Below are 57,671 nucleotides of genomic sequence, written 5' to 3'. Positions count from 1 at the left end.
CCCGCCAGCTCGCTGAGGATGGCCGCGGCGGCCACCTTGGCATGGGCATTGGCCATGTGGCCGCTCTTGGGCATCGCAGGGGCGACCTGAATGGCATCACCGATCACGTGAACGCCAGGCGTCTGCGAGGACGCGAAGGTCAGATACTCCACCGGGCACCACCGTCCACCGGCGGCGCCGATGCGCCCCACCAGCCCGGCTTCCCGCGCGATGGCGCCGGCCTGCATGGCCGGCAGCACATTCAGCACGTCCGCCCGCTCCGGCGACTGCAGTTCAAACCGCACCGTCCCGCCCGGACCTGAGCCGGTCTCCACCGCCACCGCCTTGTGCAGCGGGCGATAGTCCAGCAGCCCGGCATAACGCTCCGCCCAGACCTTGCGGAACAGCGCCGCCTTGGAGGTGATGTCCGGGTTGGCATCCAGCACCAACAGCTTGCTGCGGGGCCGGGCCTTCTTCATCCAGGCGGCCACCACGCTGGCGCGTTCATAAGGGCCTGGCGGGCAGCGATACGGCGCCTCCGGGATGGTCAGGGCGAAGACGCCGCCGTCCGGCATGGCTTCGAGCTGTTGTCGCAGGGCGAGCGTCTCGGGGCCGGCCTTCCACGCCTGCAGAATGCGGCCGCTGTCATGCGCGGCCTCCAGGCCCGCCACACTGCGCCAGTCCAGGTCGATGCCGGGCGACACGATCAACCGGTCATAGCGCATGGCATCGCCTCGCGCGAGCAGCACCAGCCGCCGCTCGGTGTCGATGTGGGTGACGGTGTCCCGGACCCGTCGCACACCGGATGCGTCCAGCGTCGACATGGGGCGGGTCAGCGTCTGCATCGATGTGAAGCCGCCCAGCACCAGGTTCGACATCGGGCAGGACACAAACGCGTCTTGCGGGTCGACCAGCACTACCTCGAGGGAATGTCCGGACCACAGCCGCAGATAACGCGCGGCGGTCGCACCGCCGATGCCTCCGCCCACCACCACGACCCGGGCGCGTCGCCAGCCGGGCTGGGGCTGGGGCTGCGCAGCCTCTGCAGCATGGGGGACCGAAAGGGCGGCAGCGGGAAAGGCCGCCGCGTAAGCGCCGGCCCGCAGCCAGTCACGGCGGCGCATCATGGCTGGCCTCTCTTGGCGGCATGCGCGGCATTTGCGGCATCCGCGGCATTCATGGCGTTGGCGGCTTTGGTGGCTTTGGTGGCGGGGGCGGCCGACTGTGCAGCGAAGTAACACGCCAGCAGGTCGATCTGGGCGTCGTCATAGCCCTTGGCCAACTGCGGCATCACCGTGCCTGGCCGGGCGCCGGATTTGAAGGCGCGCATCGTCTGCGCCAGTTCCTCGGCAGGTCGGCCTGCCAAACGCGGCAACGCATCATCGGCCGTGGAGCGTCCGTCGGTGCCGTGGCAGGCCGCGCAGGTCGCGGCGAGGGCCCGCATCCTGAGGTCGGCGGCTGGCGGTACCAAGGCGGACGCGGCCGGTTCAGGCGCGGCCCGTACGGTGGTCGCCACGATGAGCCCGGCGCACAGCACCCATGGCCCTAGAAGTCCGGTGGCACGGATGGAGGTCCGACCCCGATCTGCAAGCTGGAGCCTGATGGACTCGGATTCCCGCATACCTGTCCTCCCGCATGGCCGTGTTGGGCGATGTGTGTGGCGACGTAGTGGCGACGTATTGGGCGCTGTGTATGGCGCCCCATATAGAGCGCCGTATAGAGCACCGCGTAGACCACCATGTAGAGCGCCATCCATGGCGCCGCGGGGCTGAGTGTAGGGAAACCGGCGCTCAGCGGCCAGTTCAGCGAGACACGATCGCCGGCGCGACCGAGGTCCCACGAAGCCTCACAGGCTGCGCGACTCCGAGAACCCGAAAAAGCTCACCAGCACCCGCGTCGGGAACTGCCGCACCGCCTCGTTGTAGTTCTGCACCGCCTGGTTGAAGACCTGCCGCGCGAAGGCGCGTTGCCGGTCCACCAGCTTGAGTTCATCCACCACGCCATAGAGCTCGGCGTCCGACACCAGCTCCGAGTGATGCTCCACCAGCGAGATCAGCCGGGTCAGCGCCGCCCCATGCACGGCCGAGGTGATGGCCAGTTGGGCAATCGGGTCCGCCGCATGCGGCCGGGCCCGCACTGCTTGCGCGGCCGCCTGGGCTTCGGCCTGGGCGGCCGCCAGGGCGTCGATGCTGGCCTGCTCGCTGGGCAGGCGCTCACGCAGATGACCCAGCAGGGCGTCGCCCAGCGTCGCGCGCCGGGTCAGCGCCTCATCCAGCTGGGCGAAGGCCTTGCCGATCTCATTGCGCAGCAGCATCACGCGGTTGTAGGCGCCGATGCCCCAGAACAGCAGCACCGCACCGATCACCCACAGGGCTCGCTCCCAGAACACCGTCACGCTGACTCCTCAACGACCGCCGGCCCGGGCCTGCACAAATTCCTGGTAGCCCCGCGCCCGCAATTCGCAGGCGGGGCACTGGCCGCAGCCCCAGCCCCACGCATGGCGGGTCTCGCGCTGGCCCAGGTAGCAGGTGTGGGTGTGCTCGATGATCAGCTCGTTCAGCGGCGCACCGCCCAGCCCCTCGGTCAAGGCCCAGGTCTGGGCCTTGGTCAGGAACATCAGGGGCGTCTCCAGCGTCATCGGCGTGTCCAGGCCCAGGCTCAAGGCCACTTGCAGCGCTTTGAGCGTGTTGTCCCGGCAGTCCGGATAACCGGAGAAATCGGTCTCGCACATGCCGCCCACCAGCACCGAGGCGCCGCGGCGGTAGGCCAGGGTGGCGGCGAAGGTCAGGAACAGCAGGTTGCGTCCTGGCACAAAGGTGTTGGGCAGGCCGTTGGCCTGCAGCTCGATGGCCCGCTCCTGCGTGAGGGCGGTGTCGGAAATCTGGCCCAGCAGGCTCAGGTCCAGCAGATGGTCTTCGCCCAGCTTTCCGGCCCAAGCCGGAAACTGCTCGCGGATCCGCTGGCGCACGACCTGCCGGCAGTCCAGTTCAATGCGGTGGCGCTGCCCGTAGTCAAAGCCCAGCGTTTCCACTTCAGCGAACCGATCCAGCGCCCAGGCCAGGCAGGCGGTGGAGTCCTGGCCGCCCGAGAACAGCACCAGGGCCTTGCGGCTCGAGGCATTGACGGCCGGCGGCAGCGGGGACGGGAGCGAGGAAGCAGGCGAATGGTCGGACATGGCAGCAAGGGGCACGGGGAGCGGGCGGCGCTCCCTGCGCCCAGGGCAAGAGGGCCGTCAGTGTACCGGCAGCCCCCCATCCGCCTTGTTACTGACGGATTTCTCCCTGGCCCAGCACCACCCATTTCATCGAGGTGAGGCCCTCCAGGCCGACCGGGCCGCGGGCATGGAATTTGTCGGTCGAGATGCCGATTTCCGCGCCCAGGCCGTATTCGAATCCGTCAGCGAACCGGGTGCTGGCATTGACCATGACGCTGGCCGAATCCACTTCCCGCAGGAAGCGCATCGCGTTCCCATGCAGTGTGGTGAGGATGGCGTCGGTGTGGTGGGAGCCATAGCGGTTGATGTGGGCGATGGCCTCGTCCAGGCTGTCCACCACCTTGATGCTGATGATGGGCGCCAGGTATTCGGTGCTCCAGTCGGCCTCGGTGGCCAGCGCGAGCTTGGCGTCCGGCACTTCCAGCAGCGCTGCGAAGGCGCGGGGGCAGGCCCGCATCTCCACGCCCTTGGCCGCGAAGAGGCGGCCGATGCGCGGCAGGAATTCGGCCGCCTGGTCCGCATGCACCAGCAGCGATTCGGTGGCGTTGCAGGGGCTGTACTTTTGCGTCTTGGCGTTTTCCACCACCACCAGCGCCTGCGCCAGGTCCACCTGGGCATCCACGTAGCAGTGGCAGTTGCCGTCCAGATGCTTGATGACCGGCACGCGGGCGTCACGGCTGATGCGCTCGATCAGCCCCTTGCCACCGCGCGGGATGATGACGTCCACGAAGGCCGGCATGGCGATCAGCAGCCCCACGGCCGCCCGGTCGGTGGTGTTGATCAGCTGCACCGCCTCGGCCGGCAGGCCGGCCTCCTCCAGGCTCTGCCCCACCAGCGCGGCCAGCGCAAGATTGCTGTGCAGCGCCTCGGAGCCGCCGCGCAGGATGCAGGCATTGCCGCTCTTGATGGCCAGCGACGCCGCTTCGATGGTCACGTTGGGCCGGCTCTCGTAGATCATGCCGAACACGCCCAGCGGCACCCGCATCTGACCGACGCTGATGCCGGTGGGGCGACGCTTGACGCCGGTGATCTCGCCGATCGGGTCCGGCATGGCGGCGATCTGCTCGCAGCCCAGGGCCACCGTCTCCAGGGTCTTGGCATCGAGCTTCAGGCGGTCCACGAGGGGCGCGTCCAGGCCGGCTTCGCGGGCGGCGGCCAGGTCGCGTTCATTGGCGGCGGCCAGGGCCGGGCCGCTGTCGCGCAGACGGCGGGCCAGGGCCAGCAGGGCCTGGTTCTTGGCGGCGGTCGGCGCGGCAGCCATCTGCGTCGCGGCGCGACGCGCGGCCTCGCCCACGCCGTTCATGTAGGCAACGAGATCGGTCATGACGGGATTCTGAACCATCACGCGCCGCCCGCGACCGCGCAGCAAAAAGCCCCTGGCCCGCATCCATCGAAAGCCGGCAGAGCAGGCTTCGTCAGGATGAGGGCCAGGGGCCGAGGGGAGGACCGGGGCGGCCGTGGCAGGCGTCCCGGGAATGGCGACCTCATGGCCGCCGTCCCCGGATCACCCCGTCAGGGCTTGGCCGGCGCGGAGGCAGGAGCCGCCGGAGCCGCAGGAGTAGCCGGGGCCGCAGGAGCCGCCACCGGCAGCAGCGCCCCGTTCACGTCCCGGATCTCCAGCGGCTTGCGTCCCCAGCTCTGCAGCTGCGGCAACACCTTGGCCTGGTCGCCCACCGCCACCACGATGAGGCCGGCCGGGTCCACATAGCTGCGGGCGGCCTGCAGGGCGCTGGTCGCTGTCACCGCGTTGTACTTGCGCGGCAGGCTGGTGATGCTGTCCAGCGGCTGGCCGACTGCCCACTCGCTGGCATAGCTCGACGCCATGACGCGGTTGGTGTCGAACAGCCCCGGCAGCGCCAGCAGCTGGGCATTGCGCACCCGGTTCAGTTCGGCGGCGCCCATCGGCTTGGCGCGCATGCCTTCGATCTCCTTGAACATGTCGCTCAGGGCCGGTCCGGTCACATCGGTGCGGACGCTGCCGCGGATGCCGAAGCTGCCGCTGTCGCGGTTCATCGAGAAGCCCGAATAGACGCCGTAGGTGTAGCCCTTGACCTCACGCAGTTGCGTGTTGATGCGGGAGGTGAACAGGCCGCCCATGGCCGCATTCATCACCTTGATGTCGGCGGCCTGCGGCACGCCGGCCTTCGGTCCCGGTGCGACGACCGCCAGGGCGGTCTGCGGGGAATTGGGCTTGTCCACCAGCACCACGCGGGCGGCCACCGGCTTGGGCGCCGCGGTGCTGGGCACCGGCGCGGCGGAGGTGGGCTTGACCCAGCCGCCGAAGAGCTTCTCGGCCAGCGGCTTGAGCTCGGCTTCGGTCAGGTCGCCGGCCACCACCAGCGCGGCCTGGTCCGGACGGTAATGGGTCTGCCAGAACTGGCGCAGCTGGGTGGCGTCGGTGGCCTGGATGGAGGTTTCCGTGCCCAGCCCGTTGGCAGCCAGCGGATGACCCTCGCCATACACCACCCGGTTGCCCACCAGCGAAGCCACGGCCGGGGCCTGCTCGCGCTGCTGCGCGAGTGCGGCCAGCCGCACGCCCTTGAGTCGCGTCACCTCGTCCTCGGCAAAGGCCGGGTTCTGGGTGACGTCGGCCAGCAGGGCCAGGCTCTGCGCAAAGTTCCGCTTGAGGCTGCTCACCTCCACGCGGGCCTCATCGCGGCTGGAGCTGCTGGTCAGCGTGGCGCCCAGACTGCCGGCCTCGTCGGCGATCTGCTGCGCGCCGCGCGACTGCGTCCCCTGCTCCAGCATGGCGGCGGTGAAGCTGGCCAGGCCCGGCTTGTCCGCCGGGTTGGCCGACTGGCCGGCGCGCACCACCAGCGAGGCGCTGACCAGCGGCAGGCCGGGATTGGCCACCTGGATCACGGTCAGGCCGTTGGCGAGGGTGAAGCGATGGCCTTCCGGCAGCGTCAGCGGCTTGGCCTTGGTGCCCTTGGGCTGGGTCTTGCGCCAGGCGGCGTCCGCATTGAGCGATTCACGTTCGCCCTTGGCGGCCTTGGTGGGCATCGGCGGCGTCGGCACTTCCGGGGCCAGCTTCTGCTCGCCCGGCGTGGCGTAGAGCACCACTCGCGACTGCTTCTTCAGCTGCTGGGCCACGGCATCCCGCACCTGGGCGGCGGTCATGCTCTGGTAGCGGCCCAGGTCCTTGGCGATGTAGTTCGGGTCGCCGGCCTGCTGGTTGTAGTAGTTGATCTGGTCCGCCAGCCCCTGGAGTTTTTCCAGGCGGGACAGCAAGCCAGTCTCGATGGCGGCGCGGGCGCGGCCCATTTCTTCCGGAGTGGGCGGGTTCTGGGAGAGTTCGGCGACGGCGTCGTCCACCAGTTTCTCGATCTCCTCCAGCGACTTGCCGGGACGGGCCACCACCTCGATGCCAAAGACCGAGCCCAGCGACAGCGAATACTGCTGCACCGACACCGACTGGGCAAGCTGCTTGTCATACACCAGCGTCTTGTACAGACGGCTGGACTTGCCGCCGCCCAGCACGTGCGAGGCCACATCCAGCTCGGCGTCTCCGGGCTGGAACACCGCCGGGGTCTGCCAGGCGATGTTCAGGCGGGGCAGCTCGATCCGGTCGGTGACGGCGATGCGCTTTTCCTCGGTGATCTTGGGTTGCGGCACCTGCACCGGCGGCACGGCCTCACCGGCCTTGAGCGGACCGAAATACTTTTCCACCAGCTTGCGGGCTTCGGCCGGGTTGAAGTCACCAGCCAGCACCAGGGTGGCATTGTTGGGACGGTAGTAGCGGCGGGCAAACGCCTTCACGTCTTCCAGCTTGATGGACTGGATGTCGGCATGCGAGCCGATGACCGAGGCGTAGTAGGGATGGTCTTCCGGATACAGCGCATGGAACAGCGCTTCTTCCACGATGCCGTAGGGGCGGTTTTCCACCGACTGGCGACGCTCGTTGCGCACCACGTCCTGCTGGTTGGCCAGGGCGACCGAGTCGACCTCGTCGATCATGTAGCCCAGCATGTCCGACTTCAGCCACAGGCCCAGCTCCAACTGGTTGGACGGCAGGGTGAAGAAGTAGTTGGTGCGGTCGAAGTCGGTGCTGCCGTTGGAGTCGGTGCCGCCGGCCGCGTCGATGATCTGGTCCGCCTGGCCGCGCGGGATGTGGCGCGTGCCGGCGAACATCAGGTGTTCGAACAGATGGGCAAAGCCGGTCTGGCCCTTGGCCTCGTTGCGGGGGCCGGCATGCACCCACAGGTTGAAGGCCACCAGGGGCAGGCGGTGGTCCTCCACCAGGATCACTTCAAAGCCATTGGCCAGCTTGACCTTCTCCAGTTTGACCTGCAGCGTGCCGCCGTCGGCGGTGATCGCGCTGCCGGGTTGGGCGGGGGCGGCGGCCCAGGCGGAGGCGGCACCCAGGCCGCCCACGTTCAGGGCGGCCCAGACGGCCAGGGTCAAAGTCTTGATGCGCATGACAGGGATCCCGCGGGACGCGGACATGTTGTGGAAGGCCGCACCCTACACAGGTGGGCGCCGGCTCACAAGTGCGGGAAGCAAGAGGTTTGACCGGACAGCCCCTGGCCGTGGGGTCAGCGGGGAGTGTCCGGGGTCAGGGTGCGCTGCATCCAGAGCTGATGCAGTGGCATCTGCGAGGCGCCCAGGGCCCGCAGTGACTGGCCGCCCAGGTCGTCCCGCTGCAACTGCGGCACCCGCAGACGGCGCTGTGGATAGACCCGGGCAAGCGCCTGCAGCAGCGCCTGCGCGTCCCCCGGATCGGGGGCGATGAAGCTGTTCACCATCACCGTTTCGTCGGGGAGGGTGAAGATGAGCTGGGCGGTGGCCCCGCTGGTACCGGTGCCGGTCGTGCCGGAGGCGACGGCCGCCTCCACAGCTTGAAGGGGGCGCATCTGCCACGCATGGCCGCCGGTCAGGTGACCCAGCGAGGCCCGCGTGACCTGCAGCGGCAGGTCAGGCCAACGATGTTCGGCCGCATCGAGCCACTCCAGCGCTGTTGCAAGATCGACCGCCTGCGGCGCGGCGGCTTGCTTGTCGCCAGTGCCGCCCCCCACCGCCAGGTCAGCCAGATCCGCCTGCCATCCATGCAAGGGGTACACCGCCTCGAACCCCCGGCTTTCGTACAGCCGCCGGGCGCGCTCGTTCTGCGCGAACACTTCCAGCTCCACGGCTTGCTGACCATTCGCCGCCGCACGGGCCAGGACGTCATCGAGCAATGCCGCCGCAGCGCCGGTGCCCCGGGCCTGCGGACGAGCGCCCATCGTGGCCAGTCGCCAGCGCCGGTGCAGCGGCCGCTGTGCCACCAGGGCAAAGGCGAGTGCCTGACCCTGGCTGTCAAACGCCACCCGCGACAAGCCCAGGTCCGCGCCCTGGCGCGCCAGAAAGGCCGGCCACTGGCTGAGCGGGACTTCGAACGGCCCGATGAGGTAGTCCGCAAAGGCCTCCCGGAAGAGGGCATGCAGCACGTCGGCCGGCACCTGGTCACCGGGGCGCAGATCCAGGCTGGGCACGTGGGTCCTTCGGTTCATGCGGTTCTGTTCATGCGGTTCGGTTCATGCTCAACGTCCCAGCCACACCGGTATCGCCAGCCACAGCGGCGCCGTGACGGCAAACAGCAGCGTGGCCACCACCACCGCGCCAGAGGCTTCCTGCTCCAGGGTGCGATAGCGCTGCGAGAACATCATGGCATTGGAGCCGGGCGGCAGGGCGGCCATCATGACGATGACGGCAAGGCCCAGTCCCGACAGGCCAAAGACCCAATGGGCCACCACCAGCACCAGCGCAGGCAGCAGCAGCAGCTTCACGGCCAGCAGGCCCATCATGTCGCGCCAGGCCCGTGGCCATCCGTAATACGACAGCGACATGCCGATCAGCACCAGGCACAGCGGCACCACCGCGCTGCCCAGCATCTGCAGCACTTCGTCCAGCACCCGGGGCAGGGCCAGACCGGTCAGGTTCCAGGCGAACCCTGCCAGCACCGGCAGCACGACTGGATGGATGATGGTGTTGCGCATGGTGACCCCCAGCGTCGAGAGCAGGCTGGCGCCGGACGCATGATGACGTGCCAGGTCCGACTCCACCAGTACCGTGGCCAGGCTCAGCAGCGTCAGGGCATGCAGGCTGACGATGGTGATGTGTACCGCCAGGCCGTCTTCGCCAAAGACGCCGGCCACCAGCGGCACGCCCACCTGCAAGGTATTGCCGAAGCAGGCCGTGATGCTGCGCACGGCCGGCACGGCAGGGTTGTCCGGCCGGCGCGAGCGCTGCCACAGGTAGACGCCCAGCAGCGCCAGCACCACCGGTGCAAAGAAGGCGGCAATGGTCAGCCAGGGCAGGGTCTGGAAGTCCACCCGCGCGGTGGTGCGGAACATCAGCGCGGGGACAAAGAGATAGAAGGCCAGATTGGACAGCACACGGGCGGGGTCGGTCTCACCGCCGGCCTTGCCGAGCCAGCGCATGTGGCCGACGAACCAACCCATCGCTGCGGCGATGAAGATCGCCAGCAGCTTGGAAAACAAGATGCCTGTCATGGCGGCGAGTATGCCGGGGCAGGGCAGGCGTCCGTGCGCAGCCGGGTGCGCGGGTGCGTGCGCCGCACAATCCCGGGAAACGCCGGCTCACGCCAGCGGCGCCGGCACTGGCCAGAAGCCCGAACACTCGCCCGTGGCCCCACGTGCCAGCAGCCTCGGCAGTTGCCAGCACCCTCGACAGTTGCCAGCAGTCTGCGCGTCGCTTAAGAGGCCAGCGGCAGCTCCAGCGCAAAACTGAAGCGGCTGCCGTGGCCCGGCAACGTCTCCACATCGATCATGCCGCCCATCAGCTTGACCAGTTGCTGGCTGATGGCCAGGCCCAGCCCGGTGCCGCCGGCGCGGCGGGACTGGTCCGCCACCTGTTCAAAGGGTTGGAACAGCCGCTGCACCTGCTGCGGCTCCATGCCGATGCCGGTGTCGGTGACGCTGAAGCGCAGCACGATGCTGCTGGGGCCGCGCGCCATCAGGTCCACCATCAGGCCCACCCGGCCCCGGTCGGTGAACTTGACGGCGTTGGACAGCAGGTTCAGCAGCACCTGGCGCAGCCGCTGCCCGTCCGCCCGCACCCGCGCGGGCAGTTCAGGGTCCAGCGACACGTCAAAGGCCAGGCTCTTTTCAGCGGCCCGGGGACGCATCGACTCACTGCACATTTCCAGCAGCGCCCGCAGGTCCAGCGGATTCAGCTGCAGGGTGAGCTTGCCGGCCTCGATGCTGGCCACATCCAGCAGGTCGGTGATCAGCACCAGCAGATGCTCGCCCGATTCCCGCATCAGCCGAATCTTGGACTGCTGGCTTTCGGTCAGCGACTTGTCCATCTGCAGCAGTTGCGCAAAACCCAGGATGGCATTGAGCGGCGTGCGGAACTCATGGCTCATCGTGGCCAGGAAGCGGCTCTTGGCCTGGTTGGCCGCCTCGGCCCGCTGCTTGGCCTGGGACAGCTCCACCGTGCGTTCGGTCACCAGCTCTTCCAGATGGTCCCGGTGCTGGGTCAGCTCCTGCTCGGCCAGTCGGCGCTGGGTGATGTCGCTCACCAGGCCCTCGACCCGGGAGGCGCCGCCGTCCTGCACCAGGTGCAGGCTCAGTTCCATCCACAGGTCACGGCCGTCCCGGGTGGTGACCAGCAGCGGCACCTGCTGCAGCAGGCGATGCCGACCCAGCGCGCGGGCCAGTCGCCGGTATTCGTCGGGTTCGATGCGCACCACGCGGCGCAGGGTGAGGCCTTGCGCCTGCTCGGGATGCGGCAGGCCCAGCATGTGGGCCAGGGCCTTGTTGATGCGCAGCAGGCGGCCGTGGCCGTCGGCCTGGAAGATGCCCTCGGCGGCGTTCTCGAACAGGCTGCGGTAGCGCTGCTCGCTGCTGCGCACGCCTTCGGCAAAGGCCTGCAGCTTGGCGCTCATGGCGTTGAGTTGGTCGGTGAGGTCGCCGATCTCGTCCGCATGCTCGGGCGCGATCTGAGCCCCCAGTTCGCCGCTGGCCACCCGCTGGGCCAGCCCCCGCAGGCGCGAGACGGGCCGCTCCACCAGCCGGCGCACCAGCACATAACTGGTCAGGCCGATGGCCAGCAGCACCGTGGCCAGCAGGCTGGCCACCAAGCGCCGGGTTTCCCCGACCCGCTGGTCGATGTAGGCCCGGGTGTAGACCAGGGTCGCCCGGCCCAGCGCACCGGCCGGGCCGCTGTCCACGCTGGAGCGGTGGCTGAGCTCGAACTCCATGGTCTCGGGCCGCACCGGCGGGTCGGTCCGCTCGCGGCGCAGGGTCTCCAGGCCGGGAGCGGTGAGGGTGATGGCATGGACCTCCGGATCGGCCATGACCGCATCCAGCAGTTCGGACAGGGCGGCGCTGTCCAGATTCCAGACCGGTTCGGCAAAGCCTCGGGCCACCAACTGGGCCATGCGGCGCTGGCGTTCCAGCAATTCCGCGTCCAGCTCGCGTTCGTGGCGGTTCACCCAATACAGGCCGATGAGACCCACCAGGATGGTCGCACTCAGGCTGAGCGCGGCCACCAACCGTGTCTGGATGCTCAGCGTCGACCGACCCATGCACTCTCCCTATGCCTGGGCGCAGTGTCGCAAAAAAACGGGGGCTTACGGACGTGTTCACGTCCCCTGGCTGGAGGTCGACGAAGACGAGCACTCATCCTCCACCGGGATGGGCTCCTCAAAGACCTCCATCACCAGGGGCTCGTCCTCCAGGGGCGACGGCTCCAGCGGCACCGCCACGGACCTCGGAAACACCAGGGTCACCATGTCCGGGTCCCACCCGGTTGGCGGGTACGAAGAGGCGTGTCGCGGCCGAGTGGTGCTGGTACTGGTACTGGTACTGGTACTCGTGCGCTGCACCACGGTACGGACGTCCAGGCGTTTCACGGTACTGATGACCGTGTGAGCGGATAGGCGCGTGGAAAGGCCAGGCACCTCACCCGCGGGGCGCTTGCGCCGGGGGGGAAGCTTGGTGGATTCCGTGCCCGAGTCGGTGTCGACCTTCGTGTCGACCTTCGTGCTGGTGTGCTTGTCGGCGCTTTTGCCTGCGCTTTTGCCTGCGCTTCTGCCCGCGGTCGTGCCCGCGGTTGTGCCTTGCAGCCGCGCGGCGTCAGGCAACTGCGAACGTCGGGCCCGTCGTTTCCCCGGCGCCTGCGCATCGGCTGGGAGTTGCAAAGGGGCAGGGCCAGACTGCGGTGCGCCGGCTTCCCCGTCACGCTGGCCAGCACCGGCAACGGCGCCGGTCCCTCCATCCCCCACATCCGGCTGGAACATCCAGGTCGGTGAGCCCCGCACGGTCATTGGCAGCGATTCCAGCGGGACCGCCTCTTCCGCGCGAAACAGGAATGTCGGATGCGGGTCTGCTTGGGGCGCTGGGAGCCGGACGGTTTGCGGCGACGGGACCCGGCCGTCCTCGGGAGAGGGCAGCCGACCTGACGCAGTTCGAGCATCGGTGTACCCACGGGCTGGACCATCGGGGGGAGATCGCAGTGTGCCGCAGGAGCGCACAGGGGCGGCGCCCGAAGACCCGCCATCGCGCAGGGCATACGCTCGGGCACCGGATGGGCCGCGGGATGAGTCATCTGGCGCGGCAGATAGCGCGGCTGGCAGCACGGGAGAGGGCTGGACATACGGCGCCGGCGAATAGGGTGGCGGCAGCCATGGCGGCAGATGTGGTGGCAGATGTGGCGACGAATGGAGCGACAAATAGGGCGAGGGATGTCGCGACAGATGCGGTGGGGTGGACGAAGAGGGACGGGGTGCGCCATACGTCGACTGCATGGTCTGGACATCTTGCGGGGCCGAGGCTCGTTCCCATGGCGCAGGGCGGATGGAGGCAGGGGCAATGCTGGGCGAGCCTGAAAGGAGGCGTTGCGTCACGTACTCCTGTTGCAGATGTCTCCGACGGGTGTCCAGCGCCGCCATGGCCGACCGGCAGGATTCCAGGGTGCTGCAGCGATCCAGGCTGAACAGCAGGTGCTCCAGCTGGTGGCGCATCGCCAGCGTGCTGGCACTGGGGGGCTGTTCATCTTCGAGTTGCCGCAGCAGCCGTCTTGCCAAGTTCACGCTGGCGCTGATCTCCTGCAGAAGGACAGGGATGGAGGGATCGTGGGCTTGGCGCAGCAGCTGTGACAGCGACCAGAGGGCGATGCGGAACTGGTGAATCTTCTCGACGAAGAAGCGTTCCTTGTCCTTGCCGAAGGTGCCAGGGAGCAGCTTGCTCAGTGCGGCAGTGAGGGCGTCATAGCGCTGGAAGCGATCGCTCACCACGTAATAGATCCACGGGTTCTTTCGCAGGAGCGCATCCTGCAGCCTGTGCTGGGCGTCCATGACGTCGGCGAGACAGCGCCTCCACTCGCGTGAATCCGAGCCGTAGTTCACCGGCTCGGGCGGCTCCTGCGCCAGGATGTCGGAGGTCATCTGCGGATCAGGCGGTGCGACGTCGGGTGCGTCGGGGAAGTCCGGCGACATCACGAGGGCTTCCTGAGAGGGGCCCGCGGAGGATGTGAGGGAGAAGCTCATGGCGGCTCACCGAAAAGGAAATCCCTCAGTTGGCCCATGGACCAATCTGGGTCGCCCCTCAACGCCTGCGAGCCTGCCTGCGCCGAACGGAAGCTCTCAAGGCCTGGTCGAGCGGGTGCCGGCCTAGCCTCGGCGCCGCCCCCGGCCCCTCCCCCGGTCTCTCCCCACCTCTCGCTCAGTCGTTCCGCCAGCCGTCGCTTGACGGAGGGGGCGGGGCACGGATCACCGCTCCCACCGGCAAGCCCATGGCTGGCAAGCCCTTGGCGGCCAGCGTCAGGAGACGGGCCTTGCAAAGGGCGCTTGCGGTCTGGCGAGCAGCCAAGCACCAGCGGGCCCGCAACGGTCGTTGGCCGGGCCTGGACGGCCAGCGGCGGGCTCAGACCGAGTGCGGCGCCGGCGGCCGTCGCGTCGGGGGACAAGCGAGCCCGGATCTCCAACAGGACGTCCTGACAGTCTTGGCAGCTTGAACTGCGCTCGAAGCGGCAGAACAACGAGTCGTGGATTGCACTGGCACTGGCGTTGGCACTGGCACTGGCACTGGCACTGGCACTGGCACTGGCACTGGCACTGGACTCCTGTTGCGCACTGCTGGCCTGACGCTTTAAATATCGCGCCACTTTGATCCAGTTGAAGCACTCCGAAAAAACCGGTTGGAGATGTTGATCATGCTCGTGCGCCAGCAACTCCCTCAGCGCCCAGTTGGCGCGCTGAAACTGCAAGAGGCCCTCGATCATCCGCTGCTGGCACCTAAGGTCAAACGGCTTGCGGTCCAGCACGTCTACGAGAGCCGCTTTCAGGAGGTGGTAGCGCTCGACACGAACCTTCACGTAGTCATAGAGACACCGTCGCTGATCGAGTACGTAGTTTTCGAGCCCATTGAGCGCCTCGTTCGCCTCCGCAAGCGCCGATGCGGCTTGCCTGACGGTGATCGGACCCTGCAGACGGGTCGGGGCCGGGCCACCCGGAGGGAGCTCGAAGGTCCTGCTCGCCGGCGCCGACGAGGTCTTCCCGAACAGGAGGTCGTCCAACAAGGACAAGTCCGAGAAGATGTCGGGACTGCTGCTCAAGGGCTGGAAGCTCATGAGGGTCGGGGTGTCAAAGGGGCATGCCACCCTGGCGTGACCGGGGAAGCGGGAAGCGCGCCAGCGCCGGTAGCACTCCGGAAGACGAATAGGTCAACGGCTCCAGGTAGGTCCGCAATTGCGCCAGTGACCGGCGGCCATCGTCCAGCGTGGCCGCCCTGTCCATTTTGAGAATCAGACCGTTGATGGTGGTCAGGTGGTTCCTTGTCGAGGGGTCGTCGCCCCGGCGCGAGAGGTGCCGGGTCACGGCAGAGGCCTCATCCACACCCTGGGCCATGTCGCGGAACAGGATCAGCGCATCCGCCACCGGATGGTCTCGCAGAATCCCGCAGATCGCCCCCAGATTGGCCTTGATTTGATTGAAGTCATTACGAGCGCGCACGTCTTCGGTCGTTTCAAAGCGGCTCTTGAAGGGGCCGTTCCGCGCCTCGAAGATGGAGTTCTCGAGTTCCTTGCAACGATGGAAGCGCGCGGTCAGGTGCGGCGTCAGGGTGGGTTCGTGCTGAGCAATGTGCGTCTCCAGTCGAAGCCTGAGCGACATCGCCCTTTCATGCCAATACTCGACCGTCTCACGCGTGATGATGGCCGGGGTGGGATCCGGCAGTGCGCTGAAGTCCAGCTTGGCCAAACTTGTCCGCCGCCTCCCGGACGGAACGGGGTCGCTGTCGGTGCCGTCCGCGTGGTGGGCGGCGGACGGCACAAATCCGGAGGCGGAAGGAAGGGGAAAGCTCATCGCGGCTGACCAAAGGTGAAACCCCTCAGTCAGCCCAACCCGCTTTCCGGATCGCTCAGGAGCTGGCGGTGGCCTTCTTCGCGGCCGCCTTGCGGACCACGGTCTTCTTGGCCGGGGCCTTGGCGGCGGTCTTGCTGGCGGCTTTGGCGGGGGCCTTGGCCGCAGTTTTGGCCGCTGTTTTGGCGGGCTTGGCGGCAGCGCTGGCCCCAGCCCCCTCGGCGCCGTCCTCCGCCGCTGCGCCAGCCCCCGCACGCCCGACCGTGGCCGACTTGCGAGCCGCAGGCGCGCCCTTGGCGGCACGTGGCTCGAACTCGAACACCACCTTGCCTTCCTTGCGGTCGTAGGTGAGGTAGGCCTTGAACTTGCGCCGTGTCTTGTTGGAGACGAAGTTCTCCAGCAGGTCGGTCTTGCCGTGCTCCAGCAGTTTGCTCATCTGCGCCGCCTCGATCGGCTGCTGCAGGATGATCTTGCCGCTCTTGAAGTCGCAGGCGATGTGGCTGCCCACCGCATGCTCGCAGACGTAGTTGGAGCCGTGGTCGAACACCCGGCCATTGCACTTGGGGCAGTGGCCCAGCGGCGTCTGGGCGCTGAAGTCCACCGGCTCGCCGGATTCCTCCGCCTTGCGGGCGTCCTCGCCGAAGTCGAACTCCAGCTTCCAGTTGTTGATCTCGTCGTCAAAGACCAGCGCCAGTTCGGCCGTGAAGGGCCAGCCGGCCTTGGACCGGAATCCTTCCAGGGGGCCGACCTTCTTCTCGCGCAGGAAGGTCTCGACCTCGGGCAGTTCGAAGCTGCGGCCCCCCGGGATCTTGGGGATGGAGAAACCGCATTCGTCGCCGTGCCCGGTCTTGCCCACGCAGGTGAAGCGCCGGTAGTTCTCTTTCACCACGCCGCCGCACTTGGGGCAGGGCGTCTTGAGGGTGGCGTAGTCGCCGGGAATGGTGTCCCGGTCGTATTCCTTGGCCTTTTGCACGACGCGCTGCGTCATGGCGGCGATCTCGGCCATGAAGGCCTCGCGCTTGAGGCGGCCCTTCTCCATTTCGGAGAGCTGGAATTCCCAGTTGCCGGTCAGCTCGGGCTTGGTCAGCTCTTCCACGCCGAGGCCGCGCAGCAGCGTCATCAGCTGGAAGGCCTTGGCCGTGGGGATCAGCTCGCGGCCTTCGCGCAGCATGTACTTCTCGGCCAGCAGGCCTTCGATGATGGCCGCGCGCGTGGCCGGGGTGCCCAGTCCCTTCTCGGCCATGGCTTCGCGCAGTTCATCGTCGTCCACCAGCTTGCCGGCGCCTTCCATGGCGGACAGCAGCGTGGCTTCGGTGTAGCGGGCCGGCGGCTTGGTCTGCAGCGCCTTCACGTCGGCGCTTTCGGTGCGCACCAGCTCACCGGCGGCCACCGGCACCAGCATGGCACCGCTGGTGCCCGGTTCGGCGTTCTCGTCGGTGGCTTCCTTGCCATACACCGCCTGCCAGCCCGGCTTGACCAGCACCTTGCCGTTGGTCTGGAAGCTGAAGGACTTGCCGGCCGCCTTGACCGTCGAGATGCGGGTGGTGACCTGGAATTCCGCTGGCGGGAAGAACACCGCCAGGAAGCGCTTGACCACCATGTCGTACAGCTTGGCTTCGGCTTCGGTCAGGCTGGACGGGGTTTGCAGCGTCGGGATGATGGCGAAGTGGTCCGACACCTTGCTGTTGTCGAACACTTTCTTGGTGGGCTTGATGTAGCCGTTGGACAGGGCCGTCTGCGCATGCGGTGCCAGGGCACGCAAGGGGCCGGGCATGTCGGACGTGGCAATCATCTGCGCGGTCTGCTTGGCCACGCTCAGGTAGTCTTCCGGCAGATAGCGGGAGTCGGTCCGGGGGTAGGTCAGAACCTTGTGCTTTTCATACAGGGCCTGCGCCAGCGACAGCGTCGTCTTGGCCGAGAACCCGAACCGCGAGTTGGCCTCCCGCTGCAGCGTGGTCAGGTCATACAGGCCGGGGCTGGCCTGGGTGCTGGGCTTGGACTCTTCGGTCACCGTGGCCGGCTGGCCGCGCACCGCGGCGGCAATGGCGTCGGCTTCCTGCTGGGTCCAGACGCGGTCGGCCCGCTGCTCGGGGTCCTGCTCGTTCTTCTTCCAGGCGGGGTCGAACCACTTGCCTTCGTACTGACCGGCCACGGCATCGAAGGTGCCGCGGATTTCCCAGTAGTCCCGATAGACGTGCTTGCGGATCTTTTCTTCCCGCTCCACCACGATGGACAGCGTGGGCGTCTGCACGCGGCCCACGGTGGTGAGGAAGAAGCCGCCATCGCGGGAATTGAAGGCGGTCATGGCGCGGGTGCCGTTGATGCCCACCAGCCAGTCGGCTTCCGACCGGCAGCGGGCGGCATCGGCCAGGGGCAGCATCTGCTGGTCGCTGCGCAGGGCGTCGAAGCCGTCGCGGATGGCTTGCGGCGTCATCGATTGCAGCCACAGGCGCGACACCGGCTTGTTCACCGGCGCCTTGGCCGAACCGGCGTATTGCACGATGAGGCGGAAGATCAGCTCCCCTTCGCGGCCCGCGTCACAGGCATTGATCAGCGAGGTCACGTCCTTGCGCTTGATCAGCTTGACCAGTGCATTGAGCCGGCCCTTGCTCTTGTCGATCGGGTTGAGGTCGAAATGCGGCGGGATCACCGGCAGGTGGGCAAAGCTCCACTTGCCGCGCTTGACGTCGAATTCCTCCGGTGCCTTGATCTCCACCAAATGGCCCACGGCGGAGCTGACGATGTACTGGTCGTTTTCAAAGTACTCGTCATGCTTGTCGAACTTGCCCGACTGCGGGGTCAGGGCACGGACGATGTCCTGCGCCACCGAGGGCTTCTCCGCGATCACCAATGCCTTGCTCATGTGCTTTTGCTTCTTTCCTGTCGAAGACAGCGTCTGAAGGATCAAAACGCCTGCCTACAATCCGGCCTCGCGCGTACACGCGCGCGCACCCATGATTTCAATGTAACGGACTCGCTCCATGCCGCAACAAAGCCCCGACACGCGTCCGCCCCGCTCCACCCCCAAGGCGGATGAAGCCCCCCGCAAGGGTAACCGGGCCCAGGCCGCGTCGTCCGGCCGGTCCCGGATTCAGGTGCGGGCCTCGGGCGTGCATGGCCGCGGCGTGTATGCCCTGACCGACATCCAGGCCGGTGAACGCATCATCGAATACAAGGGCGAGCGTATCGACTGGGACGAGGCCCTGCGCCGTCATCCGCATGATCCCTCCCAACCGGACCATACGTTCTTCTTCCATCTGGAGGAGGGCGGCGTCATTGACGCAGCGGTGAATGGCAACAATGCCCGCTGGATCAATCATGCCTGCGCCCCCAATTGCGAGGCCCGGGAAGAACAGGGGCGGGTTTTCATCCATGCCCTGACGGATATTTCGGCCGGCGAAGAGCTGTTTTACGACTATGGTCTGATCATCGACGAACGCTACACCGCCAAAGTGAAAAAGCGGTTCGAGTGCCGTTGCGGCAGCCCGAGCTGTCGTGGCACGATGCTCGCGCCCAAGCGCTGAAGCGGCCGGGGCAGCGACTTCCTCCATCCAGCACCGGGCCTGGACCGCACCGCTGACCGGCGGCGCTGGCCCAGGACCGGGACGACCAAGACTCCTTCTCGAGGCGATGCAAGAACATCAACAGTGGGGCGTTGAAGCCCTGTGGCAAGACCTGGAGCCGCTGCTGCCCGGCCTGAGCATTGAAGTGCTGGCCCGGGTGGAATCGACCAATGCCATGCTGGTGGACCGGGTGCGACGCGAGAACGCCTCACCCGCTCATCAAGCGGGCGATGCTCGCACGGCTGATGGACGTGGTGATGGTCGCGCGGATGGCCGAGCGGACGGCCGAGCGGATGGCCGGACCGAAGGTCGCCTTGACGGTCGCTCTGAAGGACGCGCCTTCAGCCGCGCCGGCGACAACCGCCCCTACGGCCGTCGGCAGCATGACCTGCAGCCCTGCCTGCTGGTGGCTGAGCACCAGACCCACGGTCGCGGCCGTCAGGGTCGGGCCTGGCACAGCACGGCGGGCGCCTCGCTGACCTTTTCCATCTCGCTGCCGCTGGACGTGGCCGACTGGTCGGGACTGTCCCTGGTGGTGGGGACGGCCATCGCCGATGCGCTGGACCCGGACGGCCAGCGCCTGCAACTGAAGTGGCCCAACGATCTCTGGCTGGACCAGCGCAAGCTGGGCGGCATCCTCATCGAGACGGTGCCGGCAGGCAGTTCCCGCATGGCGATCATCGGGGTGGGCCTGAATGTGTCGGACCGCGCGCGGGTGGCCGATTCGCAGCTGAGCACCGGTTTTTCGGCCCTGCAGGAATTGCTGCCCGGCATCACGCCGCCGCAGGCCCTGGCCCGTCTGGCGCCGGCCCTGCTCAAGGCGCTGGCGGGTTTCCCGAAGGAAGGCTTTGGCGCCTGGCGGGAGCGCTTCGCGCGGCGGGACCTGCTGCTGGGGCAGTCGGTGACGGCCGGCATGCTGGAAGGCACCGCGGCCGGCGTGAGTGAACGCGGCGAACTGCTGGTGCACACACCGGCGGGCACCACGCCGGTGACGGGCGGCGAGGTGAGTGTGCGTCTGTCCGCAGGGGCGGCGCCTGGTGCCGCGGCGAACGGCGATTCCAGCGCCAGCAAGGGGTGAGCCGCTGATGTTGCGCGCCTTGGTGGTTCTGCTTCTGCTGGTCAACCTGCTGCTGCTGGCGTGGCGGGGCGGATGGATCAATACCGGTGCCACGGCACCGTCCCGGCTGGAGCAGCAGGTCCGGCCCGAACAACTCAAGCTGCTGGGGCAGCAGGCCGCCAGTCAGCTGAACAAGCTGGCCTGCGTGGAACTGGGACCGCTCGAGACCGACGAAGCGCTGCGCCAGACCATTGCCGTGCTGACGCGCGCGGGTCTGACGGCGGCGTCGTGGCAGGCGCAGACGACCGCCACCGGCGGCACCTGGGCGCTGGCCACCATCAAGATGCCCAGCAAGGAATTCCAGGCCCGCAAGGAAGAAACCTATCGCAATGCGCGCATCGCCTTCGAGCCGCTGCAGGGATTCCCGGACGAGCAGCCGACGCTGGTGCTGAGCCGGCATGACAGTGAAGCGGCCGCCGAGGCCGCGCTGGACGCGATGAGCAAGCGCAACTACAAGGGCTTGCGCGTGCTGCGGCTGCAGTCGCCCAGCCAGCAAACGACGCTGCGGGTGCCGCGACTGGACGGCTTGCAGCTGTCCCGGCTGGATGCCGTGGCCAATCCGCCCTGGGGGGAGCGGCGCAAGAGCTGTGAGGTGGCGCCTGCTGCTGGGGCCGCTGCTGCGGTGCCGTCGGCATCAGCGTCTTCTCCCGCGCCTGCCACGTCTGCTTCCGGCGCTGCCGGCACGGTCGGGGGCGCCGTGGCGCCGCAGCCGGCCGCGAGTCGGGCCGCAGCACGGGCCGCCAGCCGCTGATCTACAGGCGGCGCACCGCTTCCTGCCGCCGCGCCAGCAACGCGCACGCGACCAGCAGCGCCAGCAACCATCCTGCGGACATCGCACCGCCACCTCCGCCGCCGCCACTACTCGTGTCCGTCGTCGGAGCCGGTGCCGGTGCCGGTGTGCCACCGGACCGCGACGCGAGCACCGACCGCACCGCCTGGTACGCGTCCACCATGCCGCTTCCGCAGGTGCTGGTGGTGCAATAACACTCCAGTTGCGCGCTGGTCCCGACCGACGCAGGGTCCTGGCATTGCTGCGCATTGGCGGCCTGCGCGCCCGTGGTCGGGAAGGGCCGCGTGCTGCTCATCAAGAAGCCCTTGACCTGGGCCGGTGTGAGGCTGCTGTCCGCAGCCAGCATCAGCGCCGCCGTTGCACTCACCAGGGGCGTGGCGAAGCTGGTGCCGGTCCCGGCGTAGTTGTAGGCATTGTCCGCCGCGACCGGTGTGGTTCTGCCGCTGTTGGAGGTGGACAGGATCGGGTAGAGGCATCCGGTGTCAGTCACGCAATTGCCGCCCGGCGCGCTGACGGAGACCTCCGGCCCGAGATTGGAGAAACCGACCTTAGTGCCGGAATGGCGCACTGCGGCCACGGCCACCACGTTCCGACAGTTGGCCGGACTGCCGACGGCAATGCCGCCGCTGTCGTTGCCATTGCCGGCGGCAGCCACCACCACCGCGCCTTGCGACACCACCGCATTGACTGCGGACTGATAACTGGCGGAGCAGTTCCCGTCGCTTCCCAGGCTCAGATTGATCACCCGCGCCGGATTGCGGTTGGTGGGCAGCCCCGGCACCAGAATGCCGGCCGCCCAGCGCATGCCGGCTTCAATGTCAGACTGCCAGCCGCCGCATTTGCCCAGGGCCCGCACCGGCAGCACCTTGGCCCCATAGGCCAGGCCCGCCATGCCCAGGCCGTTGTTGGTGCTGGCGGCGATCAGGCCGCTGACCCGCGTGCCGTGCCAGGAGCTGGGGCCAATGTCATCCGACGTGCAGGAACTGCCCAGCCGGCCTGAGTTGATGTCGGCCTGATCCACCCAGTCGCCGGGGTCGCTGGCATCGCTGTCGGCCCCGTCGCCATCATTGGCCGTGGCGGTGGATGTGCTGCTGGCGCTGGCGAATCCGATCACGTCGTAGCCGGGCAGCAGTTGTCCGCTGAGGTCGGGGTGGTCATACCGCACCCCGGTGTCGATCACGGCCACCACCACGCCGGCGCCGGTGCTCACATCCCAGGCGGCAGGGGCATTGACCGGCGAGAGCAGCGTGCTGTCCGGCGTCTTGAGATACCACTGGCCCGCCGTCACGCCGGCGTCGGAGGCGGTAGCGTAGAGCGGGTCGTTGGGAACTGCGTACGGGCGCCACCAGCGGTCCGGCTCGACGGCGTCCACCTCCGGGTCGGCGGCCAGCTGGCGGGCCAGCGCGGCGGAGCTCAGGCCGGTGGCGGTGAAGACATGGGTGCGGCCGTCCAGGCTGCGGCGGGCGGTCAGGCGGTGGCCCTGGCGCAGGCCCAGCGCGGTGGCGCGGACCTGGCTGATGTCCCGGGCCTCGTCGGCGGTGGCCCGGGCCTGCAGCGGTCGGGCACGGACGGAGGCGGCATCGCTCTTGAACCGGACGATGACACGAGCATAGTCGCCGCGCTGGTCGGGTGCGGCCTGGGCGCGCGCCGTGGTGACAACGCCCATGGGACGGCTGACGGAACCCGCAGCAGGTGTCGAGGGGACGGTGGCGGCTGCGGAGGCACCGGTCGGGCCGAGCACTGCTGCGCCGAGCAGCAGCGCCGTCGAGGCGGCCTTGAGGAGGCCGGTCACCGCTGCGCGGCCAGCGTCGGCCCCGGTGAGGGCCTTGTTGCGGCCAGTGCTTGGCACGGAATGGACGCGGCCCGCGTCGAGTCTCCTGACGGACATGTCGGCTCCAGAAGCAGAAGGGGTCAGGTGTCATCCATCGCGTCGGCCGTGCTGGCGCTGCCGACGCAGGACACACGCCTGCTGTCTCTGGATTAAACCTCCATCGCCGGAAAAAAGGAAAGCCCGGGAAGCCCACCCAAGACCCACACAGGTCCCCCAAAGGGCCGCGGCGCTGCGAACCCACTTCAAAAAGGCTTCGCGGTCCGCGCATGAAAAAGCCCCGCAGAGCGGGGCTTGTTGGGGCCGGGTCATGCTGGCAGGCCAGCAGGTACCCGCAGACTTGGGCCGCGAGGCCCTCGCCTTACTTGGCGACGACGCGCACCATCTCCAGCACCTTGTTGCTGTAGCCCCATTCGTTGTCATACCAGGAGACCAGCTTGACGAAGGTGCCGTCCAGCGCGATGCCGGCATCGGCGTCGAAGATGGAGGTGCGGGGGTCGCCGCGGAAGTCGGTGGCCACCACCTTGTCCTCGGTGTAGCCCAGCACGCCCTTGAGCGCGCCTTCGCTCTGGGCCTTCATTTCGGCGCAGATCTCGGCGTAGGTGGCGTTGTTGTTCAGTTCCACCGTCAGGTCCACCACCGACACGTCGGAGGTGGGCACGCGGAAGGACATGCCGGTCAGCTTCTTGTTCAGCTCGGGGATCACCACGCCCACGGCCTTGGCGGCGCCGGTGCTGCTGGGGATGATGTTTTCCAGGATGCCGCGACCGCCGCGCCAGTCCTTGTTGGACGGGCCGTCCACCGTCTTCTGGGTGGCGGTGGTGGCGTGCACCGTGGTCATCAGACCGCGCTTGATGCCCCACTTGTCGTTCAGCACCTTGGCCAGCGGGGCCAGGCAGTTGGTGGTGCAGCTGGCGTTGGAGATGATGGCCTGGCCGGCGTAGGTCTTGTCGTTGACGCCGAAGACGAACATCGGCGTGTCGTCCTTCGACGGCGCGGACATGATCACCTTCTTGGCGCCTGCGGTCAGGTGCTTCTCGCCGGTCTCCTTGGTCAGGAACAGGCCGGTGGCTTCCACGACGATGTCGGCACCGATCTCGCCCCACTTCAGTTCAGCCGGGTCCTTCACGGCGGTCAGGCGGATGCGCTTGCCGTTGACGATCAGGGTGTTGCCATCGACCGAGACTTCGCCGTCGAACTTGCCATGCACGCTGTCGTACTTGAGCATGTAGGCGAGGTAGTCAGGCTCCAGCAGATCGTTGATGCCCACGATCTCGATGTCCTTGAAGTTCGCCACGGCGGCGCGGAACACCATGCGGCCGATGCGGCCAAAGCCGTTGATACCGATCTTGATCGTCATGAGAAAGTCTCCGTGATGAAGTGAAAAATTCGTGTGCCGGGCGGGGCCGGGCCTGGGTCTGATTGGAACAGATCAGGCGAAACCGGAATGCAGAAGGGGTGCCTGGGCACCCCTTCGTCGGTCTTACTTCAGCCGTGCTTCGCCAATGGCCACCTTGACGGTGTCGGCGACGTTTTCAGCGGTGAAGCCGAAGTACTTGAACAGCACGTTGGCCGGCGCGGACTCGCCATAGGTGTCCAGGCCCACCACGGCCGAGACGCCGTACTTCCACCAGAAATCAGTGACACCGGCTTCCACGGCCACGCGCGGCAGACCGTCCGGCAGGACCGACTTCTTGTAGCGGACGTCCTGGCGGTCGAAGACGGTGGTGCTGGGCATGGACACGACGCGCACCGCGATGCCGGCCACGGCCAGTTGCTGCTGGGCCTGCAGGGCCAGTTGCACTTCCGAGCCGGTGGCGATGATGACCGCCTGGGCCTTCTTCTTCAGGCCCACGGCAGCCGGCTCGGACAGCACGTAGCCGCCCTTGGTGATGTCGTCCACCGCCTGGCCGGTCTTGGCGGCGTAGGGCAGGTTCTGGCGGCTCAGGGCCAGCACGCTGGGGCGGTTGTGGTGGGCGATGGCCATGGTCCAGGCCACGGCGGTTTCAGCCGTGTCGGCCGGACGCCAGACGTCCAGGCCCGGGATCAGGCGCAGGCTGGAGACATGCTCGACCGACTGGTGGGTCGGGCCGTCTTCGCCCAGGCCGATGGAGTCGTGGGTGAAGACATGAATGACCCGCTGCTTCATCAGCGCGGCCATGCGGATGGCATTGCGGCTGTAGTCGCTGAAGGTCAGGAAGGTGCCGCCGTAGGGGATGAAGCCGCCGTGCAGCGCCAGGCCGTTCATGATGGCGGCCATGCCGAATTCACGCACGCCGTAGTTGATGTGGCGGCCACCGTTGCTGCTGCCGTCCTCTTCCAGGCGGAAGGCGGGCGTGCTCTTGGTGTTGGTGAGGTTGGAGCCGGTGAGGTCGGCGGAACCGCCGATCAGCTCGGGCAGGGCGGCCGTGAAGGCTTCCAGCGCGATCTGGCTGGCCTTGCGGGTGGCGACGGTCTCGGCCTTGTCATGCGCGCTGATGGCGGCCTGGGCAGCGACATCGGCGAAGTTGGGGGGCAGCACGCCGGCGATGCGGCGGGAGAATTCGGCAGCCTGTTCGGGGAAGGCGGTGGCGTAGGCGTCGAAGCGTTCGTCCCAGGCCTTCTCGGCGGCTTCGCCAGCGGCCTTGGCGTCCCAGGCTTCATACACTTCCGCGGGCAGGACGAAGGGCTCGTGACTCCAGCCCAGGGCTTCGCGGGTCAGCTTGATTTCTTCCGCACCGAGCGGCTCGCCGTGGGCCTTGGCGGTGTTGGCCCGGTTGGGGCTGCCCTTGCCGATGTGGGTCTTGGCGATGATCAGGGTGGGCTTGTCGGTGCTGGTCTTGGCCAGGCCAATGGCGGCATCCACTGCGTCCACGTCGTGGCCGTCCACGGGGCCGACCACGCGCCAGCCGTAGGCTTCGAAGCGGCGGGCGGTGTCGTCAGCAAACCAGGGGGCGACCTGGCCGTCGATGGAGATGCCGTTGTCGTCGTAGATGGCAACCAGCTTGTTCAGCTTCCACGCACCGGCCAGCGAGCAGGCTTCGTGGCTGATGCCCTCCATCAGGCAACCATCGCCCAGGAAGACATAGGTGTGGTGGTCCACGATGGTGTGGCCGTCCCGATTGAATTCCTTGGCCAGCAGCTTTTCCGCCAGCGCCAGACCCACCGCATTGGTGATGCCCTGGCCCAGCGGACCCGTGGTGGTCTCCACCCCCGGGGTGATGCCCACTTCCGGGTGGCCCGGCGTCTTGCTGTGCAACTGGCGGAACGCCTTGAGCTGCTCGATCGGCAGGTCATACCCCGTCAGATGCAGCAGCGCATAAATGAGCATCGAACCATGACCGTTCGACAGCACAAAACGGTCGCGGTCCGCCCACAGCGGATTGCCGGGGTTGTGACGCAGATGACGGTTCCACAGCGCCACAGCGATGTCCGCCATGCCCATGGGTGCCCCCGGATGACCCGAATTGGCCTGCTGGACAGCGTCCATGGCCAAGGCGCGAATGGCATTGGCCATCAGCGTGGAAGTGGAAGGAACGGCAACAGCGCTGGTGGACTCAGCCATGGCAAAAATCGGTCGGGTTGGCGGAAAACCCGGATTCTAAAGCCCGTGAGGGGGAGGGGGGGGTTGCGCCCGGGAAGCGCTGGCCGGGGGCCTTTCCCTTCATGTCCTCCGCCCCTGCGGGGCTCCCCCTCTTACTTCCGGGAAAGGCCCCCGGCCAGCGCTTCCCTCGGATCGTGGTGGGCGGGGCATCCTTTGGCGCGGGAATTGACGATTCCGAGGGCTCGGGTGGGGGCAGCGGCTGCGTGGTGGGTGGCTTGCGCTCGGGAAGCGCCGGCCGGGGGCCTTTCCCTTCATGTCCTCCGCCCCTGCGGGGCTCCCCCTCTTACTTCCGGGAAAGGCCCCCGGCCAGCGCTTCCCTCGAGGCTTGGTTTGCGGAGAACAATGAGCGTTGGGCGGGGCGAGCGGTGCGCGAGAGGCTGGTGTCGGTCGTGGTTGATGAGTGGTGTGGGCTATGCCAGTTCAGAAGGTGCGTTTAAGGCCTCAAGCTGCTCAGGCGTGCCCACGTTGGCCCACGGGCCGGTGTACATCTCAGCAGTGACCGCACGCGCGGTAATGGCACGGTCCAGACTCCAGCGGATGCGCTGGTGCTGGCCCGCCGGCACGCCATCGAAAAAGGCGCGGCGGTAAAGGCCAATGTTGCTGTACACCTGCAAGTCGCCGTCCAAGGTCGCGTAACCCTGCCCGTCAATGCCGAAGTCGCCCTTCGGATGCAACGGCTGGACCGGGACGAACCACAAGTGCGCCAGGTGAGGACTCGCCGCAAAGGCAGTCGCCAACGCCGGGTCGTAGCGGAACTCCGGAATGAAAATGTCGGCAGAGACCGCCCAGAAACAGTCGTCTCCGTCCGCGCACAGCAGGTCCAGCGCCGTCGCAATGCCGCCGCCCGTTTCGAGCGCACCACCAAACCGCCGGCCCTCATGGCTGTAGTGCAGGCGGATGCCCCAGCGGCTGCCATCCCCCAGCACCTCGGTGAACTGCTCTTCCAGCCACGCCGTATTGATCACGATGTCGCGAATACCCGCCGCGACAAAGGCCTCGATGTGCCACTCAATCAGCGGTTTGCCGCGCACCACCAGCAAAGGCTTGGGGGTGTGGTCCGTCAACGGCCGCATGCGCTCTCCGCGCCCAGCCGCCAAAATCATCGCTCGCATCAGGTCCGTCCAGAATCGCAAAACATCGGCGTTGGAGTGTAGAGGCCACGCAGGCAGGCGGAGCCAGACAGCCCCAGCAAGACGGACTTGGCGGTACGGCCTCAGCGAGACAAGAACAGCGCGACGGAGTGAGCGAGGCGGCCTCAGCAAGACCGAATCAGCGAGACGGCATCTGCCCAGCCGTTCCTGCCGTCGAGGGATCACCGTCGCAGGTGGTTTCCTGGATCGCGCAGATCTGGTCCAGCCAGGTGCGGAAACGTCCCCGCGGCTGACCCGCCCGGGCCGCCGGCAAGACCTGCACCAAGGGCTTGATCTCGTCCGACAGCCGCGACTCATCGAACTCCACCTGCGCCCATTGGCCCTGGCATCCCACCAGCCGTCCCGCCCGGATGGTGCTGTTGCCGTCAAAGCTCGCATCCTCCTGCAGCCGCACGCTCACCGGCGCCTTGGCATCCGGACGCTGCCGGCCCACCTGCGCCTGGGACTTGACCACCAGCATGCGTCCGCTGACCCATCCCTCCCCGGCGTACAACGGTCGCGCCGGCTGGCCAGTGAGCGAGGTGTCCTCGAAGGCATCACGAACCTTGAACCAGCCGTGGGCCGCTTCGGTGACCTTCACCGACACCCGCACCCGCATGCCGTCCCCATCCGTCCAGACCGGCGGCAGGGTGCCCAAGATGCGGGCCTTGGCATCCGGCGCTTCGCGCACTCGCAGGCCCGCAGGGTCCTGATCCTCCACGAATGCCGTGAACGAGCAGGACTGGCTCGGTGCAGCGGGCGTTGCGCTCAGTGCCTGGGCCGCTGCCTTTGCAGGCGCGGCAGACATTTTGTCCGTCCCCAAGGCCGCCCCTGCACCCGTCCCCGCCATCGCGAGGCCCACAGACAAAGTCAGGCTCAGTGCGCACAGGGCCTTCGCCGGAGTTAGCGCTGGCCGGGGTCGCAGGGGTCGCAAGGATCGAAGGGGAGTCATGGTGCGTTCATTCGCCATCAATCAGCACATAGTAGAACGACGGGCGTGGTCCCACCGCCGAGAGGAAGCCGGCGAAGTGGTTCTTGGGGATCGTCTGGCAGCCCGCCGACCAGGTGTTCACCACCGGCGCATCGTCTGCGCCTCCCCAATGGATGTACATCGTGCGGCCGACATGCTTGGCGTCGATGCGCGACGGGTCACTCAAGAGGAAGCGGCCATCACCGTCGGTGTCACGTTCCACCGTCTGGTTCTCCGCCGAGCGGAAGGCGCGGGCGCCCAGGAAACCGTCCGGCTTCTCCCGGAAGAAATAAGTGCCCGCGCGCAGGCGGCCCGCATCCTTGATGCCGTCCTGATTGACGTCCTCCCCCGCCACATGAGAAGCCGGCTTGGCCGCGACGCCCTTGTAGCGTGCATCGATCAACTGCCCACCCTGCTTCTGCGCGCGGTGGGCATATTGCGCCGAGGGCTCGGTGTTGCCCGGGAAGAAGGCCACACTGCCGCGGCGGCGCCAGCCGTTGAGGACCACGATATGGTCGTCGTAGGCCCCCCGTCCGTCATTGACGAGCGTGGAGGTGTCGCGCCGCAGACCCAGCACCAGCAGGCGCCCCTGCTTGAAGGCGTTCACCGCCGGCGCCGAGGCCCGTTGAAGGACCAGACTGGCACAGTACTGGTACGCCGCCCGCTTCGACAGGAACGGCAGGCGCGGCAGCGCGGGCCGATACAGCCGGTCCTCGCTCCATTCACGCAGCAATGCGGCCCCGCCCGGCGCCCGGGCCAGCGCCTCACGGGCCGGCCACCGGGACGCCAATGCCGCGGCCGCCATCCGATGGGCAGCGGCTTTCATCGGCGGGTCCAGCAGCGCAAGGCCCTCGGTCCACGTCGATAGCGCCCCAGCAGGGTCGCCGACGACCCTGGAGGACAGGTCGGTCGCCAATTGGTCGAGATCCGGGTCGATGCTGATCACTGCTGGGCTCCTGGTGACGTGGCCCCGCGGAATCAGGGTTGCAGGGCCGTGCCCGATTGTGGCGACGCCGCCGGCCGATTCATTGGCCAAAAGTCACTCGCCCTCCACAGGCGTCATCACCCGCCCCCGGTGGCGCAGGGGCCGCTGGCTTGCGTCAGGCCGCCCGCCCCGCCCAACGCTCGCATTGCTGCCGCACCAGTTCGTTGAGCAACTGTTCCTTCTCCACCACGCCGCGTGCCCAGGTGGCGTCGTTGCCCTGCCAGCGCATCTCCTCACGGATGAAACGCAGCGCCGGCTCGGCCCGCAAGGCCGCTGCATGCGGCTCCAGCGCATGCAGCGTGACGTTCAGGTCCTCGCGCAGGCTGCGGTGCTCCCCCGTCTTGGGATCGACAAAAGTGCCGTCCAGCCCGAACCGGCAGGCCTGGAAACGATTGAAGGTGTAGGGCAGGTAGTCGTCCTCGGCCAGCGCAAAGGGCTGGTCCTGGCTGATCCAGCGCGCCAGACACTGGATGAGCCCCGCCAGCGCCGAGGCCTTCTCGATGGTCAGCGGCGTGTCCAGCACCCGGACCTCGATCGTGCCGTATTCGGGCTTGGGGCGGATGTCCCAGTAGAAGTCCTTCATGCTCTTGACCACCCCGGTGCGGGTCATCTTCTCGAAGAAGACGAGGAAGTCGTCCCAAGTCAGCAGAAACGGCGCACGCCCGCTGAGCGGAAAGGCAAACACTGAATTCAGGCGGGCAGAGTGAAAGCCGGTGTCATTGCCCTGCACATACGGCGAAGAGGCCGACAGCGCAATCAGATGCGGAATGAAACGCGAGAGGCCATGCAGCAGCCGCAGCGCCTGGTCCGGCCCTTCGCAACCGATGTGCACGTGCTGCCCGAAGACGGTGAACTGCTTGCTGAGGTAGCCGTACAGCCCCGAGATCTCCTGGAAGCGCGGCTTGTCGAAGATGCGCTGCTTGCTCCAGTGCTGGTAGGGATGCGTGCCGCCGCCCGACAGCCCCAGATTGAGCTTGTCGGCGCTGCGCACCAGCGCGTCGCGGGTGACGGTGAGCTGGTCCAGCACCTGCTCGTAGCTGTCGCACACCCCGGTGCACAGCTCGATCATGCTGTCGGTGATCTCCGGCGTGACATCGCCCGGCAAGGCCACCCCCTTCATCACCCGCAGCAGGTCCTTGGAGCCCGGCGTGAGGTCGTAGTCGTGACGGTTGACGATCTGCAGCTCCAGCTCCACCCCCATCGTCAAGGGGCGTGAGGTGGCAAAAGGTTCCAGACTCATCGCTTGGGCTCCGAATGCGAGGTGTGCGGCTGATGTTCACCGGCCAGGCGCAAGGCCCACTGCACGGCAATCGGCCCCACCAGCTCCATCAGCGCAATGGTGGACAGAATGACCGGCGCCAGCACCGCGGCAATATCCGGATGCCGCATCTGCACCTCGCTGTACAGCACCAGCGTCGTGCCGGACAGCGGACTCAGGCACACCGCCAGCGCAATGCCCTGCCGCGCATCGATGCCGCTGACCCGGGCCAGTCCGACCAGCGCCACCGTCTTGCCCAGCAAGCGGAGCAGCAGCAGCGCCAGCGCCAGCACGGCCCCTGTGGCCAGGGCCTGCAGGGTCCATGCAGAACCGACCACCACGAAGAACATCAGCACCAGCACGCCACCGGCCGTGCCAAAGTGGCGCGGCCAGACCCACGGCCGCTCGGTGGTGTTGCGCAGCACCATGCCCGCCAGCAGCGGCACGAGCAGGGTGGAGAGGTTCAGCACCCGCGCCACGCTCAGCGCCACCAGCACCAGGCCCAGCAGCATCAGCACCGAGTTCTCGTTGCGCAGGTCCAGGCGGCGCATCAGCCACGCGGTCAGGCGCGCGAGCACGATGGCCACGACGATGGAGCCGATGAAGGCATACAGCGGCTGCGCAATCGCTTCGAGCCAGTCACCGCGCTGGTCCAGCTGCAGCCAGCCCATCATCAGCTTGTGGGCCAGCACGCCATAGATGGTGTTGAGCGCCGCCAGCGCCGCCATGCGCTCGCTGACCTGGCCGGCGGCCTTGAGCTCGGAACCGACACGGCCGATCACTGCGGCCGATGAGGCCATGGTCAGGATCGCGCAGCTCAGCGCCATCAGCGGTGCGACGCCCAGAAGGGTCAGTCCATAACCCACCACCACAAAGGACGCCACCGCTTCCGCAGCGCTCGACCAGAGCAGGGCCTTGTTGTTGCGCAGCCAGCGCAAGTGGACGCGTGCGCCCATCTCGAACAGCAGCAGGCCCAGCGCCAGGTCCACCACCAGACGCAGCCGCAGGTCCATGGCGCCGTTGGCAAAAATGCCATGACCCAGTGCAGCCAGCAGCATGCCCACGACGCTGTAGCCCACCACACGGGGCAGGCCCAGACGGCGGTTGACAAGTTCCCCCAGCAGCCCGGCGGCCACCATGGTCAGCGAGGCCCAGAACAGCCAGTCCAGCCGCGGGGGCCAGGTGGTGAACTGAAGAAAGTTCGCAAGGTCGTTCATCAAAACGGAGGGTCTCTTCGGTTGGTGAGCGGCCGGCCATTCTAGGGGTCGATCGGGCTCGATGGATCGAGGGATGCAGGCACCGGCGGCTCACGCGCACGTAGGCAACCCGCGTGCCCGGTGTGCGGGAAGGCCCATGGCAGCGGGCCTTACTGAACCTCGCAGCCGCCGGTGGAAGAGCGCGGCTTGGACTCACGCGGCCATCGGCAATTGACGCTTGCCGTTGTGTCGCCGAAAGCAGCGTGAGCGTGCTGGATGCAGGCTTGGTACGAGCCTCATGCAGGCCCGATGCAGGCCCGATGCAGGCCTGATGCTGCCCTTACGCCGCCAGCGGCGAGGTGATGTCGTCGATGCGCTTGATCAGTTCCGGCGTGAGCTTGGGGGTGACCGCCAGCGCGCCCAGGTTGTCCTGCAACTGCGACAGACGGCTCGCCCCCAGGATGACGGTGGAGACATGCGGATTGCGATTGATCCATGCGATGGCCAGTTGCGCCAGCGTACAGCCCAGCTCCCTGGCAATCGCTTCGAGCTGGGTCACCGCTTCATTCTTGGCCTTGTCCTGCAGTTGGTCCCGCATCCAGCTCATGCTCTCCAGCGAGGCGCGGCTGCCTTCGGGAATGCCGCTGCGGTATTTGCCGGTCAAAAGGCCAGAGGCCAGCGGACTCCAGGTGGTCAGGCCCAGGCCGATGTCCTCATAGAGCCGCGCATATTCCTTTTCCACGCGTTGACGATGGAACAGGTGGTACTGCGGCTGCTCCATGACGGGCTTGTGCAGGTGGTGGCGGTCGGCAATGTCGTAGGCGGCCCGGATGTCGGCGGCGCTCCACTCGCTGGTGCCCCAATACAGGGCCTTGCCTTGCGTGATCATGTCGCTCATGGCCCACACGGTCTCCTCGATTGGCGTGTGCGGGTCCGGGCGGTGGCAGTAGACCAGGTCGATGAAGTCCAGTTGCATGCGCTTGAGCGAACCGTCGATGGCCTGCATCAGGTACTTGCGGTTGAGCGTGTTCTGGAAATTGACCGTCACGCCTTCGCGTTCCAGGCCCCAATAGAACTTGGTCGAGACGATGTAGCTGTGACGCGCCCAGCCCAGCTTCTGGAACACCTGGCCCATGATTTCTTCGCTCTTGCCCAGCGCATACACCTCGGCGTTGTCGAAGAAGTTGATGCCGGCGTCGCGTGCAGCGGCCATCATCTCGACGGCGGCGCTGATGTCGACCTGGTTGTGATACGTCACCCAGGAACCCAGGGACAGTTCAGAGACTTGCAGGCCACTGCGGCCAAGACGGCGATATTGCATCGGTTGCGTGAGAGGCATGATGGGGGTCCTCGTTGGTGAAGCGCTTTTGTGGCGCTGCGCGTCTGACGCTGCAGGCCGGCCGAGCGCGAACGGCGAGACTTTGGACAGCGGGCAAGCGTAGCGGAGTTGCCGCAAGCTTGCTTCTTCGCAGAGAGCCCACTGGGCGGAGGGCGGCATCCGCGCCGCTGCGGGCCGGGCGCGCGGACCCGGCGCTATAGTGATTGCAGTGTGCTGCCGCTGTCGGGCAGCACCGGTCGTTCGGGGTCCCCCGCCATGCCTGAGTCCACTGCCAGCCACTCGTTTGATCTTCCCTTCGGTGCCGCGCGCCGCGATGCCATGCGCGATGAGGACACCCGTGCGCGGTCCGCTGCCGCCAGTGGCGCCGGTGTGTCGTCGCTGAGGCTGGCGGTGGTCGGCGCCGGACCGGCGGGTCTGGCCCTGGCGCTGCTCGCCGCGCGTTATCTGCCGCTGGCGCAAATCAGTCTTTTCGACGCCCGCCCGCCCGAGCGGGACGTGTCCGCCGACCCGCGCACCCTGGCCCTGTCGCTGGGCAGCATCCAGTTGCTGCAGCGCTTGAAGGTCTGGCCTGCAGCCCAGGCGCAGCCGATCCGCGAAGTGCATGTGAGCCAGGCGCCGCCGACGCTGCGCAGCCCCTGGTTCGGTCCCGCCGGAGAACCGGAAGTACATATCTCTGCGCAGGAGCAGGGTGTTGAACAACTGGGCGCCGTGCTGAGCTACGGGCAACTCGTGGCCCCGCTGCAAGCCGCCTGGATGGCCGCAGCGGCGCTGGAGCCGGCGCGGCTGTTCACCCGCTTTGGGCAGCCCGTCGCAGCCATCCAGCAGCCGCACGGCGGCGAGGTGGAGGTGGACGCCGGCATCGTCGAGCGCTTTGATCTGGTGGTGGTGGCCGAAGGCGGGGTGTTCGCCGAGCAGGCCCGCAAGGCGCTGAGCCATGACTATCAGCAAAATGCCTGGGTCGGCACGGTGACCTTGTCGCCGGGCAGTCCTGCCGGCGTGGCCTATGAGCGGTTCACCCGTCGCGGGCCGCTGGCCTTGCTGCCGCTGCCGGAACAGCAGGGGCGCCGACGTGCCGCGCTGGTCTGGTGCCAGCCGCAGGCGGAGGATGATGTCGCGTCCCTGAGCGATGCACAGCGCCTGATGGTCATCCAGCAGCAACTGCCGGAATCGGTGGGGCCGCTGCTGGAGATCAGCGCGCTGAAGTGTTTCCCGTTGGGCCTGAATGCCGAACGGACCTTGGTCGATGGTCGCTGCGTGCGCATCGGCAATGCCGCGCAGACGCTTCATCCGGTGGCGGGGCAGGGGCTGAATCTGGGCCTGCGGGATGCGTTCTCGCTGGTGGAATCGCTGCGTCGTCAGCCATCGGTGGAGTCGGCCCTGCGGCGCGTGGAATTCCAGCGTGCACCGGACCGCTGGGCCACCATCGTGACCACGGATGCCCTGGCGCGGACCTTCGCCTGGCGCTGGCCGGGCCTGCCGGCCGCGCGGGGCCTGGGTCTGGCCGCCCTGCAGGCACTGCCGCCGGTCAAGCGCCTGCTGGCCCAGCAGATGATGTTCGGGCGCCGGTGACCGCGCCCGCCAGTGACTGGGCGCAGCCCGGCACCCCGGCGTATCGCCGCATCACCATCGCGCTGTTCCTCGCGGGCTTCACCACCTTCTCGCTGCTCTACAGCGTGCAGCCGCTGCTGCCGCTGTTTGCGCAGGAATTCCAGGTGGGCGCGGCCGCGAGTGCCTTGTCCTTGTCCCTGGCGACCGGCTGCCTGGCCTTCGCCATCCTGTGCGCAGGTGCCTTGTCGGAGACCATGGACCGGCGGCGGCTCATGTTTGCGTCGATGACGCTGGCCGCGCTGCTGAATCTGCTGGCATCGGTGCTGCCCAGTTGGCATGGCCTGCTCGCGGCCCGGGCGGTGGAAGGGCTGGTGCTGGGCGGCGTGCCGGCTGTGGCCATGGCGTATCTGGCGGAAGAGATCCATCCCGGCGGGCTGGGGCGGGCCATGGGCCAATATGTGGGCGGCACGGCCTTCGGCGGCATGATGGGCCGTGTGGGCGTGAGCGTGCTGAGCGATGCCTTTGGTTGGCGACCGGCCTTGCTGATCGTGAGCCTGATCGGCCTGCTGGCTGCCGCGGGCTTCTGGTGGTTGCTGCCGCCGTCCCGGCATTTTGTAAAGCGGCAAGGTGTGAAGCTGTCCGACCATGTGTCGGCCTGGCGGGCGCACCTGGCGCATCCGGCATTGCCTTTTCTGTTTGCCATGGGCTTCCTGATGATGGGAACGTTTGTGGCGTTCTACAACTACGTGGGCTTCCGGTTGCTGCGCCCGCCGTTTTCGCTGAGCCAGAGCGCGATCGGACTGATCTTCTGCGCCTACCTGTTCGGCATCGTGGCCTCGACCACGGCGGGTGGACTGTCGGATCGGCTGGGGCGCGCACCGGCGCTGCTGACCGGCATCGGGCTGGCTGCCGGCGGGGTGCTGCTCAGTCTGTCGACCTCGCTGCCGGTGGTGATCCTGGGCATCGTGCTGCTGACCATCGGTTTCTTCGTGGCCCATTCGGTCAGCAGCGCCTGGGTGGGCGCGCTGGGCGGCCGCAGCAAGGGGCATGCGGCGTCGCTGTACCTGCTGGCCTATTACATTGGCTCCAGCACGCTGGGCGCCTTCGGCGGGTGGTTCTGGGACCACAAGGGGTGGCCGGCACTGGTGGGCTATGTGATGACCTTGTTGGTGGCGGCTCTGGCAGGCGCCTTGGTGCTCAAGCGGCGGACCTCGACGCGCCCCCAGTGATCCCTTTCAAGCAGTAGGGGCCTCCCAAACTGACGTGTCCACCAGCACGGTTTCCATCGACTTCACCTTCAAGAACGCCGGGGAATCGAGGGCATGTGAGGCGCTACGCCGTGGAGGGCACTGAGCCTTTGGCCAACCTTCACGCGAATGAAAGTCTGCAGAGCCTCTTGAACCAGAGCCGACGAGTCAAGATGAGGGTCGATGAACGATAGCGCTTCTTCGTAAAGCGAGGCGTCGATCGTGAGTGTGAGAGGAAAAGGGCGACCTGAAGAGCCGCCTGATGAGCCGCCTGGTTTTTTGCCTGATGATGAGCCTGACGTCGTGTGCATACCTCCTGCACGCGAATTGCAATGACGTGATGCTAAAAGTTTGAGCTTGGACGCGCATCCCCCAGCCTGACGCATTTCAACCTTCAACAAGTCAGTGCTGCTGCCACGCAGCTCCTCCTTCCATGCTGCCCGACTTCAGGCGACAAAAGCGTCTTCCCTGACACCACGCTGAATCCCCCGCTTGGGGTTTCCGAGTACGTATTCGTGTGTGTGCATTTGCCGCCGTTTGATGCACCATCTTCCAAGATGGCCGGTTTCCCGCGCCGCGTGCGTTCGTTCGGTGTGCAACGGCGCGACGCCCGGTCTTCAGTGCCCTCATGTTCACGAGATCAAAGACGGAGACAAGACATGAAGTTCAGCGCGCGTTGGATGGGGATTCCCCTGCTGGCCATTCCGATGGCCCTCCCCCTGGCCTTGACCGCTTTTGGTGCACAGGCCGCCGATCCCATCAAGATCGGGGTGTCCGGGCCCTTCACCGGAGGATCCTCCTCCATGGGGGTGAGCATGCGGGACGGCGTGCGCCTGGCCGCCCAGGAAATCAATGCCGCCGGCGGGGTGCTGGGGCGCCAGATCCAGCTGGTGGAGCGGGATGACGAGGCCAAGAACGAACGCGGCGTCCAGATCGCCCAGGAGCTGATCAACCGGGAGAAGGTCGCCGCCACGGTCGGCTTCATCAACACCGGCGTGGCCCTGGCCGCGCAGCGCTTCTACCAGGAAGCCAAGATCCCGGTGATGAACAACGTGGCCACCGGCTCGGTCATCACCCAGCAATTCGCCAATCAGCCGGACAACTACATCTTCCGCAACGCCGCCCACGACAGCATCCAGGCGCCGATGATCGTGGAAGAAGCCGTGACCCGCCGCGGCTTCAAGAAGGTGGCGATCCTGGCCGACTCCACCAACTACGGCCAGCTTGGCCGGCAGGACCTGGAAAAGGCCCTGGACCTCAAGGGCATCAAGCCGGTGGCCGTGGAGAAGTTCAACATCAAGGATGTGGACATGACCCCGCAACTGCTCAAGGCCAAGGAGGCCGGGGCGGAGGCCATCCTCACCTACGGCATCGGCCCCGAGCTCGCCCAGATCGCCAACGGCATGACCAAACTGGGCTGGAAGGTGCCGATGATCGGCAGCTGGACCCTGTCCATGGCCAACTACATCGACAACGCCGGCCCGGGCGGCGAGGGTGCGCGCATGCCGCAGACCTTCATCCAGGAACCGACCACGCCCAAGCGCCAGTCCTTCATCGTCGCCTACCTCAAGACCTTCAATCCGAAGAACAGCCGCATCGACTCGCCGGTGTCGGCCGCTCAAGGGTATGACTCCATCTACCTGCTGGCCGCCGCCATCAAGCAGGCTGGCAGCACCGAAGGTCCCAAGATCAAGGCCGCCCTGGAAGACCTGAAAACGCCGGTGGAAGGCGTGGTCACCACCTACAACAAGCCCTTCTCCAAGACCGACCATGAAGCCATCACCGCCAACATCCCGGTGTTTGGCGAAGTGAAGGGCCAGCGCGTGGTCTACGCCTATGAGGCTGACTTCAAGAAGGCCTCCGAGGTGCGCGTCAAGGACGTCAACGCCAAGGGCGCCCTCAGCCAGAAGAAGTGACCCCAGCCACGGCCGCCCTCAGCGGCCGTTTTGTTGTCCCCTCGTGACGCCGGCCGCCTCCGCAGGGCGGCAGCCGGCGTGACGTCAGCAGTCCCGGACCCGGTATGCAGATCCTGACTCAACTGGTGTTCAGCGGCATCGCGCTCGGCATGATCTATGCGGTCATTGCCTTCGGCTACCAGCTGACCTTCTCCACCTCCGACACGCTGAACTTCGGCCAGGGTGAATCCCTGATGCTGGGCGCGCTGGTCGGCCTGACCCTGGTCACCCAGCTGGGGCTCAACTACTGGCTGATGATCCCGCTGGTGTGCCTGTTCGGCGCGCTGCAGGGGGCCGTGGTCGAGCGCATCGGCGTGCGACCCGCCATCAAGATCAAAAGCGAGTTTGGCTGGATCATGTCCACCATCGCGCTGGGCATCATCTTCAAGAACGTGGCGGAAAACGTCTGGGGCCGCGACGACCTGCGTTTCCCCTCGCCGCTGCCCGAAGCCCCGCTCAAGTTCCTGGGCGCGAATGTGCTGCCGATGGAAATCCTGGTGGTCGTGGGCGCGCTGCTGATGATGCTGGCGGTGGAGCTGTTCAACCGCCGCTCCATCTACGGGCGTGCCGTGGTGGCCACCTTCAATGACCGCGATGCCGCCAAGCTCATGGGCATCAACACCGGCCTGGTGATCACCTTTTCGTATGCGCTGTCCTCGTTGACGGCCGCGTTCGCCGGCGTGCTCATCGCGCCGCTGACCCTGACCGGCGCCACCATGGGCGCGGTGCTGGGCCTCAAGGCCTTTGCCGTGGCCATCATCGGCGGGCTGACTTCGGGCATGGGCATCATCGTCGGCGGCATCATCCTCGGCATTGCCGAGACCACCACCGGCTTTTACCTCTCCACCGGCTACAAGGACGTGCCGGGCCTGGTGCTGCTGCTCATCGTGCTGGCCGTCAAGCCGGCTGGTCTCTTCGGCAAGACTGCGATCAAGAAAGTATGAACGCCAAGAAACTTGTCGCCGGCCTGGTGGCCGTGATCGTGCTGTTCGGCTTCCCGCTGGTCTCGGGCAACCCGTATTACATCCACCTGGTCGAGACCATCATGATCTATGCGATCGTGCTGTTCGGCCTGGACATCGTGGTGGGCTATACCGGGCAGGTGTCGCTGGGGCATGCCGGGTTGTTTGGCATCGGGGCCTATACGGCCGGGGTGCTCATCATGAAGATGGATGCGCCGGTGCTGCTGACGCTGCCCATCGCGGTGCTCGTGACCGCGGGCTTCGGCGCCCTGCTGGCGCTGCCCGCCCTGCGGGTGACCGGGCCGTATCTGGCGATGGTGACGCTGGCCTTCGGCACCATCGTGCAGATCCTGATCAACGAGATGGACTTCCTGACCAACGGTCCGATGGGCATCACGCTGACCAAGCCCTCGTTCTTCGGTCATCCCATGGACGAGACCGAGTATTACTGGCTGGTCGCGGTGATGCTGATTGCTTCGCTGATCTTCGTCCACCGGGTGCTGCGCTCCCATCTGGGCCGTGCCTTCGAGGCGCTGCGCGGCAGTCCGGTAGCGTCGGACTGCATGGGGGTGTCGGTCTACCGCTACAAGGTCTACGCCTTCGTGATCAGCGCGGGCCTGGCCGGTCTGGCTGGCGGGCTCTATGCCTATTCCGAGCAATACATCTCGCCCAACACCTACAACTTCGAGCTGACGGTGCTCTTCCTGCTGGCCATCATCATGGGCGGCCGCAAGACCCGCACCGGCGCGCTGCTGGGTGCCGCCATCATCGTGCTGCTGCCCAAGCTGCTGGATGACCTGTCGCTGTTCCGCTGGGTGTCGGTGATCTTCGCCATCGTGGTGACCGCCGCCACCCTCGTGGCCCTCAAGCGGGAGAAGGTCACCGTGGGCCAGGCGGTGATCCCGGTGGTGGGCAGCATTGCGCTGGCCGGCCTGTCGTTCGTGCTCCAGACGATGACCGACTGGCGCCTGTCCGTCTTCGGGCTGATCACCCTCTTTGTTGTGTACTACCTGCAGGACGGCATCGTGGGCTTCGTCCGCCAGGCGCTGCGGATCAAGGCCAAGCCGGTGGGCGTGCCTGGCGCCGTGGCCGCGACCGGCTCGGATGCGATCTCGCAAGCCGCCGCCGGCAACGGTGAGGTGCTGCTGGATGCCAAGGGCGTGTTGATGCAGTTCGGCGGTCTCAAGGCCTTGAACCAGGTCGACCTGCAGGTGCGCCGCGGCAGCATCCACGGATTGATCGGCCCGAATGGCTCCGGCAAGAGCACCATGATGAATGTGCTCACCGGCATCTACGTGCCCACCGCAGGCAGCCTGCAGTTTGCGGGGCGCTCGCTGGTGGGCCGCACCTCCGCGGACATCGCCCTGTCCGGCGTGGCCCGCACCTTCCAGAACGTGCAGCTCTTCGGCGAGATGAGCGCGCTGCACAACGTGATGGTGGGCCTGCATCACAGCTTCCGCAGCGGCCTCCTGAACGTGGCCCTGCACACGCCCAAGTACCTGCACGAAGACAAGACCACCCAGGCCCGCGCGCAAAGCCTGCTGGACTTCGTCGGCCTGGGCAGCCTGGCCACGGAAGAGGCCCGCAACCTGCCCTACGGCAAGCAGCGCCTGCTGGAGATTGCCCGCGCGCTGGCGCTGGACCCGCAGCTGCTGCTGCTGGACGAGCCGGCCGCCGGCCTGACCGCGCCCGACATCAAGGAGCTGATGCGCATCATCGGCAAGATCCGCGACCACGGCATCACCGTGATCCTGATCGAGCACCACATGGACGTGGTCATGGGCATCTGCGACACGGTGTCGGTGCTGGACTTCGGACAGAAGATTGCGGAAGGCCGGCCGGCCCAGGTGCAGGCCGATCCCAAGGTGATCGAGGCCTACCTCGGCGGCCAGGCAGCCTGACAGCGAGGACCCCACAGCCATGTTGAAGATTGACCAATTGCATGCGGGCTACGGCAAGGTGGAGGTGCTGCATGGCATCTCCATCGAGGTGCCCAAGGGCCAGGTGGTGACGCTGATCGGCAGCAACGGCGCCGGCAAGACCACCACCATGCGGGCCGTGTCCGGCATGATCGCGCCCAGTGCCGGGCAGATCTCGCTCAATGGCCGCCGCATCGACGGCCTGGAGTCGTATCACATTGCGAGGCTGGGCCTGGCCCATTCGCCGGAAGGGCGCCGGGTGTTCGCCACCATGACGGTGACCGACAACCTGCGCCTGGGCGCGTTTCCGCGCTACACGGGGGCACGCCCGCGCGGAAATGTGGAGGCGGACCTGGAGCGGGCCATGGAGCTCTTCCCGCGGCTGAAGGAGCGGCGCCAGCAGCTGGCCGGCACCTTGTCCGGCGGCGAGCAGCAGATGCTGGCCATGGCCCGGGCGACGATGCTGAATCCGGAAGTGGTGCTGCTGGATGAGCCGTCGATGGGGCTGGCCCCCATCCTGGTCGATGAGGTGTTCAAGATCATCGAGCGGCTCAAGTCCCAGGGCGTGACGATGCTGCTTGTGGAGCAGTTCGCGGCGGCGGCGCTGGCGGTGGCGGACTACGGCTACGTGCTGGAGAACGGCCGCATCTCGCTGCATGGGCCCGCGGACAAGCTGCGGACCGACCCGGCAGTGAAGGCGGCTTATCTGGGCGGCGGGCACTGAGGGCCAGGCGCGGCCACCCGCAGCCGCACCCCGAAAGCCGAATTCCGCCCCCGCACGCATCGGGCGCCAAGGGGGTGGTGGCCGGCCGGACCGCCTCAAGAGCGGCGGTGGGCCGGACTCACAGGAACATGCCGCCGCTGGCTTCAATCCGCTGACCGGAGATCCAGTGGCTGTCCTGCGACAGCAGCGACGCCACCACTGGCCCGATGTCATCCGGCAGGCCAGCACGCCCCAGCGCGGTGGCATTGGAGACGAACTGGTTCAGCGCGGCATTGCTGCGCAGTGCGCCGCCGTTGAAGTCGGTCTCGATCGCGCCCGGGGCCAGTGAATTGACCCGGATGCCGCGGCTGCCCAGCTCCTTGGCCAGATAACGCGACAGCACTTCCAGCCCGCCCTTCATCGTGGCGTAGGCGCCATACCCCGGTATCGAGAAGCGGGTCAGTCCCGACGAGATGTTGAGGATGCTGCCGCCGTCCTGGATCAGCGGCAGCAGCGCCTGCGTCAGGAAGAACGGGCCCTTGAGGTGGGTGGCCATCAGCTCGTCGAACTGGGCTTCGGTGGTCTGGGCGATCGGCAGGTGCAGTCCGGTGCCGCCGTTGTTGACCAGATGGTCCAGCCGCTCGCGCTGCCAGTGGCGCGCCAGCAGCGCCTTCACCGATTCCACGAAGGCCGGAAAGCTGGCGGTCTGGCTCACGTCGAGCGGCAGCGCCGCGGCGCGCCCGCCCTGGGCTTCGATCTGCTGCACGACGGCCTGGGCTTCGTCCTGCCGGCTGCGGTAGGTGAGGATGACGTCGATGCCTTTTTGCGTCAGGTGCAGGGCGGCATTGCGGCCCAGGCCGCGGCTGCCGCCGGTGATCAGGGCGATGGGGTGGGCGGTGGGGGTCGAGAAACTCATGTCAGTCTCCAGGGCTACAGAGTGAAGGAATGACTGGCACTCTATTGATCGATCGAAGTCAGATAAATCGCCTGCGTTTGATTTGACTGTTCATCCATAATGAACAAATGAATGCCCTTCCTTCCCTGGAAACCTTGCAGGTGTTCGTCAAGGTGGCCGAGCTGTCCAGCTTCACCCAGGCTGCGCTGAGCCTGGGGGTGCCCAAGGCCAGCGTGTCGACCGCGGTGCAGCGGCTCGAGGCGGCGCTGGGCACGCGGCTGTTCCATCGCACGACGCGGCGGGTCCAGCTGACGCAGGACGGCCAGGCCTGCCTGGAGCGCTCCCTGGACCTGCTGTCGGACCTGGGGGACTTGCAGACCATGTTCCAGCCCTCCGCCAGCGGGCTGACCGGCCGCCTGCGGGTGGACATCCCGCTGCGCCTGGCCCGGGACCTGGTCACGCCGGCCCTGCCCGAGTTCTTTGCCACCCATCCGGGCCTGGAGCTGGAGCTCAGCAGCACCGACCGGCGGGTCGATGTCGTGCGAGAGGGCTTCGACTGCGTGCTGCGGGTGGGGCCGCTGACCGATTCCAGCCTGGTCGCCCGGCCGCTGGGCTTCCTGGACATGGTGAATCTGGCCAGCACCGACTATCTGGCTCGTAGGGGCGAGCCCCGCACGCTCGAGGATCTGGCGCAGCATCAGCTGATCCACTACGCGCCGCTGCTGGGCCAGCGTCCCATCGGCTTTGAATGGCAGGACGAGCAGGGCGTGCAGCATCTCGTGCCGATGGCCGGCAGCCTGACCGTCAACAATTCGGAGGCCTACATCGGCGCCTGCCTGGCGGGCCTGGGCATCGTGCAGGTGCCCCGGCGTGGCAACGATGGGGAGGTCCTGGCCAACCGCCTGCGGGAGGTGCTGCCCCAGTTCCGGGCCGCGCCGATGCCGGTGCACCTGCTGTATCCCCACCGGCGCCAGTTGCCGCGCCGCGTGCAGGTCTTCATGCAATGGCTCGCGGCGTTGATGTCACCGCGGCTGATGCCGATGAACCCATCGGGCCCGCCGATCCCGTTATCCTGACACCCCAGCCACCTCAACCGCATCACCTGCCAGTGCCCAGCCCTCCCGCTTCCGCCTTGGACCTGCTTCACGCGGCCCAACAGGCCCAGGCCGTCTTCCAGACTGGTGATGCGCAATCGGCGCAGGCGCCGGGCGAGGAATGGCTGCTGCTGGCCATGGAGGCCGGCGACCGGGCGCAGCAGGCGCAGGCGCTGCTGCATCTGGCCCGCTGCGACCGGGCGCTGCACCGTCCACGGGAGGCGCGTCCGCGCAGCGAGCTGGCCGCTCGGCTGTTCCGCCATGTGGGCGACGCCGCTGGCGAGGCGGGGGCCTTGTCCGTGCTGGCCCATACCGCGTCGCTGGCCGGCCATCATGAAGAAGCCATCGAGGCGGCGCTGCTCGGCCTGAGGCTGGCGCAGGCGCAGCAGGGCGGCGTGGCCCAGGTGGTGGCCCTGCAGGATCTGGGCGCCTGTTATGTCTGGGCCCGCAGCTTCGAACCCGCCCAGCAGGTGCTGCGTCAGGCGGCCGATGCGGCCAATGCCTGCAAGCCGCGCCAGACCCCGCTGGCGGCCTGCCTGTGGCTGGCCACGGCTGAACTCCTGCGGCTGGCTGGCGAGCGCGAACAGCGCGGCCAGTTGCCGACGCTCGGCGCCCTGGAAGCGCATCTGATCAATGCCCGCCATCTGCTCGGGGAAGTGCTGGAGGGCGCCGTCGGCGGCGTGACCGGCGAGCTGGCCGGCGAAGCCCAGTGCTGGTGGACCCTGATGCAGACCCTGGCCCAGATCTGGAAGGGTGCATCGGGCCTGGCTCAACCCGAGTTCCAGCAAGCCCTGGCCCTGCTGCCTGGGGGAGACCGCCACTGGCTCGCCGCCCTGGCTGCTTGGGTGCAGGCGGAGCTGGCCTGGTCGCGGCGTCTGTGGCCGCAGGCCCGCCGGGCGGCCTCCCAACTGGTGGCCCAGGCCGATGCGGTCCAGCACGAACCGCTGGCGCAGCTGGGGGAGCTGATCGCCAGCCAGATCGAGGAACAGCAAGGCCAGCCGCAACGCGCCTTGCAACGCATGCGCGCGCTGCGCGAGCGTGAGGCCCGCGTGCGCATTGCCAGCCTGGACAGCCGCGCCGAGGCGGTGCAATGGCAACTCGATGCCCGGCGCAGCGAACGCGACCGCGCCGAGCTGGCCGATCAGGCTCAGCGCCTCGAAAAGCTGTCGATGGAAGACCCGCTCACGGGCCTGGCCAACCGTCGCAGCTTCGAGGCGCAGGCCGAATCGCTGCTGCGCGCCGGCGGCTTGGTGAGCGTGGCGCTCATCGATGTGGACCATTTCAAGCAGGTCAATGACCGGCATTCCCATCTGGTCGGCGACCAGGTGCTCACGCAGATTGCGCGACTGATGCGCCAGCATGTGCGGGAACACGACCTCGCAGCCCGCCTGGCCGGCGACGAGTTCGTGCTGCTGCTGCGGGGCGCCACCGAGGAGATCGCCCAGCAAGCCTGCCAGCGCCTGTCCAGCGCGGTGCAGGAGCACGACTGGAGCGCCATCGCCGAGGGTCTGGCCGTCAGCATCAGCATCGGGGCGGCTCAGCGTCAGGACGGGGACACGCTCCAGACCTGGCTGGCCCGCAGCGACGCGGCCATGTACGCCGCCAAGCGGGAGCGCCACGCCCTGGACCTGGCGGACGGCGAAGGCGACACCCTGGACTGAGCGCCTTCCTTACTTGAAGAACCAGTAGCCGACGATGATGGTGCCCACCAGCCCCACCGCATCGGCGATCAGCCCGCAGGTCAGCGCATAACGCGTCTTGCGGATGTTCACGCTGCCGAAGTAGACCGCCAGCACATAGAAGGTGGTCTCGGTCGAGCCCTGAATGATGGCGGCCAGCTTGCCTTCGAAGCTGTCCACGCCATAGGTCTTCATTACGTCCACCATCAAGCCGCGCGCGCCGCTGCCCGAGAGCGTCTTCATCAAGCCCACCGGCAGTGCCGGCACGAAGTCGGTCGGCAGCCCGACTGCCGCCACGGCTGCGGCAATGCCGCGCACCACATAGTCCATGCAGCCGGTGGTGCGGAAGACCGAGATGGCCACCAGGATGGCCACCAGGTAGGGAATGATCTGCACGGCCACGCCGAAGCCTTCCTTGGCGCCCTCGACGAAGCTCTCATACACGTTGATGCGCCGCCACGCCCCCACCGCGATGAAGGTCACGATGATGCTGAGGATGACCAGGCTCCCCAGCAGGCCGATCATCTGGGACATCACCTCGGGCGGGTACTGGTGCAGCCAGCCAAAGACCCCGGCCATCAGCCCGACGAAGCCCAGCACCAGGGCAATCACCGGCGCGGTGAAGAGATTGATGCGCTGATACACCGCCACCGCCACCAGCCCCGCCATGAAGGAGATGAAGGTGCCGATGAGGGTGGGCAGGAAGATGTCCGCCGCATTGAAGTTGACCAGGTGCTGGTCCACCGCAATCGCCTGCCGGATGGCGATGACCGACGTGGGGATGAGCGTGATGCCTGCGGTGTTGAGCACCAGGAACATGATCATGGCGTTGCTGGCGGTGTCCTTCTGCGGATTGAGGTCCTGCAGCTCGCGCATTGCCTTCAGGCCGAGCGGCGTGGCGGCGTTGTCCAGCCCCAGCATGTTGGCCGAGAAGTTCATCACCATCGAGCCGCCCGCCGGATGGCCGCGCGGCACGTCCGGAAAGATCCGGGCAAAAAAGGGCCCCATGATCCGGGCAAACAGCTGGATGACGCCGGCCTGCTCGCCGATCTTCATGATGCCCAGCCACAGGCTCATCACACCCACCAGGCCCAGCGAAATGTCGAAGCCGGTCTTGGCCGTGTCGAAGATGCCGGTGAGCACCTGGGTGAAGATCGTCAGGTCGCCCTGAAGGAGCCGCAGCAGGGCGACCGCGAAGCCGATCAGGAAGAAGCTGATCCAGATGATATTGAGCACCATGGGGGCGGATTATTCCTGGCCCTCGCGCCGGGATCGGGCGGTCTGCGGGTTGACGAGCATGACGGGCGCGACAGGGGTCATAACCTGGTTGCGGGGCTGACTTTCAGGAAGGGAAGCGCTTTGCGGCATAGTGCGCGCACTTTCCATCCAGCGGGCGTGGCGGCCCGGGCCGCCGGCCTGACATCACCGCTGCACCGATCAGGGGTTTTCATGAAACGATCGATTTCCAACGCCCGCCTGTCCCGGCTGGCGCTCGCCACCGTCCTGGGCGCCACCGCTCTGGCGGCTGGTGCCGCCACACCGGCCGATGCGGCCGCGCCGACCAGCCAGGCGGCGACCCCCGTCAAGGCGGGCAAGACGGCCAAGGCGGCCCGATCCGCACCGACCCGGCAAGAGGCCGAGCGCTTCGTCAAGGACGCCGAATCTCGCCTGGAAGCGCTGCTGATTAAGTCGCAGCGCAATGAATGGGTGGCGGAGAACTTCATCACCGACGACACCCAGCAGATCACCGCTGAGGCGAACGAAGAACTGCTCAAGGCCACCGGCGAACTGGCCCTGGCCGCCCGCCGCTACAACGGCCTGACGCTGCCGGCCGACACGGCCCGCAAGCTCAAGCTGATGCAGCTGACGATGATGATTCCGGACGACCAGGAGCGCGCCCGCTTCACCCGTCTGGCCACCCGCATGACCAGTGCTTACGGCACGGCCAAATACTGCCCGCAGCAGCACGGCGACACCAAACCGGCCTGCCTGGCGCTGGACGATCTGGAAAAGATCATGGCCGAGAGCCGTGACCCGGCCCAGCTCGAGGACGCCTGGGTGGGCTGGCATGCCCAGTCCCGTGCCTACAAGCAGGACTACGTGGATTACGTGGCCCTGTCCAACAAGGGCTCGCGAGCGATGGGCTTCGCCGACACCGGCGCCCTGTGGCGCTCGGGCTATGACATGACGCCGGACGCCTTCTCCGCCGACATGGCCCGTGTGTGGCAGCAGGTGCGTCCGCTGTATGAGTCGCTGCACACCTACGTGCGCTACAAGCTGCGCCAGACCTACGGCCCGGACCAGGTGCCCGCCACCGGCCCGATCCCGGCGCATCTGCTGGGCAACATGTGGAGCCAGAGCTGGGAGAACATCTATCCCCTGGTCAAGCCGGCCGCCAAGGCGGGGGACTATGACCTGAGCCAGGTGCTGGTGCAGCGCGGCACCTCCGCCAAGGAGATGGTGAAGTATGCGGAGGGCTTCTACACCTCGCTGGGCATGGAGACCCTGCCCGAGACGTTCTGGGAGCGCTCGCTGCTGACCAAGCCGCAGGACCGGGAAGTGGTCTGCCATGCGTCGGCCTGGGACATTGACCAGCAGCAGGATGTGCGGGTGAAGATGTGCATCCGTCCGACGGAAGAGGACTTCATCACCATCCATCACGAACTGGGCCACATCTACTACGACCTGGCTTACCGGCATCAACCCACCCTGTTCCGCAACGGCGCCAATGACGGGTTCCATGAAGCCATTGGCGACACGGTGGCCTTGTCCATCACGCCGGACTACCTCAAGCGCCTGGGCTTGATGAAGGACACCGACCGCCCCGGCGACGACATCGACAACCTGCTGATGCAGGCGCTGCGCAAGGTGGCCTTCCTGCCTTTCGCCTACAAGGTGGATGCATGGCGCTGGCAGGTCTATGGCGGCCAGGTGCAGCCGCAGGACTACGACAAGGTGTGGTGGTCGCTGAGCGAGACCTACCAGGGCATTTCGCGCCCGGTGCCGATGCAGGAGGGCGGCTTTGATGCCGGTGCCAAGTTCCACGTCGCGGCCGATGTGGCCTATGCGCGGTATTTCGTGGCCCACCTGTTGCAGTTCCAGTTCCAGCGCGCCCTGTGCCGCGAGGCGGGTTATACCGGGCCGCTGCACAGCTGCTCGATCTTCGGCAACAAGAAGGCGGGCGAGAAATACCAGGCCATGCTGAAGCTGGGCGCCAGCAAGCCCTGGCCGCAGGCGCTGCAGGCGATGACCGGTGAGCAGCAGCTCGACGGCAGCGCGCTGATCGAGTATTTCCAGCCGCTCAAGGTGTGGTTGGATCAGCAGAACGCGCAGCTGGCCAAGAGCGACGCGGTGCTCAAGCGCTGAGCGGGCGTGGCCACGGGGCCTGCGTAGCCTCGCTCCCTCATCATCGAGCGGCATCGCCACGGTGGGGGAGCGTCTGAGGTTTCGCAGTGAGCATCCCCGCCAGATCAACAGCAACGGCCCTTCGGGGCCGTTTCTTTTTGGAGGTCAGGGTCGAGCGTGGCAATCCCCCGGAGGGGCGTTGTCGCCTGGGAATGCCGGCGCGGGATGGCATGCATAGGTCATATCTGAGCCCAGCACCGCTCCCTAGAGTTCGCGGCCAAGTGGCCCGCTGGCGCAAAGGCTGGCGGGCCGTGGGATGAACCCACCAGCACGCGAGCCATGAACCGACTTCATTTCCGGATTGTTTTCAACAAGCGGCGCGGCCAGTTCATGGCGGCGGCAGAGACGGTGCGGTCTCGAGGGAAGGCGCCCGGGGAGAGCGGGGCGTTGGCGGCCGTGGCGCTCGTTGCGTCGCAGGGCGATCGTTGCGACGCGGCTGTTGGTGGCGGTGGCCGGCCGCCTCAAGGGATGAGGCTTTCTGTGACCGCCCTGGCGGTCGGTGTGGCGGCGGGAATGGCGCTCTTCGTGGCCGAACCCTTGACGGTGCGTGCGGAGCCGTCGATGTCGGCCCAGTCGCCGGGCAGCGGGCGCGGGGGAGCTCGGGGCGATGAAGCGTCGCAAGCGCGAGCCCGGGCCGAGCTTGCGATTAAACAACTGCAGGCAAAGGTCGCCACTGTGCGCGACGAGGCGCGGTCTGCTGTGCTGGCGCAAGGAGGTGCCCATTCGCAGGGAGCTGCCGGTCCGCAGGGAGGGGCAGCCTTGAAGGTTCAGGGTGTCCACGCGCTCCAGGGGGCGGCTGCTCCATGGGACGGGGCATCGTCTGTGGCCTCTCGGGTGATTGCGGATCCGTCTGCCCCCGGCTCTCAGCGTCCCACGGTGTTGACCGCACCGAATGGCGCGACGCTGGTGAATATCCAGACCCCCAGTGTGGCGGGTGTGTCCCGCAACACCTACAGCCAGTTCGATGTCGGCGCGACAGGCGTCATCCTCAACAACTCGCGGACGGATACGAGCACCCAGTTGGGAGGCTGGGTGCAGGGCAATCCGTGGCTGGGCCGGGGCGAGGCGCAGGTGATCCTCAACGAGGTCAACAGCAGCGCGCCGAGCCAGCTCCATGGCTATGTGGAGGTGGCGGGGCGCCGTGCGGAGGTGGTCATTGCGAACCCGAGTGGCATCCAGGTGGACGGGGGTGGGTTCATCAATGCAAGTAGCGCGACGCTGACCACGGGGACGCCGCGGTTTGACGCAGCGGGGCATATCAGCGGCTTTGCGGTGCAGGGGGGCCTGATTCGCATCGACGGGGCAGGTCTCGATGCCCGCTCAACCGACTACACGTCGTTGCTGGCGCGTGCGGTGGAACTCAACGCCGGGCTCTGGGCCAAGGACGTGCGAGTCCAGACCGGGACGCAAGTGATGTCTGCGCAGACCGCCGGTGCGGGAGAGGGCGCCGGTGAAGCGTTGGCTGCACATGGCGAGCGGCCCCGCTACGCGCTGGACAGCACGGCGCTGGGCGGGATCTACGCGCAGCAGATCACGCTGGTGGGTACCGAGGCCGGACTGGGCGTCCGGCAGGCAGGACAGATCGTTGGCAGCCGCCTGACGCTCCGTGCGGATGGGTGGTTGGACAACACCGGCGCGGTGTATGCGCAGCGGTCGGATGCGGAGGCTTCGCTCCCAACGGACGGAGACGCTTCGGGCGTTCGTTCGGGAGAGCGGCCACCGCTCGTGATGACGTCGGCGCAAGGGGTGCGCAATGCGGGGCAGATTGCTTCGTGGGGCTCCGCGGAACTTCGAGCGCCGCAGCTCCAAAGCCTGAGCGGTAGCCTGACGGCGGCGGGGGTCGGGGCGGATGGGCAGATTGCTGCTGGCGCGGTGGAGAGTACCGCATCGCTGGTGCTGACGGCCAGTCAGTCGCAGTCACAAGCGGGTCAGCTGTTGGCATCGCAGCGGGTCCAGGTGCAGGCCCCCGTTGTCGACCTCGGCGGGGCCCAGGCGAAGGCGAACGTCATCGCAGTCTCTGGGAACCAAGTCGACGCGCGGGGCGCAACCTTGGTGGCTTCGGAGAATGTTGCGGTGACCGCCACCGGCGCGGCGGACGTCTCAAGAGCGCAGACGGAAGCGCCCGGGATCTTGATCGCCGGCGCATCCGTCACTGCCGATGGCAGCCAGTTGAATGCAGGTCAGACGCTTCAGGTTCAAGCCATGGGCCGTCTGTCCGCGATCCAGGCAACCTGGATGGCCGATGCGCTGAAGCTGTCCGCCGGGCAAGCGGATCTGAGCGGCGGCGAGTTCCTTCAGACCGGTACGCAGACGCTCAAGCTGGGCTTCGATAGCGCACTGACAGCCGATGGCGCGCGTATCGCAACGAATGCCAGTGACCTGACGCTGACCGCGGAATCCATCCGCGCCCGTGAGGCCAGGCTTGAGCACTACGGCGCGGGAACGCTCGCCCTCACCACCAGCGGGTTGGACCTCAGTGGCACCCAGGTTCTGTCCGGTGGACGGTTTGAGTTGGCTGCGACCCAGGCTACGCTGGACCGGTCGCAAGTCGCCGCGCAGGCTGTGGACTGGCAGACCGGACAGCTGTCGCATCGAGGGGCGCATACGCAGATGGCGGGGGCCGAGGCTTCACGCATCGTTACCCAGAGCGTGCTCGACAACCGATCCGCCCGCATCGAATCGAACAGCACGTTGCTCAGTCTGCAGGCCTCAGCGATTGAGAACGGCGGCGGGGTGGTGTCGTCGGTCGGTGACCTGCATGTGGACGCCGACAGGCTGGGCAACCAGGCCGGATGGCTTCTGTCCAACCAGCGGCTGATCGTGGGATCGTCCCAACGCCCGGCCTTGGTAGACAACATGAGCGGCCAAGTGGGCGCCGCTGAGCTGGCGCTGTACGCGGGGCAAGTCCTGAACGCGGGCGGCACCGTGCTGGCAGCGCATGACGCGGTACTCGACGTGGGCCAATGGCAGCACGGGGAAGGACGGCTGGAGGCCGGCACCTTGACCGTGAACGCAGCGCGGTGGGAGGGCGGCGGAACCGTCTACGCGCGTGACGACGCCACTCTCAAGGCGGGGACGCTGCAAACCTCAGGCTTGCTGGCCGCTGGCCAGTCGCTCACGGTACGGGCGGATCAGCTGTCTACCTCGGGCCTTGTGGCAGCCGGACTTCTCGCTGACGGGACGCTGGCGACAGCCACTGAAGGGCAGTCCGGTGCCACCAGCCAGATTGATCGTCCGCAAGCGGCTGACGGCAGGCTCACCTTGCTGGCCGATTCACTGAACAACACGGGAGCTTTGCAGAGCAGCGGTAGTACTCAGATCGCCGTCAGTCATGCCTTCAGCAATGGCGGACTGCTTTACGCCCAGGGCGCAGCAGCGGTCAGTGCGGCGCAGGTGATCAATCCAGGCACGCTGGCGTCGCAAGGGGATCTCAGCGTCGCCGCCTTGCAGATCAGTGGCTCCGGCGGATTGGCGTCGGGTCTTCGCCGCGACAACACGCTGGCCCAGCAAGGGCGTCTGACGGTCTCGGCCATCGAGCAGCTCCAGTTCAGCGGCGCCATGACGGCGGCCAGCGAGCTGTCTGCCAGCGCTGCTGCAATGCAGCTGCAAGGCGCGCAGTTGCAGGCACGCACAGTCAGCCTGCGTGCGAGTGCGGGAGATCTCTCGCTAGAGCGCGCCGCCCTGGCAGCCAGCGATCTGTCGATGAGCGCGCAACAAGACCTCATCACCTCGCGTGCACAGATCGGTGCTGGCCAGGTTCAGTTGACCGCGCGTGACTGGATCAACACGGGTGGACGCCTCACGCAGACTTCGGCCGATGGTGCTCTGGCGTCGTCGCTCTCCCGCGATCTGAACAACCAGGGCGGGACGATTGAATCGGCTGGGCGCCAACTGACGCTCGGCGCAGCGGCGGTCAACAACACGGGCGGTCGCATCGCCCAGGCTGGCGGGGCTCTCCAGCTTCAGGCCGCGACGTGGAATGGCGCGCAAGGTCGGGTTCTCGCATCTGGAGCGCTGGACTGGACCGTGGCACGGGATCTGGCGCTGACCGGTGCCAGCACACAAGCGGACAGCATCCAGATTCGTTCGGACAGCCTGACGCATGACGGCGCGCAGATGGCCAGCGCTCACGCCACGCATCTGGCGCTGATGGGAGCGCTGAACAACCAAGGCGGCACCCTTGCCGCTGGCACGTCGCTGACCGTTGAGGCTGGCCGGGTGACGAACGCCGCTGGCGGTGTGATGCAGGCGGGGAATGCCCTGTGGATTCACACGACTGGTCTGACCGCCGCGGCTTCCGCCATCGCCACTGCCGTTTCAGCAGAGCCGATACACCCGGGCGGTTCACCCGATTCGGGCGAGCGCAACACTTCCACAGCGCCGGGCAAGGTCGATGGACTGGACAACCAAGGCGGCCGACTGCGCAGCGGCGGCGACATGCGCCTGGATACGGCCACGCTGGACAACCGCGGCGGCTGGGTGGGCAGCGACGGCGCTTTGACGATTCAGTCAGCCAGAGCGGTGCGCAACAGCCAGGGAAGCTTGCTGGCGCAGCAGGCGGTTGCCGTGACCTCGGGCACGTTGGAGAACCAGACGGGGCGCCTTGTCAGCGGACGTGATGGCGTCTCGGTCACCACTTCGGGGCTGCTCGACAACACAGGGGGCGCCGTCCTAGCAAGCAGCGGCATTGCGCTGACCTCCGCCGGTCTGATCAACGACCGCGGCGAGCTGTCGGGCACCACGGTCCTCTTGGACACTCTGGGCCAGTCGTTCAGCAACCGTGCTGGCAAGGTGCTGTCTGGCGAGAACCTGACGCTGCGAAGCGGCACCCTGGACAACTTCGGGGGCTTGTTGCAATCGGGTCAGACGTTGTCGATCAACACCGGTGGGGAGGCGCTGATCAACACGGTGGATGCCTCCATCAGCACGCCAACGGGACTGCGGTCGCAAGGCGCGATGCTGATCGATGCGGGCAGCGTTGAGAACAGCGCAGGCATTGGTGGCACCGCGGTCACGCTCAATGCGACTTCGCTGACCAACCGGCAAACCGTCTCTGGACAGACCCTCGCGCTGAGCATCTCTGGCGCACTGGATAACCAAGGCGGGCAACTGGTGGGCGTTCAATCCATTGCAGCTACCGGCCGGGATGTCCTGAACGAGGGCGGCCTCATTTACGGCGGTGAGTCGCTGAACGTGCGAACGGCCGGACTGCTGGACAACCGCAGCACCGCAGGGGCCAGCCAAGGTCTGCAAGGCGGCGCGATCACCCTTCACGCCGCCAACCTGGGCAACCGCAACGGCCAGGTGCGAGCCAACGCCGACCTGCTTGTGACGGCGACACAGAGCCTGGACAACAGCAGTGGGGTCCTCAGCGGCTTGGGTCAGACAGTGGTGACCGGCGCCGACCCCTTAATGCTGCGCGGATCCGACCCGATGGCGCAGCTCGGCTCCTATCCGAGCCTGCAGATCAACCGCAGCGCTGAATCGTTGCCCACAAGTTCAGCCGCCAAACCGGTCAGTGCGCCAGGGGCAGCGTCAGGGGCCAACCCGGTGTCCAGCGATGCCAGCGCCCTGGCGACCCAGCCCGTCGGACGAGCGTCTGGCCTTATTCTCAGCAATCAAAGTGGCACGGTATGGGGCGGCAAGGCAGTGTCGGTGAACGCGGCCAGCCTCTCGGGCGGCGGCATGTTCTCCAGCGGCGGCTCGCTGGCTCTGACGCTGGGCGGGGACCTGATCTACGGCACCGGCACGTTGCTCCAGGCACGCGGCGACCTCTCCCTGGCGCTCACCGGCAGCTTCGTCAATGAAGGCATCCTTCGGGCCGGCGGCTCCCTGGACATCCAGGCGCAGTCCATCGACAACCGCGCAGCCGGTGAACTCAGCAGCGCTGATACACGCCTGACGGCGACGGACACGCTCACCAACCGCGGCCTGATCGACGGTGACCGAGTCCGTGTGAATGCAGCGGCCATCACCAACCTGGGCACCGGCCGAATCTACGGCAGTGACCTGACGCTCAGCGGCGGGCAACTGACCAACGGCGCGGAGAGCGGCCAGTCCGCCGTGATCGCTTCTCGCGGCGCTCTGACGCTTGCGCTGACAGGCGGGGTCACCAACACTGACCAGGCGCTCATTTTCTCGGACGGCGACTTGCGCCTGACAGCGGCCAGCGTGGTGAACCAGAACGCCACGGTCGAGGCCACCCGTAGCCTGCAGATGGACGTCGGCGGCGCCATCACCAATCGCAGCGTCCACGACGGCGCGGATTCCCTACCGCAAGACCCCAACGCCCCGCGCGTGCTGGTCAGCAAGGCCTTCATCAGCAGCGGTGGCGACATGCGGCTGAGCACGGGCCAACTGATCAACAGCGGCGCCACGGTCGAAGCACGCGGCAATCTCCTGCTGCAATCCGCTGACATCCAGAACCTGAACCCCTATCTGCAGTGGCAAAAGGTTAGCGGCCCCACCACCACCGGTTGGGAGTTCCAGGCACCTGGCAGCACGGTGCGCTACACGCCGGACCAGATCCGCGTGCTCTGGGAGGTGACCTACAACGGCAGCACCTGGTTCAGCCAATGGGGCAGTGACGCGCAGGCGTCGCTGGAGCCGTTTGTGTGGGAGTTCCATCCCAAGACCTCCAACTGGTCCAAGGACACCTACAACCGCAAGATGCTGCTGCCTTCGCAGCGGTATCCCAATGAGGTCTTTGGGCGGTACTTGGGCGGCTTTGGCGGCGACGTGAGGGGCTCTGCCATGCGCGGCTTCGAGTGGCACCCCAGCGCGGACCATGACCGCGAAGTCTGCGACAAGGATGACAGTTGCAAGATCATCCTGGTGCCGGGTGCCCATTACCCGGCCTCGGACCGCATCTGGTCCGACTTTGGCGTGACACCGGGGGACGACAACGCCCTGGATGCGGCCGTCGCGGCCTTCTTCGCGGACGCCAACAGTCGCCTCGTGGGGGACTTCACCGCGTTCAACTACAGCCGCACCACCGAATCGGCCAAGGTGACGCAAAGCGCGGCGGGGCAGATCATCGTGGGCGGTACGCTGTCGGTGCAAGGCGGGCGCATTGTCAACGAAATGAGCCGAATCATCGGGCGCGATGGGGTGCAGATCCAATCCGACTCCATCGACAACCGCAGCACGGACGTGGCCGTGTCCGGCACCGAGCATGTGGATGTCTACCGGACCTACAACGGCGGCTCCGGGGTTCCCAACACCCACTACGAATACAGCACCACCGATGCCGCCATCAACGGCACAGTGAAGCTGACCTTGCCGGTGGTGGGGGTGGGTGGCGCTGTCTTGGGCACAGCCCCGGAAGGACGCCAACAGGCCGGTGTGGTCGGCGGCGGCTCAGGCGCTCAGGTGCAAAGCATCGTCTCGGCAGGCTCCTTGAACGCCAGCGACCGAGGCGGGTTGGGCAGTCTGTCCGAGGTGCTGGACCAGTCCGTAGGCCGCGGCGGTGACGTGACAGCAAAGAGGGCAACAGCGGCGATTCGGGCCGCGTCCGGCGGGTTGGCTGCTGCGCTGCGCTCAGCCGCGAGTGTCCAAGGCTTCGATGCCAGCGGGAAGTTGCGCGCGGTGCCGCTGTCCCTGAGTCTGCCCACGAGCAGCCTCTTCAAACTGCGCACGGACACGAGCAGCGGCTACCTGGTCGAGACGGACCCGCGTTACGCGAACTACCGCAACTGGCTCTCCAGCGACTATCTGCTGCAGGCCTTGGCGGTGGATCCGGCGACGGTGCAGAAGCGTCTGGGTGACGGCTTCTATGAGCAGCGACTGGTGCGCGAGCAGATCGGTCAGCTCACCGGGTCCACGTTCCTGCAGGGGTATTCCAGCGATGAGGAGATGTATCGCGCCTTGCTGACCAACGGCGCGAGCTTTGCAGCTGCCCATGAGCTTCGCCCAGGCGTTGCGCTGACGGCCGAGCAGATGTCGCAACTGACCACCGACCTGGTGTGGCTGGTGGAGCAATCGGTCACGCTGGCCGATGGAAGTACGCAGCGTGTGCTGGTGCCGCAGGTGTACCTGCTGCCGCGTGACGGCGATTTGCAGGCGAGCGGTGCCTTGATTGCCGGCAGCCGTGTGGACCTGGCGCTCAGCGGCGCACTGAACAACAGCGGTGACCTGCAGGCGTCCGAGGGACTGCGAGCCACGGCGCAGAACATCGTCAACAGCGGAAGCATGCGGGGCGCGCAGTTGGCGCTGAGTGCGGCGGACGATCTTCGCAACATCGGTGGCTCGCTCACGGCGACTGACGCGATGAGCCTGAAGGCCGGCCGCGACCTGATCGTGACCACCACCACGGCGAGCAGCACGACCGCCACGAGCCAGCGGACCGTGCTGGATCGGGTGGCCAGCCTGACCGCGGGCGGGGTGATGTTGCTGCAGGCGGGCCAGGACGTGGTGCTGGAGGCAGCCAGGATCCGGCAGACGGGGATGGATGCCGGCACTGGTGCTGTGGCTGGCAACGGCACAGCGACCAACGCTGGCGCTGGCATCAGTCCAAGCGGCGTGTTCGTGCAAGCCGGCCGGGACCTGAAACTCACCACCGTCCAGACCGCCAGCAGCGACCGCGCCACCTTCGACGCCAACAACCACCTCTACCAAGGCAACAGCCAGCAGGTGGGTACCTCTCTGGATGCGAAGGGCACGGTGTTGCTCAGCGCCGGTCAGGACCTGACGGCGCATGGGGCCTCGGTCAACAGCGCTGGGGCGATGCAGCTGAACGCTGCGCGGGATGTGCAACTACTGGCGGCGCAATCGACCGAGTCGCTGGACGAGGCGTCCAAACACACGGTCAAGGGTTTCCTGAAGTCCACGACCACCACCAGCAAGACGCAGCTGGAGCGCACCACCGCAACCGGCACGACGATCTCCGGCGATACCGTTGCGATCACGGCCGGCCAGGACATTCGGGTGCAGGGCTCCAATGTGGTGTCTGACGCCGCCACCGCCGTGCAGGCGGGGCGGGACGTCAAGCTTGAGAACGCGCTGGACAC

At 67.2% G+C, this 57,671-nt stretch carries 37 protein-coding genes (1 of these 37 running past the window's edge); 13 read left to right on the top strand and 24 right to left on the bottom strand.

What is annotated here, in order from left to right; all coding sequences use genetic code 11:
* The 13 genes from DES44_RS23280 to DES44_RS23210 form a co-directional block, all read right to left on the bottom strand.
* Positions 1-1,103, bottom strand: the 5' portion of a protein-coding gene (locus DES44_RS23280; RefSeq protein WP_058937660.1) for an NAD(P)/FAD-dependent oxidoreductase. 220 nt of this gene lie to the left of the window's left edge; the window shows 1,103 of its 1,323 coding nt (coding positions 1-1,103); it begins with the start codon at positions 1,101-1,103; the stop codon falls past the left edge of the window.
* Positions 1,103-1,423, bottom strand: coding sequence for a c-type cytochrome (locus DES44_RS23275; protein WP_198164852.1), 321 nt, complete (start codon positions 1,421-1,423; stop codon positions 1,103-1,105). Before DES44_RS23275 ends, DES44_RS23280 begins: the two co-directional genes overlap by 1 nt.
* A gap of 402 nt (positions 1,424-1,825) precedes the next feature.
* Positions 1,826-2,374: a LemA family protein gene (locus DES44_RS23270; protein ID WP_058936842.1), complete on the bottom strand. Its 549-nt coding sequence runs from the start codon at positions 2,372-2,374 to the stop codon at positions 1,826-1,828.
* A gap of 9 nt (positions 2,375-2,383) precedes the next feature.
* Complete coding sequence (queC, locus tag DES44_RS23265) at positions 2,384-3,154, bottom strand: 7-cyano-7-deazaguanine synthase QueC (protein ID WP_083525926.1); 771 nt, start codon at positions 3,152-3,154, stop codon at positions 2,384-2,386.
* Between the two features lie 88 nt (positions 3,155-3,242).
* Positions 3,243-4,517, bottom strand: coding sequence for a glutamate-5-semialdehyde dehydrogenase (locus DES44_RS23260; RefSeq protein ID WP_116001903.1), 1,275 nt, complete (start codon positions 4,515-4,517; stop codon positions 3,243-3,245).
* A 188-nt stretch (positions 4,518-4,705) separates the two neighbouring features.
* Complete coding sequence (locus DES44_RS23255) at positions 4,706-7,612, bottom strand: M16 family metallopeptidase (protein ID WP_170156735.1); 2,907 nt, start codon at positions 7,610-7,612, stop codon at positions 4,706-4,708.
* 116 nt (positions 7,613-7,728) lie between these two features.
* On the bottom strand, positions 7,729-8,682 hold the full coding sequence (locus DES44_RS23250) for a GNAT family N-acetyltransferase (RefSeq protein WP_083525924.1): 954 nt from the start codon (positions 8,680-8,682) through the stop codon (positions 7,729-7,731).
* 30 nt (positions 8,683-8,712) lie between these two features.
* Positions 8,713-9,672 carry an AEC family transporter gene (locus DES44_RS23245; protein ID WP_233441668.1) on the bottom strand — a complete coding sequence of 320 codons (960 nt, stop codon included), beginning with the start codon at positions 9,670-9,672 and terminating at the stop codon, positions 8,713-8,715.
* A gap of 215 nt (positions 9,673-9,887) precedes the next feature.
* The gene (locus tag DES44_RS23240; RefSeq protein WP_058936839.1) at positions 9,888-11,723 is read right to left on the bottom strand and encodes an ATP-binding protein; all 1,836 of its coding nucleotides are present in this window, start codon (positions 11,721-11,723) and stop codon (positions 9,888-9,890) included.
* A gap of 57 nt (positions 11,724-11,780) precedes the next feature.
* A complete protein-coding gene (locus DES44_RS24855) occupies positions 11,781-13,685 on the bottom strand; it encodes a hypothetical protein (protein ID WP_147307198.1) in 1,905 nt (634 codons plus the stop codon).
* The gene (locus DES44_RS25200; RefSeq protein ID WP_058936835.1) at positions 13,682-14,767 is read right to left on the bottom strand and encodes a hypothetical protein; all 1,086 of its coding nucleotides are present in this window, start codon (positions 14,765-14,767) and stop codon (positions 13,682-13,684) included. The genes DES44_RS24855 and DES44_RS25200 overlap by 4 nt, the downstream gene beginning before the upstream one ends.
* Before the next feature lie 13 nt (positions 14,768-14,780).
* Positions 14,781-15,500, bottom strand: coding sequence for a hypothetical protein (locus DES44_RS23215; RefSeq protein ID WP_147307197.1), 720 nt, complete (start codon positions 15,498-15,500; stop codon positions 14,781-14,783).
* A 55-nt stretch (positions 15,501-15,555) separates the two neighbouring features.
* Positions 15,556-18,360, bottom strand: a complete 2,805-nt coding sequence (locus DES44_RS23210; protein WP_083525921.1) for a DNA topoisomerase III — start codon at positions 18,358-18,360, stop codon at positions 15,556-15,558.
* Positions 18,361-18,478: 118 nt separating this feature from the next.
* Between DES44_RS23210 and DES44_RS23205 the strand changes: the two genes are divergently transcribed.
* The 3 genes from DES44_RS23205 to DES44_RS23195 all read left to right on the top strand — a co-directional run bounded on the left by DES44_RS23205 (position 18,479) and on the right by DES44_RS23195 (position 20,928).
* The gene (locus DES44_RS23205) at positions 18,479-19,021 is read left to right on the top strand and encodes an SET domain-containing protein (RefSeq protein WP_058936833.1); all 543 of its coding nucleotides are present in this window, start codon (positions 18,479-18,481) and stop codon (positions 19,019-19,021) included.
* 106 nt (positions 19,022-19,127) lie between these two features.
* Positions 19,128-20,138 carry a biotin--[acetyl-CoA-carboxylase] ligase gene (locus tag DES44_RS23200; RefSeq protein ID WP_058936832.1) on the top strand — a complete coding sequence of 337 codons (1,011 nt, stop codon included), beginning with the start codon at positions 19,128-19,130 and terminating at the stop codon, positions 20,136-20,138.
* Positions 20,139-20,157: 19 nt separating this feature from the next.
* Entirely contained in the window at positions 20,158-20,928 is a 771-nt protein-coding gene (locus DES44_RS23195; protein ID WP_147307196.1) for a hypothetical protein, read from the top strand.
* Position 20,929: 1 nt separating this feature from the next.
* On the opposite strand, the gene DES44_RS23190 is transcribed toward DES44_RS23195, so the two are convergent.
* The 9 genes from DES44_RS23190 to DES44_RS23150 form a co-directional block, all read right to left on the bottom strand.
* On the bottom strand, positions 20,930-22,855 hold the full coding sequence (locus DES44_RS23190; protein ID WP_083525920.1) for a S8 family peptidase: 1,926 nt from the start codon (positions 22,853-22,855) through the stop codon (positions 20,930-20,932).
* A 301-nt stretch (positions 22,856-23,156) separates the two neighbouring features.
* A complete protein-coding gene (gene gap / locus DES44_RS23185) occupies positions 23,157-24,155 on the bottom strand; it encodes a type I glyceraldehyde-3-phosphate dehydrogenase (RefSeq protein WP_058936829.1) in 999 nt (332 codons plus the stop codon).
* Between the two features lie 123 nt (positions 24,156-24,278).
* Positions 24,279-26,339: a transketolase gene (gene tkt / locus DES44_RS23180; protein WP_058936828.1), complete on the bottom strand. Its 2,061-nt coding sequence runs from the start codon at positions 26,337-26,339 to the stop codon at positions 24,279-24,281.
* A 449-nt stretch (positions 26,340-26,788) separates the two neighbouring features.
* A complete protein-coding gene (locus tag DES44_RS23175; protein WP_058936827.1) occupies positions 26,789-27,490 on the bottom strand; it encodes a nucleotidyltransferase family protein in 702 nt (233 codons plus the stop codon).
* 157 nt (positions 27,491-27,647) lie between these two features.
* Entirely contained in the window at positions 27,648-28,316 is a 669-nt protein-coding gene (locus DES44_RS23170; protein WP_147307195.1) for an SH3 domain-containing protein, read from the bottom strand.
* 151 nt (positions 28,317-28,467) lie between these two features.
* Positions 28,468-29,424, bottom strand: coding sequence for a hypothetical protein (locus DES44_RS23165; RefSeq protein WP_058936825.1), 957 nt, complete (start codon positions 29,422-29,424; stop codon positions 28,468-28,470).
* A gap of 154 nt (positions 29,425-29,578) precedes the next feature.
* Positions 29,579-30,703, bottom strand: a complete 1,125-nt coding sequence (locus DES44_RS23160) for a YbdK family carboxylate-amine ligase (protein ID WP_058936824.1) — start codon at positions 30,701-30,703, stop codon at positions 29,579-29,581.
* Positions 30,700-31,938, bottom strand: a complete 1,239-nt coding sequence (locus DES44_RS23155) for a cation:proton antiporter (protein ID WP_232309867.1) — start codon at positions 31,936-31,938, stop codon at positions 30,700-30,702. The genes DES44_RS23160 and DES44_RS23155 overlap by 4 nt, the downstream gene beginning before the upstream one ends.
* 319 nt (positions 31,939-32,257) lie before the next feature.
* Positions 32,258-33,238, bottom strand: a complete 981-nt coding sequence (locus tag DES44_RS23150; protein WP_058936822.1) for a potassium channel beta subunit family protein — start codon at positions 33,236-33,238, stop codon at positions 32,258-32,260.
* A 273-nt stretch (positions 33,239-33,511) separates the two neighbouring features.
* Here DES44_RS23150 and DES44_RS23145 point away from each other — a divergent pair, with 273 nt between their 5' ends.
* The 6 genes from DES44_RS23145 to DES44_RS23115 all read left to right on the top strand — a co-directional run bounded on the left by DES44_RS23145 (position 33,512) and on the right by DES44_RS23115 (position 41,611).
* Entirely contained in the window at positions 33,512-34,825 is a 1,314-nt protein-coding gene (locus tag DES44_RS23145) for an FAD-dependent monooxygenase (protein WP_232309866.1), read from the top strand.
* The gene (locus tag DES44_RS23140) at positions 34,822-36,033 is read left to right on the top strand and encodes an MFS transporter (protein WP_083525919.1); all 1,212 of its coding nucleotides are present in this window, start codon (positions 34,822-34,824) and stop codon (positions 36,031-36,033) included. The genes DES44_RS23145 and DES44_RS23140 overlap by 4 nt, the downstream gene beginning before the upstream one ends.
* Positions 36,034-36,731: 698 nt before the next feature.
* Entirely contained in the window at positions 36,732-37,967 is a 1,236-nt protein-coding gene (locus tag DES44_RS23130) for an ABC transporter substrate-binding protein (protein ID WP_058936821.1), read from the top strand.
* A gap of 104 nt (positions 37,968-38,071) precedes the next feature.
* The gene (locus tag DES44_RS23125; RefSeq protein ID WP_058936820.1) at positions 38,072-38,950 is read left to right on the top strand and encodes a branched-chain amino acid ABC transporter permease; all 879 of its coding nucleotides are present in this window, start codon (positions 38,072-38,074) and stop codon (positions 38,948-38,950) included.
* Positions 38,947-40,869 (top strand): branched-chain amino acid ABC transporter ATP-binding protein/permease, encoded by a 1,923-nt coding sequence (locus DES44_RS23120; protein ID WP_058936819.1) that lies wholly within the window; start codon positions 38,947-38,949, stop codon positions 40,867-40,869. The genes DES44_RS23125 and DES44_RS23120 overlap by 4 nt, the downstream gene beginning before the upstream one ends.
* A gap of 19 nt (positions 40,870-40,888) precedes the next feature.
* The gene (locus DES44_RS23115; RefSeq protein ID WP_058936818.1) at positions 40,889-41,611 is read left to right on the top strand and encodes an ABC transporter ATP-binding protein; all 723 of its coding nucleotides are present in this window, start codon (positions 40,889-40,891) and stop codon (positions 41,609-41,611) included.
* 118 nt (positions 41,612-41,729) lie between these two features.
* Here DES44_RS23115 and DES44_RS23110 read toward each other — a convergent pair whose 3' ends face one another.
* Positions 41,730-42,506 (bottom strand): SDR family NAD(P)-dependent oxidoreductase, encoded by a 777-nt coding sequence (locus DES44_RS23110; protein ID WP_058936817.1) that lies wholly within the window; start codon positions 42,504-42,506, stop codon positions 41,730-41,732.
* Positions 42,507-42,613: 107 nt separating this feature from the next.
* On the opposite strand from DES44_RS23110, the gene DES44_RS23105 reads away from it, so the two are divergent.
* Together DES44_RS23105 and DES44_RS23100 are read left to right on the top strand one after the other, a co-directional pair.
* Positions 42,614-43,561 (top strand): LysR family transcriptional regulator, encoded by a 948-nt coding sequence (locus DES44_RS23105; protein WP_058936816.1) that lies wholly within the window; start codon positions 42,614-42,616, stop codon positions 43,559-43,561.
* 56 nt (positions 43,562-43,617) lie between these two features.
* Positions 43,618-45,240 (top strand): GGDEF domain-containing protein, encoded by a 1,623-nt coding sequence (locus DES44_RS23100; protein WP_058936815.1) that lies wholly within the window; start codon positions 43,618-43,620, stop codon positions 45,238-45,240.
* 9 nt (positions 45,241-45,249) lie between these two features.
* Here DES44_RS23100 and DES44_RS23095 read toward each other — a convergent pair whose 3' ends face one another.
* Positions 45,250-46,497, bottom strand: coding sequence for a spore maturation protein (locus DES44_RS23095; protein ID WP_058936814.1), 1,248 nt, complete (start codon positions 46,495-46,497; stop codon positions 45,250-45,252).
* Between the two features lie 210 nt (positions 46,498-46,707).
* Between DES44_RS23095 and DES44_RS23090 the strand changes: the two genes are divergently transcribed.
* Both DES44_RS23090 and DES44_RS23080 read left to right on the top strand, forming a co-directional pair.
* On the top strand, positions 46,708-48,624 hold the full coding sequence (locus tag DES44_RS23090) for a M2 family metallopeptidase (RefSeq protein WP_058936813.1): 1,917 nt from the start codon (positions 46,708-46,710) through the stop codon (positions 48,622-48,624).
* Between the two features lie 318 nt (positions 48,625-48,942).
* Positions 48,943-57,671 (top strand): two-partner secretion domain-containing protein (locus tag DES44_RS23080; protein ID WP_147307194.1); only part of this gene is annotated, 8,729 nt, incomplete at its 3' end.

The organism is Roseateles depolymerans (assembly GCF_003387155.1).
GTDB classification, from domain to species: Bacteria; Pseudomonadota; Gammaproteobacteria; order Burkholderiales; family Burkholderiaceae_C; genus Roseateles; species Roseateles depolymerans.
The sequence above is the reverse complement of the archived record's forward strand: the minus strand, read 5'-3'. Positions and strand labels throughout refer to the sequence as shown.

Bases quoted from the DNA above. Each gene is read 5' to 3' on its own strand.
- DES44_RS23275 (WP_198164852.1), bottom strand. From the start codon at position 1,423: ATGCGGGCCCTCGCCGCGACCTGCGCGGCCTGCCACGGCACCGACGGA.
- queC (WP_083525926.1), bottom strand. From the start codon at position 3,154: ATGTCCGACCATTCGCCTGCTTCCTCGCTCCCGTCCCCGCTGCCGCCG.
- DES44_RS23260 (WP_116001903.1), bottom strand. From the start codon at position 4,517: ATGACCGATCTCGTTGCCTACATGAACGGCGTGGGCGAGGCCGCGCGT.
- DES44_RS23255 (WP_170156735.1), bottom strand. From the start codon at position 7,612: ATGCGCATCAAGACTTTGACCCTGGCCGTCTGGGCCGCCCTGAACGTG.
- DES44_RS23250 (WP_083525924.1), bottom strand. From the start codon at position 8,682: ATGAACCGAAGGACCCACGTGCCCAGCCTGGATCTGCGCCCCGGTGAC.
- DES44_RS23240 (WP_058936839.1), bottom strand. From the start codon at position 11,723: ATGGGTCGGTCGACGCTGAGCATCCAGACACGGTTGGTGGCCGCGCTC.
- DES44_RS24855 (WP_147307198.1), bottom strand. From the start codon at position 13,685: ATGAGCTTCTCCCTCACATCCTCCGCGGGCCCCTCTCAGGAAGCCCTC.
- DES44_RS25200 (WP_058936835.1), bottom strand. From the start codon at position 14,767: ATGAGCTTCCAGCCCTTGAGCAGCAGTCCCGACATCTTCTCGGACTTG.
- DES44_RS23215 (WP_147307197.1), bottom strand. From the start codon at position 15,500: ATGAGCTTTCCCCTTCCTTCCGCCTCCGGATTTGTGCCGTCCGCCGCC.
- DES44_RS23210 (WP_083525921.1), bottom strand. From the start codon at position 18,360: ATGAGCAAGGCATTGGTGATCGCGGAGAAGCCCTCGGTGGCGCAGGAC.
- DES44_RS23205 (WP_058936833.1), top strand. From the start codon at position 18,479: ATGCCGCAACAAAGCCCCGACACGCGTCCGCCCCGCTCCACCCCCAAG.
- DES44_RS23200 (WP_058936832.1), top strand. From the start codon at position 19,128: ATGCAAGAACATCAACAGTGGGGCGTTGAAGCCCTGTGGCAAGACCTG.
- DES44_RS23190 (WP_083525920.1), bottom strand. From the start codon at position 22,855: ATGTCCGTCAGGAGACTCGACGCGGGCCGCGTCCATTCCGTGCCAAGC.
- gap (WP_058936829.1), bottom strand. From the start codon at position 24,155: ATGACGATCAAGATCGGTATCAACGGCTTTGGCCGCATCGGCCGCATG.
- tkt (WP_058936828.1), bottom strand. From the start codon at position 26,339: ATGGCTGAGTCCACCAGCGCTGTTGCCGTTCCTTCCACTTCCACGCTG.
- DES44_RS23175 (WP_058936827.1), bottom strand. From the start codon at position 27,490: ATGCGAGCGATGATTTTGGCGGCTGGGCGCGGAGAGCGCATGCGGCCG.
- DES44_RS23170 (WP_147307195.1), bottom strand. From the start codon at position 28,316: ATGTCTGCCGCGCCTGCAAAGGCAGCGGCCCAGGCACTGAGCGCAACG.
- DES44_RS23160 (WP_058936824.1), bottom strand. From the start codon at position 30,703: ATGAGTCTGGAACCTTTTGCCACCTCACGCCCCTTGACGATGGGGGTG.
- DES44_RS23155 (WP_232309867.1), bottom strand. From the start codon at position 31,938: ATGAACGACCTTGCGAACTTTCTTCAGTTCACCACCTGGCCCCCGCGG.
- DES44_RS23150 (WP_058936822.1), bottom strand. From the start codon at position 33,238: ATGCAATATCGCCGTCTTGGCCGCAGTGGCCTGCAAGTCTCTGAACTG.
- DES44_RS23145 (WP_232309866.1), top strand. From the start codon at position 33,512: ATGCCTGAGTCCACTGCCAGCCACTCGTTTGATCTTCCCTTCGGTGCC.
- DES44_RS23130 (WP_058936821.1), top strand. From the start codon at position 36,732: ATGGGGATTCCCCTGCTGGCCATTCCGATGGCCCTCCCCCTGGCCTTG.
- DES44_RS23125 (WP_058936820.1), top strand. From the start codon at position 38,072: ATGCAGATCCTGACTCAACTGGTGTTCAGCGGCATCGCGCTCGGCATG.
- DES44_RS23120 (WP_058936819.1), top strand. From the start codon at position 38,947: ATGAACGCCAAGAAACTTGTCGCCGGCCTGGTGGCCGTGATCGTGCTG.
- DES44_RS23115 (WP_058936818.1), top strand. From the start codon at position 40,889: ATGTTGAAGATTGACCAATTGCATGCGGGCTACGGCAAGGTGGAGGTG.
- DES44_RS23110 (WP_058936817.1), bottom strand. From the start codon at position 42,506: ATGAGTTTCTCGACCCCCACCGCCCACCCCATCGCCCTGATCACCGGC.
- DES44_RS23105 (WP_058936816.1), top strand. From the start codon at position 42,614: ATGAATGCCCTTCCTTCCCTGGAAACCTTGCAGGTGTTCGTCAAGGTG.
- DES44_RS23095 (WP_058936814.1), bottom strand. From the start codon at position 46,497: ATGGTGCTCAATATCATCTGGATCAGCTTCTTCCTGATCGGCTTCGCG.
- DES44_RS23090 (WP_058936813.1), top strand. From the start codon at position 46,708: ATGAAACGATCGATTTCCAACGCCCGCCTGTCCCGGCTGGCGCTCGCC.